This window comes from Streptomyces sp. MGP-BFMKR1 (assembly GCF_057766585.1).
The window spans coordinates 3,045,418-3,101,821 of the sequence record NZ_CM173408.1 but is presented as its reverse complement, the minus strand read 5'-3'; the positions used below and the strand labels follow the sequence as shown (position 1 = coordinate 3,101,821).

The following is a 56,404-nucleotide window of genomic DNA, read 5'->3' as shown; positions in this document are numbered from 1 at the left end:
CTACCGACCAGCAGCTCGGACAGGGCAAAGGTGCGCGTGCCGTTCTCGGTAGCTGCGGCTGCGTCCAGGGGTGGGGTGAGCCCGTCCCACCACCTGGTGTGGGACGTGAGGGGAGCGCCATAGGCGTATCCGGCCAGGGTGCCGTTGGGGGCGCGGGCAACGGTGCAGGCGAAGTTCTCCGTGGCGAGCCAGTGGTCGAGGAAGGGTGCGAACGCGTCTCGGGCGGCAAGAGGGTCGCCACTGCCCTCGTACACCGCGTCGTGCAGGTCGAGCAGTTCCTCACGCATGACCGCAGCGTGGTCGGCGGTGTGGTGCTGGATGGCTGGAGCGGTGTTCATCGCTCGCCCCCTGGCGGTTGGTTGAGCGCGGTGGCAAGAGAACGCCCCTTGAGCGTCATTCAGCCATTGTTCAAGGGGCGTCGTCGCGGGGGTAGGCGTACGGGGGCCTCAGTCTCGGAATTCGCCCGCTTAGATGCTGGCGATGAAGGCGCTCCAGGCGGCGGGTTGGAACGTGAGGGTGGGGCCGTGGGGGTCCTTGCTGTCGCGGACGGGTACGACGCGGGCGGTCGTCGCGTGGTCAGGGGCCCACTCCACACACTGGCCCCCTTCGCCGTCGCTGTAGCTGGACTTCACCCATTGGCGCATTCGTGTTCCCTCCGGATCTCGTACACGAGGTACAGGGTTGCGGGGAGGGCGCCCTTGAGTGCTGGTCAGCTGCCTCTGGGGGCGCTCTCCTGGCGTACGTCAGTCTCGCGTACAAGGTGTCTCAGCCTTGGAACTCGCCCGCCTTGATGCTGGTGATGAAGGCGGTCCAGGCGGCGGGTTGGAAGGTGAGGGTGGGGCCGTGGGGGTCCTTGCTGTCGCGGACGGGGACGACGCGAGCGATCGCCGCGTGATCGGGGGCCCATTCCACGCATTGGCCACCCTGGGCGCCGCTGTAACTGGATTTCACCCATCGGTGCATTCGTGTTCCCTCCGGATCTGGTGGATGAGGCGCAGTGAGTCGGCTTCCGATTCCGCCGATGCGCGCAGGTGATCGAACTTACCTGCCCACTCCCGCACGGCCTCCTGCGAGTCGTTGATGTGCCCCCGCCCCGTCGTCTCCGAGTAGAGGACGGGCCGCTCCTCGTCTGACGATGGCGACAACATGGTGAAGGGCACCTCTGCCGCCGGGGCGCCGGCTCGGAACGGAAACACCTGGAACGTGAAGTGCGGTTCCGACGCCCTCTCTAGCACGTAGTCGAGCTGTGCCGCCATGACCTTGGGGCCCCCGACCGGAATCCGCAGCACGGCCTCGTGGACGATCAGCCAGAGGTGCGGAGGTGACTGGCGTTCTGTCACCTCACGCCGAGCCATGCGTGCTTCCACTCGCGTCATGATTGCCTCGTCATCCTCACGTGGCCAACCAGTCCGGAAGATCGCCTCCGCGTACTCGGGCGTCTGGACCGCGCCCATGAGGAACGTGGACGAGTAGTCCGAGATGGATGCCGCTGTTTTCTCTAGCGCCACGTATGGCAGGAACCAGTCCGGGTGGCCGCTTTCGCGAATACGCGCAGCCAGACGGGCGAAGTAGCCGCTGGTTTTGAACACCCGGTCACATGCTTCCGCGAACTGGGCGGAACCCAACATGCTTCCTTTCTCGACGTGCGAGACGTACGTGCGGTCGTACGCCGTGGCCAGCGCGAGCTGCGTTTGCGTCATCCCCGCGTGCTCGCGCGCGAAGCGCACCTCGCTCCCGAAGAAGGCAAGGCCCCCAACGGGGATGTCTGGGTCCGCAGTTGATTGGCGCAGCGTCATCTTGCGCCCACCCCTTTCGGCTGTGTTCATGTGCGGGTGAGGTCCTGGCGCTCACTCCATTTGGCCTATCGAGGCTACGCAGTTTGGGTCGACGCTGTGAGGGATTCGTCACACGCGGTAATCCGCCAGTACGTCAAGGACCCGACCTCATGCCCCACACGATGACCCTCAAGGTCTACCGCAAGCGCCCCGGCGAAGAGCCGGTTCCGCTGGCCCCCGACACCACCGTCCGCGTCGACCCGGAAACCCTCACCCGTACGGAACTTGAGGCCACGTACCTGCCTACCGCCTGGGGTCCGTGCCGGTGCCCGCGCCACCGGGAGGGGCGGGCCGGTGAGTGACAACCCCCTGCACCGCGTACTCACCGGCCGCCACGAGGTCGCGACCGTCTCCGGCGCCGTACTGCGGTTCTTCCTCGCCGAGGCCAGGCTGTCCGACGCCACCTGCGCTTGGGAGCCCGTATGCGACTGGGACTTCCAACACGCCTACGAGAACTCGCTGTTCGACCGCGAGGCGATGGAACGGGGTGACCTTCGCGCCAACAGCGACCACGTCCAGGTGGCACTGGACGCCCTCGCCGGACCCGGCAGCTACTTCTGGTCGGACGGGGACGCGAAGGCCGGGGTCATGACGACGAACGGCAAGACGCCCGAGGACTGCGGCCTCGGCCTGGCGGAGGTTCGCGAGAGGTGTGAGGGCCGCGAGGGCAGCGAGGGAACGGCATGAGCGTGGCCCATCGGCTGCGCGTGGTCCTGCTGCTGTGGAAGCCGCGCATCGAGAGCGACCCGGGCGACGTCACCACGGCCGGCTGGCCGCACGTACTCCAGGTACAACTGTCGGAGGACGCCACGAGGTGGGAGCCGCCCGGCGTCGTCGTACGACCGGGGGAGCAGGTGACGGCAGCGGCGGCGCGGGTCGCCACGGCGTTGGGCCTGGCGCCGCCGAACCTGCGTCGCGTGCTGGCCGTGGACGAGCGCCCCGCGTCGCCCGGCGTACCCGCCGAGATCGTCCTGCTCATGGACGGGGGCTGGTGCACGGACGCGGACCTCGTGGAGGCGCCGGCCTGCCTCTGCGTCCACGACCGCGATTGTCGCCACCGCCGCCGCTGGGCCACCGCAGAGGAGGCGTGCGCGACGGACGCGGCCCTGGCGGTCGGCCTCGGCGCGGCAGTGGGGATCGCGCCGGCGTTGGTGGTGGGTCGGACGGGCGGGAGTGGGTAGCCGGGGAAGCGCCTCAGCGACGAACCCGCTAGAGGAGGGAACGCGTAGCCCGAGTCGGTTGCCAGCCCGCAACAAATTCGCCTGGCGTCGCAGAGATCCTTCACATCGGGTTGATGCCTCGGGATGACGGTGCTCAGTGAACACGCGGGATGCAGTGACAGACTTCCGTCTCGTACGAGTGGGCGCCCCAAGGCGGAGCTCGGCGCATCGTGTTACGTCCCCAGCGCTCACGACCGGCTGCGACTGCGAGGGTTGACTGTGATGGCGTACACGCCCCCCACCTGGCCTGTCTCCGTCAAGGGAGTCGCGCGCGACGGGCGCGGCCGGGTGCTCCTGCTGAAGAACGAACGCGAGGAGTGGGAGCTACCGGGCGGACGACTGGAGCCCCACGACCCCACCCCCGAGACCACCGTCGCCCGCGAAATCAGCGAAGAAACGGGATGGCGGGTGCAGGCCGGTCCGCTGCTGGACGTATGGATCTACCAACCGCTCCCGGAGACCCTGCCGGAGCGTCGCGTCGTGATCGTCACCTACGGCTGCAACGTCCTGACACCCGATGTCGAGCCGTCCCTGAGCCACGAGCACAAGGAGATCGGACTTTTCACCGCCGACGAGGTTCCCGGTCTCACGATGCCCGACGGCTACAAGCGGTCCATCGACGCCTGGTACCGGCACGAACGGTAGGCGAACGTGCCCGGCGAACTCGTGTCGCACCCTTCGGCCCGCCACGTGCTGTGGCGCTGGGCCACTCCGCAGGCCCAGGCAGTTCTCGCCAGCGGAAACCTGGGCGCCATCCTGCGCTTCCACCGCATGGTGCATGGCATCAACCAGTCTGCGCTAGGCGAGCTTCTCGGCTACGACAAGACCACCATTTCCGCGTTCGAAAACGGAAAACGCACCCTGGGCGACGCGGATGCACGTCGCCGCATCGCCGAACTCCTCCGCCTCCCTCCGCACGTCCTAGGCGTCACTGACCCAGCCGACACGGACCACCGCGCCATGCTCCAGTTCGGCGAGTCCACTGTCCGTCTCGCCGAGATCGCACGCCAGTCTGGGCACGCCTCCGAAGCTGTGGCCGAACTGTGGCCCCTCGTCGTACGGCTGGAAGGTCGTAGCCACGACGGACATGTCGAACGTGATGTCCTGCGCCTGCTGGCCCGCGCCCGCGTCAGCCTCGGCGTCGCCCTGGGCAACGTACTGCCGGAAGAACGTCTGCAGACTGCGGCCTGTTGGACGGCCAAGAGCTGGGGCATCGCACGGCACTTCCGCGATCCCGCGTTCTCCTCCGACGTCCTGCGGATGCACGGCAACGAGATGCGCAAAGCCGGTCTAACCGGCGCCGCCGTCTGTCGGCTCCAGCACGCCGCCGCCATCGCCCCGGACGACAACGCCCGCGCCGCGGTCCTGCCCCTGCTGGCTCGCGCGGCCGGAGCACTTCACGACGGCCACCTGCTGGATGCCGTCCTTGGCGAGGCGGGCCGGCTCCTGGAGCATGTCGACCACACCAGCCTGTTCAACCCCTACGCACTCCATGAGATCCGACTCCGCGGCCTGATCGCCACCGGCCGTACTCGCACTGCCGTACGGCTCCTGGACAACGCTCCTACACGAACGATGGTCGCCGCCCCGCAGTGGCGCGTCATCGAACTCGTGACGGTCGCCCACACGCAGCTCGTCGCGGGCGACCGAGCCGGCGGTGCCCAATGCCTGGAAGACGCGCTGAGCGAAGCCGCCCGCCAACGCCTCCCGCACCAGGTGCAGCGCATCATCCGCAGCGCGCAGGGGCGCCTGCCTGACCTGCACGCTGCCGCGACGCGGGCTTTGGAACGGATGCGGCAGGACATTGCTGCGTGACCACCTCGCACCGATCTCGGACCAGTGCAGGCAGGACAGGTCGCAGCCGGTGAACTCCACGGAATGGACGTGGAGCCTCTCCAGTCTGGTGCGCTGGGTCCTGAGCCCGGTGATGCGGCCGTCCGCCCAGTGCGTGTCGGCGATGTCGAGGTCACGGAGGTCGGCGTCGGCGTAGCGGAATCCGGTGAGCCGGCCTCGCCCGCCTTCGAGTGAGGCGGCGTGAGAGAGATACCGGCCGGGCTCATCGAGGCGGGGGAGGGCCACACTCGTGCGGCGGATCGTGTGCGTGTCCATCGGGCGCCTTCCCGTGTGATGAGCCGGTCCCGGCATCGGCGGCGAACCCGAGCAGCGTACGCCGGGACGCGGGCCGCGGGATTCCGGGTGCCGGGCCGCGAGCCGGGGCGCCAGGACGCGGCGATAACGCCGGCTTCCGCGCGCGGGTCGTACCGTGCCCACTCCTCCGCCCCCTCCCGCACGACCCCCCAACCCCCCACCCGGACGTACACTCGGCCATATGAGTCGCACCGGCGTGAGCGGGAAGGGCCCGCACCGGGCAGCTCCCGGTGGGGCGGCGGGCTGCCGTATCGGCCTGCACCGGCCCGGCTAGCGACCTTCGCGGGTTTCCGCTCCGGGGCCGGGCCCCGTACCGCCTGACCGCCGTTTCCGCGCTCCTTACGCGCACGGCGCGCACCGCTTCGACCCCGCATCGCGCATCTCGTAGCGCACGTCACGCACCCCGCGTACGCGGATCGCACGCGATCCACCTCCCCACGCGGCTTCGGCGTACCGCCGTCGCCGCGCTCCGGCGACGGCCGTACCCCGGCCGGGCCACCCTCGAAGGGATCATCGTGAAGCTGAGCGAGCTGTTGGCTGGAGAGAACCACCGCGTCCTTCGAGGTGACGTCGAGGAGACGCGCGTCACCGCCGGAACGGCCTTCGACGTGGCACGGGTGGTGCCGGGGTCGTTGTTCGTCGCGGTGCCGGGGCATCTGGAGGGCGGGCCCGGCGCGGTCGCGCCGGCGCTCGCGCGGGGCGCGGTGGCGGTCGTCGTGGAGGACGACCGCGTGCTGCCGGCGGCGGCGGACGGCGCGTGTGTCGTACGGGTACCGGACGCCCGCGCCACGGCGGCCGTCCTCGCGTCCCGCTACTACGGCGAACCCGGGCGGGGCATGGACATGGTGGCCATCACCGGCACCAACGGGAAGACCTCGGTCTCCTACATGGTCGAGTCCGTGCTGCGGATCTCCGAGGGGGTGCGAGCCGGGGTGATCGGCACGGCCGGCAGCCGCATCGGTGACGAGCTGATCCCGATGCCCCCCTCGGTGCTGACCACCCCGGAATCCCCCGACCTGCAGTACCTCCTGGGCTGCATGCGCGATCGCGGGGTGGGCACCGTCGTGCTGGAGGCCACGTCCATGGGTCTGCTGACGCACCGGGTCGACCGGACCTTCGTCGACGTCGGCGTCTTCACCAACCTGAGCCAGGACCACCTGGACGACCACGGCACGATGGACAACTACCGGGACGCCAAACTCCGCCTCTTCCAGGGGCTGTGTCGGCGGGCCGTGGTCAACGCCGACGACGCGGTGGGCGCCCGGATCGGCGCGCTGATGCCCGGCGCGGTGACCACGTACGCCCTGGACGTCGAGGCCGACTACCGGGCCACCGACCTGGTGGTGGACGCCTCGGGCACCCGTTTCACGCTGCACCACGACGGCCGCAAGCACCCGGCCGCGATCCCGACCCCCGGCCGGTTCTCGGTGGCCAACGCGCTGGCCACCGTGGCCGCCTGCCACACCCTGGGGCACGACCTCGCCGGGCTGGTTGCCGCGCTGGAGCGGATGCCGCAGATCCCGGGGCGGTTCGAGCGCGTCACGACGTCCGGCGGCGCCTCGGTGATCGTGGACTACGCGCACTCCCCGGACTCGCTGAACAAGGTGCTCGGCACCATCCGTGGCTTCGCCCGGGCCAAGGTCATCACCGTCTTCGGCTGTGGCGGCGACCGGGACACCACCAAGCGGGCCGAGATGGGAACGATCGCCGGCACCCACTCCGACCTGTGCGTCCTCACCTCGGACAACCCGCGCAACGAGGACCCGGAGGCGATCCTGGACCAGGTCGCCCCGGGCATCGAGGCGACGGGCACCCCGTACGCACGCGTCGCCGACCGTCGTCAGGCCATCGCCCACGCGCTGTCGGCGGCCGGCCCGGACGACATCGTCCTGATCGCGGGGAAGGGCAGCGAGCCGCACCAGATCGTCGGTGACGCGCTGCTGCCCTTCAGCGACATGGCCACCGTGCGGGAACTCGCCGGGGTGCGGGCGGTACCCGCGTACGCCCCGGTGGGATAGCGCGGAACGGCGTCCGCGTTGTCGGGACGCCGTGCGCTCGCGTGCGGGTGCGCCGACGAGATGAGCCGGGCACATGCTGCCAACTTCGTGCGAGGCGCGGGGTGGACGCGATGTGGTCTGCGACTCTGGAATCCGTTACGGATCTCTCTTCGCTGAACCACTCGTCCTGGACGGATCGTCCACCCACGCCGCATCAAAGAGGCTACTGTGCCGGATTCTTCTGGAGTTGACCCGGAGCTGCTGGGACTCGTGTCCGCGGCCGTCCTGTCCGGAGCGATCTGCCTGTGGCTCAGAAGGGAAGACGAGCAGAAGGCGGATACCTTCCGGGCTCGTGGCATACCCGCCACCGGCACGGTGGTCGGGCATGAGATCCGGTCGGTCGTCGTGGACGCGGGGTCGAGCCTGCGAGCGAACAGGTTCAGCCCGGTGGTGGAGTTCACGGACCGCGAGGGGAACGTGGTGAGGTTCGTCTCCACTCTCATGACGCACTTCTCGGACGTGCCGGTGAACACCCGGGTGGTGGTCATCTATCCGCCGGAAGCTCCGAAGGAGGCGGAGATGGCCGATGCCCTCGGCAACCCGTCGGCGGGATATCTCGACGGCTCGGGCCAGTTCGTCAGGTCGTCGGGAGGCTACTGCGGGTTGTTCTTCGGCCTGTTCATGTTCCTGGCCGTCCTGTGCGTGATGGCCGTTTCCATGATTGCGTCGCTCTGATGGGGCCTCCGAGCCCCTGGCCATCGCACCAACAGACCGCCGGACGGCCCCCGTTCAGGAACCGTCCGGCGATGAGTCCAAGGCTCGCTGAGCGCGACTCCGCAGCCGGCCGGCCCGCCCGTCGTAAGTGCAGCGACCGCCTCAGCCAGCCGCGCAGTACTGCTCCTCCTTGCCGATGGCCCGGTACATGCAGTCCGCGTTCTCCGTGAGCCGGAGGACCGCCTCGCGGTTGCGGCTGGTCTCGCGGGCGATGACCTCGTCGGGCGGGTAGAAGCCGTCGTTGCCGCCGTACATCTCGAAGGTGTACGTGAAGATCTTGTGGGCGCCCCACATCCAGTCGTCCGCCGAGCCGTCGGTGACGTAGAGGTCGCTGGCCTGCTCGGGGGTGTAGTCGTTGGTGGCGGCCATCTCCTTGCCGAAGGTGGCGAAGACGTCGTGGTCGTCCTGGGTCATGCCGTCGGCGGTGTCGTCCTCGGTGTAGCCGTAGGGCCAGAGCACCAGTTCGCCGTAGGTGTGGAAGTCGATGGCGGCCTTGATCTGCTGCTTTCCGGCGACCACCCGGCTGCGGACGAAGTCGGCGACGACCCTGACCTCGGGGGCGGACTCGGCGGCCGGGCCGCGATAGGTCTCGTCACGCGGGTTGGGGCTCGAACCGCCGCAGCAGGCCCACTGGTAGTTCCAGTTGCGGTTGAGGTCGGTGCCGACGGCGGTCGTGCCCTTGTTGGGCTGGCGGTTCTTGCGCCACATCCGGTACTGGCCGCCGGTGATGTCGTACTCGCCGCCGTCCGGGTTCACGTCCGGCACGATCCAGATCTCGCGGCCGTCCACGGCCTTGGTGATCCGGTCGTCGCTGCCGTACTTGTCGCCGAACTCGCGGATCAGGTACAGCGCCATCTCCACGGTCAGGTGCTCGCGCGCGTGCTGGTGGTGGGTGAACAGCACCTCCGGCTCGGCCTCGTCCTTGGCGACGTTGTCGCTGATCTTCACGGCGACGATGTCGCGGCCCTCGTGCGACGTGCCGATGACCTTCTTGGCCATGGTGTCCGGATGCCTGCCGACCGCCGCGTCGATCTCGGCCAGCGTCTCGCGGTAGTTGTGGTAGCCCGCGTCCTCGGACGGGAAGTCGCGGGCGCCGGCCTTGGGCGCCGCGCCGCCGCGCTTCGGCGGACCGGCCAACTCCTCGGTGGTGTAGCCGAGTTGGCGTACGCGGGGGAGTTGGTCGGGGTGGGCGGTGATCACGACCGCGTCGCGGCGTACCTCGTCCACGGTGACGCCGGTGCTCGCGATGAGGGTGCGCGCGGCGACGGTGTCGGCGCCGCGTACCTCGTGCTGGCGGGGGACGGCGTCGGCGGCGCGTTCGGCGGTCGTGGGGTGGCGGGGGGAGTCGGGTTCCTGGGCCTGGGCGGCGATGGGGGCCGCCAGGGCCAGGGTGATGAGCGCGGCGACGGCGGTGGTCCGCCGGCCGCGGGTGCGCGGTCGCATGGTGCACTCCTGGGGTTCCAGTGCGACGGGTGGGGGGTGTGACGCCCGTGGCCTCGACCCGGGCGTCCCGCTCATGGTTGACGCATGTCGGGACACGGTCAAGAGGTGGCGGATAGCCGCCGCGGGCCCGGTCGGGCGGGGCGGGGCATTGTCGCGGGGCGGCCTGGCACTGAGGATGTGCACGTCAAGTCCGTACGTGTTCCGCCACACCTCTGGCCCTCTGGACAGGGAGAACCCCCCACATGAACCGAAGCCTCATAGGCACGCTCGCGGCCCTCGCCCTGAGCGGCGCGACCCTCGTGAGCGTGGGCGCGTCGTCGGCGACGGCCGCCACCGAGGCGGGTCCGCGGTCGGCCGACGCCGCCGCGACGGCCACCGCCGAGACCCCCACCCACGAGAAGGGCAAGGCCAAGCCCAAGCCGAAGCCCCGGCCGAAGGCCGTCACCTTCGAGGGCACCGTGGCGCTGAGCAACTGCTCCGGCGCCGTGGTCAAGCTCCCCGACTCCGCCGACCGGGACCCGGCCCTGGTCATGTCCAACGGCCACTGCCTGGAGGGCGGTTTCCCGGCCCCCGGCGAGGTCGTCGTGGACCGCCCGTCGAGCCGCACCTTCACGCTCCTCGACGCGCGCGCCGGCGACGCGGGCACGGTGCGTGCGACGAAGGTCGCGTACGCCACGATGACGGACACCGACGTGTCGCTGTACGAGGTGGACGCGACGTACGCGGAGATCAAGGAGCGGTTCGGCGTCAAGCCGTTGGCGCTCGCGGCCGAGCGCCCGAAGGCCGGCACCGCCATCAGCGTCGTGTCGGGCTACTGGAAGAAGCAGTACACCTGCTCCGTCGACGGCTTCGTGCACGAGCTGCGCGAGGGTCGGTGGACCTGGAAGGACTCGGTGCGCTACACGCCCGCGTGCCAGACCATCGGGGGCACCTCGGGCTCGCCCGTCGTGGACACCGCGACCGGCACGGTGATCGCCGTCAACAACACCGGCAACGAGTCCGGTGGCCGCTGCACGGACAACAACCCGTGCGAGGTGGACGAGAACGGCAAGGTCACCGTCCGGAAGGGCATCAACTACGCGCAGCAGTCGTACCAGATCACCCGCTGCGTGGCCGACGGCAACAAGGTCGACCTGAGCCTGCCGGAGTGCACGCTGCCCAAGCCGTAGCGCGGGCCGCCGGGGCAGGGGCGGGCCGCCCGAGCCCCGCCCCGGCGGAGGGGGCGCCCCACGCCCTCAGCCCGCCAGCCGCTGCGCGGCCCGCTCACCCCGGCGGGCGACCGGCTCGACCCCGTGCGCCTCGCCGAGGCCGAACGGCGGCATGGCGTGGTAGATCGCCTCGTACGAGCCGGCCGGCACGAGGTACGTCTCGTGCCAGATGCCGACGGCGCCCTTGGCGCCGCGCGCGCGGCGGTTGAACGCCGCCCAGGCGGGGTGGTGTTGCCGCTGCGCGGCCGAGGCGTACGCGAGCAGCTTCTCGCGCGACTCCCAGTACTGGACGACCGTGTAGGTGCGCGGCCCGGCCGTGTACGCCCGGTACCCCAGCATGCCGAGGCTCCTGTCGCGGGACAGTTCCCGGAGCATGCGGGGCATGGCGGCGAGAACGGGCGGCCAGTGGCGCACCGCCCGCCACCGGTTGATCCGCATGCCGATGAGGAAGACCACCACGTCCCCCTCGGCCGCGGTCGTGACCCGCCCGGATATCGGTGTCCTGCTCATGGCGATCCCCCAGTCCCTCGCTGACGCGATGAATAGCGCCGCTATCCATATTTCGATAGTGCCACTATCCATAAGGCCGTGCAAGGGGAGGCGCCCCGGCTACGCGCGGGCGGAGCGACGCGCGAGCCAGCCCGCCATCGCCCGTACGCCCAGGCCGATCGCGCGCTCGTCCGGGGTGAACTCCGGGTAGTGCGGATAGCCGGCGGTGATCGGGGTGCCGGGGGCGCGGACGCCGAGGAAGGTGAACGTGCCGGGGACCCGGTCCAGGTAGAGCGCGAAGTCCTCGCCGCTGAACGGCGGGAACGCGGCGTGCAGCGTGCTGACCGCGGACCGGCCGAACGCGCCGCGCAGGTGGCGGGCGAGCGCGCGGCCCTCGGCCCTCGGGCTGACCATCGCCGGGAACGGATCGTCCGGGAAACGCACCGCGGCCCCCGGGTAGGACGCGGCGATCCGCCGGACGTCCGCCCGCACCTCGACGTACCGCTCCTGCGGCCAACAGCGGTACGACACGCCCACCGTGGCCTCCCGCACCCTGGCCTGGAGGGCCACGAACCGGGCCAGCGGGCCGGCCGGCGTCAGGGCGTCGGCGACCAGCCGCTCCAGGTCGGCCGGGCCGTCGGGCAGCGCGACCGTGGCCAGCGCGCCGAGTTCGGCCGCCAGGCGGCGCGCCGCCTCGGGCGCGTCCGGGCCGGCGAGCGCCACCTCGCCCCGGTCCTGCCCGGGCAGCCCGTACCCCGCCGTCGTGGCGAACCGGCCGACCGGGAAGGGCCCGCAGTGCAGCGCGTGGATCTCCGCCACGCCCGTACGGTCGAGCACGCCCGCGTCGATCATCGCGCGGGCCCCGGACAGCGACTCCTCGGCGGGCTGGAAGAGGAAGACCACCGTCCCGCTCAGGTGGTGCCGAAGGCGCGCCAGGACCCGGGCGGTCCCGACGCCGATCGTGGTGTGCAGGTCGTGGCCGCACAGGTGGGCGGGGGCTGGGCCGCCGCCGACGATGTCCTGCGGCGGGACCGCGTCCATGTCCGCCCGGTACGCCACGGTCCGGCCCGGCCGGGCACCCCGCAACACGCCGACCACGCCGTGGCCGCCCACCCCGGTGGTGACGGCGAGCCCGGCCGCCCGCAGCTCCCGGGCCACCACGCCGGCGGTGCGCCGCTCGCACCCTGGCGGCTCGGGGTGCCGGTGCAGGTCGCGCCGGAGCGCGAGCAACGCACGCTCCAGGCGCGCCGCTTCGGCGTCCACCACCTCCTGCGCGAGCCCCGGGCCTCGCCCGGCGGCGCCGGCGGCACCGGCGGGGCCGGCGCCTCCCCACGCGAGCCCCGCCCCCACCGCCGCCGTGCCGGTCAGCACCGTACGGCGCGCGAGGGCACGCTTCTCGGGACGATCCATGACTGTTCCCCCTCCGTGAGCTACGGACGCGCCTTCCCCGCGCCCGGTGGTTGGTCGGCCCCACGCCGCGCGGGGCAGCCGGCCGCCGGGCGGGCGGAAGACCTGCTGCCGCCACGATCGCGGCGCGGGCCGGGTGTTGCCCAACCGGCGGAGCCCCGCCCGGGGGTGGCGCCAGGGCCCGGTGCCGGGGTGGCGCTACCCCCACGCCCTGGGCCCTCACGCCCTGACCTCCACGCCCTGGGCCCCACGCCCTGAGACCCCCCACGCCCGGGCCGGCCTGGGGACGCCGGCCCAGGTAGCGCCGGCGCGCGAGCCACGGCGCGGGCGGGGGCGCTGGCCCCGGCGCGAACGCGGGAGGTTAGGCTGCTCGGCGATGACTACCGGGACGGCCTCGCGCCACACACGGATTGGTGACCCGGTGCTCCGCTGAGCGCCGCGCGGCCCGACACGGGCCCGTCACCCCACCGAGGAGTCGGCTCCGCCGCGCGGGCCCCGCCTCCGTCGTGTTGATCACAGCTTCGACAGATCAACCACGACAGGAGACGCCATGCCCAGCACGACGGTTCGGATTCCCACCCAGGACGGCCAGGCCGACGCCTTCGCCGCCTACCCCGACGACGGCGAGCGGCACCCCGGGGTGCTGCTGTACGCGGACGCCTTCGGACTGCGGCCCGAGTTGCGTGACAAGGCCCGCCAACTGGCCGACCACGGCTACTACGTGCTCGTCCCCAACATCTTCTACCGGCACGGCCAGGCGCCGGTGGTCGAGCTTCCCCCGTACATCGGGGAGGCGGAGCGGGCCGGGCTCTTCGACCAGATCATGCCGGTGGTCCAGGCGCACACCGCCGAGCGCGTCACGCGCGACGCGGACGCCTACCTCGCCTTCCTCGCCGCCCAGCCCGAGGTCGGCGCCGGGCCGCTCGGCGCGATCGGCTACTGCATGGGCGCTTCCCTGGCCCTGCGCACGGCCGCGGCCCACCCGGACCGGGTGGCCGCCGTCGCCGGGTTCCACCCCGGGCTCCTGGTCACCGACCAGGCCGACAGCCCGCACCGGCTGCTGGGCCGGCTCACCGCCGAGGTGCACTTCGGCCTCGCGGAAGGCGACCTGACGCCCGAGGCGCTGGCCGATCTCACCCGGGCCCTGGACGCCACCGGCGTGGACCACGCCATCGAGACCTACCCCGGCACCGTCCACGGCTTCACCATGTCCGACACCTCCGCCTTCCACCCCGCCGGCCTCCAACTCCACTGGGACCGCCTGCTCCCCCTCCTCCGCCGCACCCTGCAAGCCGGCTGAGCCGCGGTTCCGTACGCGACACCGTTCGTAGCCGTACGGGCCCCGGCGCTCGTCGCCCCCCCCGTACGCGCGCCCGCCCGGGGGCGCGCCAGGCCCGCACGCGCCGGCGCCGCCCCAGCGTGGATCGCTGGGGCGGCGCCGGTGGGGCGGTGGCCGGGTGTGCGTCCGCCAGTTGGTCGCACACCCGGCCCGTCGGGTCGCGCCGGCCCGGCGGCCGGCTGTCGTCGCCGGGCCGGGGGCCGGCTACGGCAGGCCGTGCACGTGCTTGCCGACCTGCGAGGAGAACTCGTCGCCGTTGCTGGCGTCCCAGTTGGTGGACCAGGTCATCGCGCCGCGCAGGCCCGGGTAGGTCTTCTCCGGCTTGAACGTGCCGCAGCTCGTGCCCCTGGTCAGGCAGTCGAGGGCGGCGTTGACCACGCTGGGCGCCGCGTACCCGCCGCCGGCCGCGCGCGGGGACGCCGGGACGCCGAGGCCGACCTGCGAGGGGTCGAGGCCGTTCTCCAGTTGGATGCAGGCGAGGCCGGTGAGGAAGTCCACCGTGCCCTGCGAGTAGACCTTGCCGTCGCAGCCGAGCATCGAACCGCTGTTGTAGTACTGCATGTTGACGACCGTCAGGAAGTCCTTGATGGCAAGGGCGGTCTTGAAGTACTCGCCCTGCGGCGACTGCATGTCCACCGTCTGCGGCGCCATCGTCACCACCAGGCCGCTGTGCGCCGCGTGGATCGCCTTGAGCGCCTTGGTCATGTACGTGGAGTTGAGCCCGTTCTCCAGGTCGATGTCCACGCCGTCGAAGCCGTACTCGTCCATCAGGGCCGAGATCGAGGCGGCGAAGGCGTCGGCCGACGCGTCGTCGCTGACCGAGACCGCGCCCTTCTCGCCGCCGACCGAGATGATGACCGACTTGCCGGCCGCCTGCTTGGCCTTGATGTCGGCCTTGAACTGCTCCTCGGTGTAGTCCAGCGCCGGGTCGAGGGTGAAGTCCACCGCGCCGGGCTTGCCGGTGGCGTCGGCGAAGGCGACGGCGATGATGTCGTACTCGTCCTGCACGTCGCTGAGCTTCTGGACGGTCGCGCCGTTGTCGAAGTTCTGCCAGTAGCCGGTCACGGCGTGCTGGGGTACCGCCGCGCGGGCCGAGGCGGCGGGGCCCGCCTGCGCGGACGCGGCGGGTTCGGCGGCGCCTGCCTGCGCCGGGGCGACGAAACCGGCCGTCACCAACGCCGCCGCGGCGAGCGAGCCGAGCAGCCCGCTGCGGGAGATGCCTGATCGTGCGCGTACCACGACTGCCTCCGTGGGGGGAGAGAGATGGGGGGAGTGGTGCGGGTGCGCTTTCAGGGGCCCCTGAGCTTGCGGTACAAGGTGGTCCAGACCATTGCGGATGTCAACCCGTCGCGCGCCCTCTTGTGCGATCGGGTGCCGGAGGGTGTCCTGATCCGCACACCATCGGGGGCGAGTGCGGAGGCCATGGATGACGCGCACCAAGGACAGCGGCGAAGCCCACACCGGACGCCCACCGGCCTCCCGTTGGCGGGCCGTCGGGCCCGGCATCGTGGTCGCGGCGACCGGCGTGGGCGCCGGCGACCTGGTGGCGACGCTGATCGCGGGCAGCAAGTTCGGCTACACGCTGCTGTGGGCCGCGGTCATCGGCTGTCTGGTCAAGATCTCCCTCGCCGAGGCCGTCGGCCGCTGGCACCTGGCCACCGGGCACACCCTCTTCCACGGCTGGCGCACCCTGGGCCCGTGGACCACCTGGTACTTCATCGGCTACGTGGTCGTCTGGGGCTTCGTCTACGGGGCGACCGCCATGTCCTCCAGCGCCCTGCCGCTGGTGGCCCTCTTCCCCGACTTCCTGGGCCTGAAGACCTGGGGCGTGATCACCGGCCTGGTCGGCCTCGCGTTCGTGTGGTGGGGCCGGTACGCGGTGGTCGAGAAGGTCATGACGGTGCTGGTCGGCGTGATGTTCGTGGTGGTCGTCTACGTCGCGGTACGGGTCGGCCCGAACCTCGGGGACTCCTTCGCCGGCCTGGCCCCCACCCTGCCGGACGGCTCGCTGCTCTACACGCTCGGCCTGATCGGCGGCGTCGGCGGCACCATCACGATGGCCGCGTACGGCTACTGGGTGAACGCCAAGGGCTGGACCGACAGCTCGTGGATGCGCACGATGCGGCTCGACAACCGAGTCGCGTACGTCACCACCGGCGTCTTCGTCGTCACCATGCTGATCGTCGGCGCCGAGTTGCTGCACTCCGCCGACATCGCCCTGCACAAGGGCGACAGGGGGTTGATCGACCTCGGTGACGTGCTGGAGGAGCGGTACGGCACCAGCACCGCCAAGCTCTTCCTCGTCGGCTTCTTCGCCACCTCCTTCTCCTCCCTGGTCGGCGTCTGGCACGGGGTGAGCGTGATGGTCGCCGACTTCGTCGAGCACTACCGGGCCGGTGCCGTGGCCGCGGCCGGCGGAGCCGCCCCCGCCGAGGCCGCCCCCGCCGCGGGCCCGGGCACCATCGGCCGCCACGAGCGCTCGCTGCCCTTCCGGCTGTACCTGCTGTGGCTGACCTTCCCGCCGATCAGCCTGCTCTTCCTGGACCAGCCGTTCGGCCTGGTGATCGTCTACGGGGTGCTGGGCGCGTTCTTCATGCCCTTCCTCGCGCTCACCCTGCTGTGGCTGCTCAACTCCTCCCGTACGCCCCGCGAGTGGCGCAACGGCCTCCTCAGCAACGGCATGCTCGTCGCCGCCGGGCTGCTCTTCCTCGTGCTGTGCGTGCAGCAGGTGCGCGAGCTGCCCTGGTAGCGGGCCGGACCCGCGCGTGTTCCCGGGCGCGCGCCGGCGCCCGCCGAAACGGCGGCGGCCGTGCCGCCCGCCGCGGGGGAGCGGCTGGGCGACACGGCCGGTGGGGCGGGCGCCGCACGGTGTGCGGACCGTGCGGCGGCGCGCCGCGGGCGGCGACGCCCGGGCGTCGCGGCGGGCCCGCGACGGGTGCCGCCCCCGGAGGGCCCGCGACCCGGAGCGGGTCGCGGGCCGTGGCCGTTACGGCAGGTTGTGCACGTGCGGGCCGACCGCGTTGGACCAGGCGTTGCCGGCCAGCGCGTCCCAGTTGGTGGACCAGGTCATCGCACCGCGGATGTCCGGGTACGTGGTGGAGGGCTTGAACCGCCCGCAGTTGGTGCCCTTGGCCAGGCAGTCGAGGGCGTTGTTGACAACGGTCGGCGAGACGTAACCGCCGCCGGCGCCGCGCGGCGAGGCCGGCAGGCCGAGGCCGACCTGCGACGGCTTGAGGCCACCCTGGAGCTGGATGCAGGCCAGCGCGGTGAGGAAGTCCACCGTGCCCTGCGAGTAGACGTTGCCGTCACAGCCGAGCATCGAACCGCTGTTGTAGTACTGCATGTTGACGACGGTCAGGATGTCCTTGATGTTCAGCGCCGTCTGGAAGTAGCCGCCGGACGTGGACTGCATGTCGATGGTCTGCGGCGCCATCGTGATGACCAGGTCAGGGCCGGCCTTGGCGGACAGCGCGCGCAGCGCCTGGGTCATGTACGTCGGGTTGATCCCGTTCTCCAGGTCGATGTCGACGCCGTCGAACCCGAACTCCTGCATCTGCGCGTAGACCGAGTTGGCGAAGTTGGTGGCCGCGGTCGCGCTGCCCACCGAGACCGTGCCCTTCTCGCCGCCGACCGAGAGGATGACCGACTTGCCGGCCGCCTGCTTGGCCTTGATGTCGGCCTTGAACTGGGCCTCGCTGTACTTCAGCGCCGGGTCCAGGTTGAAGTCGACGGCGCCCGGGGTTGTCGTGGCGTCGGCGAAGGCGACCGCGATGATGTCGTACTGGCTCTGCACGTCGCTGATCTTCTGCACGGTCGCGCCGTTGTCGAAGTTCTGCCAGTAGCCGGTCACGGCGTGCTTGGGCACGGTGCCGCCGTCCCCGCCGCCCGCGGTCGTGGTCGCGGTGATCTCGGCCGACTTCGGCGACTCACCGGCCGTGTTGGTGGCGGTGACCTGGAACTTGTACGAGGTGGCCGGCGAGAGCCCGGTCACCGTGGCCGAGGTGCCGCTGACCGCCTGCACCCGCTTGCCGTCCTGGTAGACGTGGTAGCCGGTGGCGCCCTTGGTCGGGTTCCAGCTCAGCGTGACCGAGGACGAGGTGGGCGCGGACGCGGCCAGGCCGGCCGGCGCCGCCGGCACCTCCTCGCCCGGGGTGCCGCCGCCGGGGCCCTTCAACGTCAGGTCGTCGGCGTGGTAGGCGGGCTGCCCGTACCAGCCGTGCGTGTAGACCGTCACCGACGTGGTGTTCGGGCCGGTGGTGAACTTGGTGCTGAGCTGCTTCCAGTCGTTGGCCGCCTGGCTCCAGGTGGAGACGTCCGTGGTGCCGGTGCCGCTCGCGCCCAGGTAGACGTAGCCGCCCTGCACCCAGCCGCTCAGCTCGTACGCCGAGTTCGGCTGGACGCTCACGGTCTGCGAGCACTTGGCGTTGTCGGCGCCGGCCGGGGTCGCCTTGAGCGACGAGGCGCCGCCGTGCACCGGGCTGGCGGCGGAGCTGCCGCTGCCGCCGGAACACGTCCAGTTGTTCAGGCCGGCCTCGAAGCCGGGGTTCTGGATGAGGTTGGGCTCGGCGGCGGCCTGCGCGCCACCGCCGCCGAGGGCGACGAGCGCCGAGGCGGCGAGGGCGGTCGCGGCTGCCGACGCCAACCCCCGGTTCATCCGCCTGCGGCCGGCGGACCACCGTCTGCCTCTGGTGTGCCTGTCGCGTAGTGCACGGTCCACTGACTGCCTCCGTGGGGAAGTGTGGGAGGAGGGGCTTGGGGACGGTGGCCACCGCTGGGCGTGAGACTGGTCCAGACCAATGCCCTTGTCAAGGGTGTGCGCAGGGACCCGACGCCGTACGCGACGCCCGCGGGCGCGGGCGCGCCGCGCGCGGGACCGGCCGACGACGACGGCGCCGAACGCCCCCGGGCGCGCCGGCCGTCACCGCACCACCGGGCGCACGCCGCGGGCGTACGGGAGCCGCGGGGGCGGACGGGGGCGGGCGGGAGGAGTACGGCGCGCGATACGGGGGACTGCGTACGGGGGAGCGGGGCGCGGGCGCGCACCGGGAGAGGGGAGCGGCGTGCGGAAGACGCGGGGCGGCGCTCGGGCCAGTGGGTGGCGCGCGGAACCGGGGCGCGGGGCCGGCGGACGGGGCCGGTCCGTGACGCGCGGAGCGGTCCCGCGTGAACTCCCGGTGCCAAGGCCCGTGATAACCCCGGGGAACTGTTCTCAGCCGCGGCATTCGTGGATAAAGTGCTGAGGCATCTGTACGGGGAAGCAGCGGACGGTATCGGTCCGTGACGAGAGCGCCGCGCCGCGCGGGCCGGCAGGCGTGGACGGGTGGGGGCCCTCAGTGGACGGGAGCTGACGTGACCTGTGCGATTGCCCTCACCAGCCCCGAGTTGGTGCTCCCGCCGCCCGACGGGCAGACCCCGTCGGCCGTCGTCCTCAAGGCGCCCGAAAACCAACCCCTCGAAGCGGCCGTCTCCGACACCGCCGCCCTCCTCGACCAGCGGGGCTACCTCATCGCGCTGTTCCCGGCCGCCTCCGCGCCCACGCTGGTCCGCCGACTGCACACGGTGCGCGCGGTCCTGGAGAGCGACCGGATAGCGCTGCTCCCCATCGATCTGCCGCCGCTGGCCGTCGCCGTGTTGGCCCGTCAGTTGCGCCAACTCTCGATGGCCGACTTCAGCCCCGGGGTGCTGGCCTGCGCGGCCCGCCTGCTCGCCCACTACATCTACGCCGGGGCCCAACTCGGCAGCGTCGCCCGACTGGAGAAGGTGCAGGTCAGCATGGCCGCGCACGTACGGTCCTGGGTGCCGGGCAGCCAGTTCGGCGTGCTGAGCCACCCCACGCCGCACGTGGTGACCGTCGGCCGCGACGCCGATCCGCCGGCCCCCGGCTTCACCACCCAGCTCACCATCGCCCGTGGCCAGCCGCACGCGGAGTGGATCACCTCGTCGCTCGCCGCCGCCTGGCAGGTCAGCGGCGTGCAGGAGGTGCCGCTGCCGGCCGAGTCGGCCCGCTGGTGGGGCACGCCCCGGGTGGCCGAGTTCGCGGCGGCCATCCCCGACCCGTCGGTGCTCTACCAACTCGTCGCCTCCGTGCGCCGCGAGGAGTGCCACTGGTGCGGCCTCGAACTCATCGGCGACCGGTGCGCGTTCTGCTCCTCGCCGCTGCTGCGCGACGAGGCCCCGCGCGCCCTGACCGCACCGCGTCCACGCACCCGGCCCGCCTTGGCGGCGCGTTGAGCCCACCACCCCACCACCGGGCCCGCCCCGCGTCCCCGCGCTCCCGGCCCGCCGACCCGTGGCCGACGCGGCGCCCCGCGCGTGGCGCCGGCCGCCGCCCCGCCTCCCGCCACCACGCCCCCGAACGAGGTCCCAGGTCTTCATGAATGCACGCCAGCGCCGCGGAGTGATCCTCCTGGTCCTGTCGGTCCTGTGCGCCGTCGGCGCGTTCATCGGAGTGCTCTCCGTCATCAACGACGTCCAGTCCAAGGTCGGCCCGGAGACCACGGCGTACCGCCTCACCTCGGACGTCCCGGCCTACAAGGCGCTGGACGCCGGCTCGTTCGAGAAGGTCTCGATGCCCGAGCGCTGGCTGCCCGACACCGCCGTCACCGACCTGGGCGACCTGCGCGGCAAGATCGCCGTCACGCCGCTGCGCAAGGGCTCGCTGCTCCAGGCCGACATGATCGTGGAGCGGCCCGCGCTCCAGCCGGGCCAGCAGGAGATCGCCATCATGATCGACGCGGCCACCGGCGTGGCCGGCAAGATCAACCCGGGGGCGCGGGTCAACATCTACGCCACCTTCGACGGCGAGCGCGAGGGCGCCAAGCCCACCTCCAAGGTGATCGTCGCCGGCGCGCGCGTCATCGACGTCGGCAAGCTCACCGCCCTGGAGCCGGACGGCGACGACCGGGACCGCAGGCGGCGCGAGACCGAGGCGGTGCCGATCACCTTCGCCCTCGACACCCAGGACGCCCAGCGCGTCGCCTACGCGGAGTCCTTCGCCTCCCACGTACGCCTCGCCCTCATCGCGCCCGGCGGCGACGCGGACATCGCGCCGGACGAGCGCACGTACACCCTCGACGGCGACCGGTAGCGGTCCGACGAAGCCGGAAGAAGCAGGAGGCGGTGGCTCGATGACGATCAGAATCCTCCCGACGGTCGGGGACGCGGACCTGGCCCGATCCCTGGGCGGGCTGCTCAGCCAACTCCCGGGCGTCGAGCCGTTCCCCGCGCTCGGCGACTCGACCGCGCTCCTCGACACCCTGGCCCAGCTCGCCGCCGCCGCGGTCGACGAACTGCCCGAGGTCGTCCTGGTCCACGAGCACATCGGCCCGGTGCCCGCCCTGGAACTGGTCCGCGAGGTCGCGCTGCGCTTCCCCGCCGTCGGCGTGGTCCTGGTGACCGCGGACGCGGGGCCCGCGCTGTACTCGGCGGCCATGGACGCCGGCGCGCGCGGCATCTGCGCGCTGCCCCCCTCCTACGACGAACTCGCCGCCCGCACCCAGTCCGCCGCCCAGTGGGCGCTCGGCGTACGGCGCCACCTCGGCGGCGGGGGCGAGGCGCTGGCCGCCGGGCCCGGCGGGCGCCTGGTGACCGTCGCGGGCGCCAAGGGCGGCGTGGGCACCACGCTGACGGCCGTCCACCTCGCGCTCGCCGCGCGGGCCGCCGGCCGGGGCGTGGTCCTGGTCGACATGGACCTCCAGTCCGGCGACGTGGCCTCGTACCTGGACGTGCAGTTCCGCCGCTCCATCGCCGACCTAGCGCAGATCAGCGACATCACGGCGCGGGTGCTCCAGGAGGCGGTGTTCCAGCACCCCAGCGGCCTCGGGCTGCTGCTCGCGCCGGGCGAAGGGGAGCGCGGCGAGGAGGTCACCGACCTGGTCGCCCGGCAGGCCATGACGGCCCTGCGGTCCCGGTACGACCTGGTCATCGTGGACTGCGGCACCCAGATGACCTCCGCCAACAGCGCCGCGATCGAACTGGCCGACAGCGCGCTGCTGGTCACCACGCCGGACGTGGTGGCGGTGCGGGCCGCCAAGCGCATGGCGCGGCTGTGGGACCGGCTCCAGATCCGCAAGGCGGAGGAGACGACCACCGTCGTCAACCGGCACACGCGCGGCGGCGAGATCCAGCCCAGCCTGGTCGAGCGGGCCACCGGCACCCGCGCGGCGCGCACCACCGTGCCGGCCGCGTTCAAGGAGCTGCAACCGGCCATCGACTCCGGCCGGATGCAGGACCTGGACGCCAAGTCGACCGTCCGACAGGCGCTGTGGACCCTGGCCGGCGAACTCGGCCTGACCGGAACACCGGCCGACGCCGGCGCCGCGCAGCGCGGCCGGGGCAGCCACGCCGACCGCTCCCCGACCGGGTTACGGCGCCGCCGCGCGCTGCCGGGCGGCGGCCAGAGCGGCCCCGGCGACGGCGGCGCCGGCCGGGCCCCGGGCGGCCAGGACGGCGGCCACGGCGCGGCCGGCACCGGGCCGGAGGCGCTGGCCCAGGTGCCGACCAGCCGGTTCCGCAAGCGCGGCGGGGGCGACCGGGGACAGGTGACGGTCGAGTTCCTCGGCATGGTCCCGGTGATCCTCATCGTGCTGGCCGTGCTGTGGCAGTGCGCGCTGATCGGCTACACCTACTCGCTCGCCGGCAACTCGGCCGACCGTGGCGCCCGGGCCGCCGCCGCGCGCGACAGCGGCGGCGCCGGGGCCTGCCAGGAGGCGGCCCTGCGCGACCTGCCGGGCGCCTGGCGCGAGTCGGCGTCGGTGGCCTGCCCGACCTCGGGCGGCCTGGTGCGGGCCACGGTACGGATCAAGGTTCCGGTGCTCTTCCCCGGCGCGGGGGACTTCCCCTGGACCGTCACCGGCACGGCGGGCGCGGCGGCGGAGGAGTGAGCGATGCGCGGCGGCAGGCACGACACGATGCGCGACGACGAGACGCCACGGGCCGGGCGGCGGGGCGGGGTACGGGCCGGGCTACGGGCCCCGGGCGCGGCGCCACGGCGCGCGGGCGCGGCGCGGCGGGAGGGCGCGCGGCGGGATGGCACGGCGGCGCGGGGGGCTGGCCGACCGAGCCACCCACCGCACGGCCGGGGGCGCTGCCGGCGCCGCGCCGAGGAGCGGCGGCGGGACGCCGGCTCGGTGGCCGTCGAGTTCCTCGGCTTCCTGCCGATCCTGCTCGCCGTCGGGCTCGCCGTGGTGCAGTTGGGGATCGCCGCGTACACCGTGCAGCAGGCGGGCACCGCGGCCCGGGCGGCGGCCCGTACGGCCACGGCGGACGACCCCGAGGCCAGCCCGGAGTCGGCCGGGCAGGCGGCGATCAGCGGCTGGCTCGCGGACGGTGCGCAGATCTCGGTGAGCGGGGGTACGGAGGCGCACGCCACGGCCACCATCGAGATCCCCTCGATCATCCCCGGCGTGGACTTCGGCGACGCGCGGCGCAGCGCCACCATGCGCCGCCCGGAGCCCGCCGACCCGCCGGCGCCCGGCGATGAGTAGCCACCCGCGCGCGGCCCGCCACCCCGGCCACCCGCGCGCGGCCCGCCACCCCGGCCGGCCGCACCCGACGCCCACCGCGGCCCGCACCCGCCGGCGCCCGGGCCGCTTCCGTCACGTCTGCCACGTCCGCCACGTCCGCCACCCCCATCACCCCCATCACCCCCGTCCACGTTCGAGGAGCACCCCATGAGCCTGCGGGCGCGCATCGTGGCCCCCGAGCCGACCGGTGAGCAGCGGGAGAACGGCCACCTGGTCGCCAGTTACCGCACCAAACTCCTGGAGGAGATCGACCTCGCCGAGATGTCCGCGCTCGCCGCGGGCGAGCGGCGCTCGCGGCTCGAACGCGTCCTCGGCCACATCATCAGCCGCGAGGGCCCGGTGCTCTCCACCGCCGAGCGCGCCCAGCTCATCCGCCGCGTGGTGGACGAGGCGCTCGGCCTCGGCGTCCTCGAACCGCTCCTGGAGGACGCCTCGATCACCGAGATCATGGTCAACGGGCCCGACCAGATCTTCGTGGAGCGCGCGGGCCGGGTCGAGCGGGTGCCGGTGCGGTTCGCCTCGCACGAGCAACTGATGCAGACCATCGAGCGGATCGTGTCCACCGTCAACCGCCGCGTGGACGAGTCCAACCCGATGGTGGACGCCCGGCTGCCGTCCGGGGAGCGGGTCAACGTCATCATCCCGCCGCTCGCCCTCGACGGCGCCACCCTCACCATCCGCCGCTTCCCGCGCGCCTACACCCTGCACGAGCTGATCGGCATGGGCACGCTCGACGAGCACATGCTGATGCTGCTCGCGGCGCTGGTGCGGGCCAAGTTCAACGTGGTGGTCTCCGGGCCCACCGGCTCCGGCAAGACGACGCTGCTCAACGCGTTGTCCGGGCTGATCCCGGACGGCGAGCGGATCATCACCGTGGAGGACGCGGCCGAACTCCAGCTCCAGCAGACCCACGTGATCCGCCTGGAGTCCCGGCCGCCCAACGTCGAGGGCAACGGCCAGATCACCATCCGCGACCTGGTGCGCAACTCGCTGCGCATGCGGCCCGACCGCATCATCGTCGGCGAGGTCCGCGGCGGCGAGACGCTCGACATGCTCCAGGCCATGTCCACCGGCCACGACGGCTCGCTGGCCACCGTGCACGCCAACAGCGCCGAGGACGCGTTGATGCGGCTCCAGACGCTGGCCTCGATGTCGGACGTGGCCATCCCGTACGAGGCGTTGCACGACCAGATCAACAGCGCGGTGGACTGCATCGTGCAGCTCGTACGGAACGCGGACGGCTCGCGCCGGGTCAGCGAGATCGGCCTGCTCGACTCGCACGGCCACGAGGACTACCGGATCACCACCGTCTGCCGGTTCGACGCCGAGCCGATGGGCGCCGACCGGGTGGTGCGCGGCCGGTTCGGCTACGGTCCGGTGCCCGAGCGCACCGCGGAGCGGCTGCGGCTGGCCAACGAGGCGGTGCCGCCCGCGTTCGGCGTCGCCGCCTTCCCGAACGAGCTGATCACCCGCCAGGCGCGCCGCGGATGACCACACCGAGGGCGCGACGGCCGGGGCGACGGCCGGGGCGACGGGAAGTCCGGCGCGCATCACGACGGGACGTACGACAGGACGTACGACGGGACGTACGACGGGAAACGAGAGGGGCGAGGAGGCACCGATGGACGACCTGGCCACGCTGACGGTCGGCGCGAGCCTGCTGTGCGGGGCGCTCGGCGTCGCGGGCGTGCACGCGTACGCGACCGGCCGGGCCCGGCACCAGTCGCTGGTGCGGCGGCTCGCGGACGCCGAGGGCGCGCCGCCGCCGGGGCGCGGGCGCCGGTTCGCCGGCGTGGACCGCAGGCTGCGCGGCACGCGGCTCGGCCGCGCCATCGAACTGCGCCTGACGGCGACGGGCCTCGACCTGACCCCGGGTGAATTCTTCGTCTACATGGCGGGAACGGCGATTGGTCTCTGGTTGATCGCACAGGCCACGCTCGCCACGTTCTTCGGGCCCATCGCCGCCGTCGTCACCGTCTGGGGAGCATTCGCTTTCCTGAATTGGCAACGGCAAAAGCGCATTGAGCGTTTCATCAGTCAACTACCCGAACTCGCGCGCATACTGGCCAACGCCACCCAGGCGGGACTCGCCCTGCGTACCGCCCTCGGGCTGGCCGCCGACGAGATGGAGGCGCCCGCGGGCGAGGAGCTGGCCAAGGTGGCGGACAAGCTCGCGGTCGGGCACTCCATCGAGGACGCGCTGGCCGAACTCGCCGACCGGCTGCCCTCGCGCGAACTCGTCGTCCTGGTCACCACGCTGGTGCTCGCCAACCGCGCCGGCGGCTCCGTCGTCAGCTCGCTGCGCAACCTCACCCAGACCCTGGAGGAGCGCAAGGAGACCCGCCGCGAGGTGCGCACCCAGCTCTCCCAGGTCACCGTCACCGCGTACGTGGTGCCGCTGATGGGCGTCGGCACGCTGCTGCTCGTGGACAACGTGTCGACCGGCTCCATCGAGCGCATGACCTCCTCGTTCTGGGGCCAGGCCGCGGTCGTGGGCGCCTTCACCCTCTACGCGATCGGCTTCTTCCTGATCCGCCGCATGTCCAAGATCGCCATCTGATGCCGCGCGGGGCGGCCGGCCCCGCACCAGCCCCACCCGACGAGACCCGACCCCGACCCGACCCCGATCCGACCCCTGAGGAGAACAGAGGATGGGCATCGGCCTGTTGCTCGCGCTGGCCGTCGGCCTGTCCACGGCCGGCGCCTGCTACGGCATCGCGCTCTACCGCCGCGAGGCCAAGCTGCCCAGCGACCTGGCGGTCGCCCTGGAGGTGGGCGCCACCCGCACCACGGTGGTCGGCTCGGCCGTGGACCGGCTCGGCATGCGCTACGCGCCGCTGGTGCTGCGCCTGATGGGCCCGGGCCGGGTCGCCAAGGTCCGCCGCCGCATCGACCTGGCGGGCAACCCGGGCGGCCTGACCGTCGACCGGTACGCCGCCCGCCGCGCCGTCTACGGCGTGCTCGGCTTCGGCGGGGCGCTGGTCATGGCGGTGCGCGGGGAGTTCCTGCTGGCCGCGCTGCTCGTGGTCTTCGGCCTGTTCTGGATCGAGGTCGGCATCTGGGCTGCCGTACGCGAACGCAAGGACGCCATCGAGCGCACGCTGCCGGATTTCCTCGACGTGCTGGCCGTGGTCGTCAGCGCGGGACTCAGCTTCCGGCAGGCGCTGGACCGGGTGGCGGACAAGTACGAGGGGCCGTGGGCCGACGAACTGCGCATCACACTGCGCCAGATGGACATGGGTGTCAGTCGCCGACAGGCTTTCGAGGAACTGCGCAAGCGCAATGACTCCGAACAGGTGGCCCAGTTCGTCACCGCGCTCCAACAAGGCGAGGAACTGGGCTCTCCCATCGTCGAGACCCTGATTGCGATCGCTCACGACATGCGCCGTACCGACGCGCAGAACGCCCGCCGCCGCGCGGCCCGCGCGGTCCCCAAGGCGACGCTGGTCATCACCACCTTCATGGTGCCCGGCACCATGATGCTCCTCGTGGCCGCGTTCTTCATCGGCTCCGGAACGGACTTCGGATCGGTGACGGGGGACTGACCGTGCGATATCAACTGGGCGTCGATCGCGTGCTGTTGGGGCGGAAGGGTTCTTTCGTGTGGCCGGCGTGGCGCCGCCGTTCGGGTGGGTCCTGGCGCGTCACGCCGGGCGCGTGGGCCCGGCCGGTACCGGCAGGCGCGGGCGTCCCGCCCGGCGGCGCGCGCCCGGTGCAGTGCGCCGCGGCAGACGCCATTCCGTTATCGCCGAACTCTTCGCAAATGCAATCCACTATGGGACAGTCGTCGCGCGGGTATCGCGCGCCCAAGGGCGTGCGGTGTGAGGCGGCCGGGCCGAAGTGGAGGTGAGATCCATGGGCCGCGTGGGATGTCTGCGACGAAGGCGACTTCAGAGGTTTCAACTCGGGTTGCGCGGAAGAGAATGCTTCGGGACGCCCTGTTCCGGTGCCGGTGTTTCGGCGTACTTTTCTCGTGTCGCGAGCGGTACCACGGGGACCGACATGCCGAACCGGAGCGGAACGGCCGCCCATGAAGGGGAAAACGATGGGGAAGCGCATTCTGGGAAACGACCGCGGACAGACCGCGGTCGAGTACCTGGGGATCATCGCGGTGGTCGTGGCGATCGTGATCGGCATCTCGGGTACGGATATCGGCAACGAGATCTTCAGCGCGATCACCGACAAGATTTCCGAGGTCACCGGCGTGTGAGACGCCTTCGACGCGTCGCGGGCCCCGGGGATTCCGGTCAGGCGTTCCCGATTTACATCACCGCGGTCGCGGGACTTCTCTTTCTCGGCCTCGCCCTTTTCGCCGTCGGCCAGGCGGGCGCCACCCGTAACGGGGCGCAGACGGCCGCCGACGCGGCGGCCCTCGCCGCGGCCCAGGAACACCGCGACGCGCTGCGCGACGAGTTGCTCGCCGCCATCGGCAGCGGCGACGCGTGGCAGGACATCCTCGACGGGATCGGCACCGGAAGCCCGTACGCCTGCGACGAGGCGCGCTGGTTCGCCGCCGAGAACGACGCCGACGTCACCGACTGCACCGTCTCCGGCGGCCTCAACCCCACCTTCCACGTCGCCGTGCAGACCCGTTACACCGTGGGCGACTCCATCGTTCCGGGTACGGAGTCGCGGCACGCGGAGGCCGAGGCGACGGCCGAGATCGAGCCGCGCTGCGTACGGTTGCCCGGCAAGCCCGACCCCACGCCGAGCCCCGACCCCCGCCCCACCGGCGACGACACCGACGACGGCGACGGCGACGACGGCAACGGGAACGACGGCGAGGGCGACGGCGGGGACGACGACGGCGGAAACGATGGCGACGACAAGCCGGAAGAGAAACCCAAGGCACCGCCCGTGGAGTTCACGTGCGACGGCGAGGAGTGGTCCATCGACCCCGAGCGGCCCGACACGCTCCCGGACGTCGCGGACCTCTTCTCCGTGCATCTCGCCGACTGACCAGTGAAGGGCAGCGACTCATGAGCATTCGGTACACCGCCAGGGCGCGTGGGGCGCTGGCCGCTGGAGCGGTCGCCGTCAGCGTCTCCCTGCTCGTGGCGGGCTGCGGTGGCGGGGGCGGCGGCGACGAGGGTGACGACGCCAGGCCCGCCGGCAGCCAGTCGGCCAGCGTCGGGGGCAACGCGCCGAAGGGCGACGGCGGCTCGGACCAGGAACCGGTGTCGGAGCTCGAACCCATCGCCGAACTCCGCGGCGAGATGGGCATGGTGCTCTCGCTCACCGAGGCCAAGCGGGACTCCGGCGGCTTCGTCACGGTCAGCGGGCAGGTCGAGAACACCGGCGACCGGATCTACACGCGCGCCAACAAGTGGCGCGGCGACGAGACCGACGTCATCAAGCACGGCTCGTCCACGGCCGGCGCGACGCTGATCGACCCGGGCGGCAAGAAGCGCTACTACGTGCTCCGCGACACCGACGGGCGCTGCCTGTGCACGATGGGGCTCGGCACCGTCAAGGCCGGTGCCACGGTGCCGGTGTTCATGCAGTTCCCCGCGCCCCCGGAAGAGGTGGACGAGGTGCAGTTCCAGATGCCGACGTTCCCGCCGGCCACGATCAAGATCACCGGGTGACCGAGCCATGACCCCCACCCACGCGACGGCTCGTACCGCCCGCGCTGACCGCGCCGCGCGCGCCGCTCACACCGTCCGCGCCGCCCGCACGACCGTCCTCGCGCTCGCCGCCTTCTCCGTCCTCGCGCTACCCGTCCCGACCGCCCACGCCGACGAGGGCCCGGGCGTGCTCCAGGTCGCCGCGCCGCCGGTCCAGGTGGACGCCGCAGACCCGGACCTCAAGCTGGCCGACGGCGCCCGGCTCGGTCAGGTCAAGGTGTTGGACATCAAGTCCATCGTGGAGACCGACAACGGCGAGGAACGGCACGAGGTCACCAACGAGGACGTGACCTTCGCCCTCCAGTCCGAGGTGCTGTTCGACAAGGACAGCGCCGACCTCAGCCGGCAGGCCAGCGCGCGCATCGACGTCATCGCCCGGGAGATCGAGGCCCAAGGCGCCCGCGAGGTCCGCGTCTTCGGCTTCACCGACGACCTCGGCACCACCGGGCACGGCGAGGACCTGTCCAAGGAACGCGCGGACGCCGTGCAGCGACGGCTCGCCAAGCAGCTCGACTCCGGCGTGAAGTACCACATCCGTGGCTACGGCGAGGACTACCCGATCGCCGACAACGGCACCGAGGCGGGCCGGAAGAAGAACCGCCGGGTCGAGGTCAGCTTCCCGCGCGGCGCCGCCTGACGCCGCGCCGGCGGGCGGCGAGGCCGCCGCGCCCGGCGCGCGAGCGCCGCGCCCGGACCGCGCCGCGCCGGTGGTGCGGTCCGGACGCCGTCGTCTGGCCCGTCGCGCGGAGGGTACGGCGGCGGTCGGGCCGGCCACGCGCCACGACCGGGTGAGACGAAATAGAAGCGTAACGGACGCATCGCCTCAAAAGGGTTTAGTTCCGGCATGGGTGGCCTACAGTCGCTTACGCACTGCTCACACGCGACGAGCTGGAAGTGCATCGCGCGGGCCTGCTCGCATCCTCCTGCCCTGGGAGGGGTGCGTCCGCGTCAGGGAGACGAGCCACCAGCCGTCGCAGGGGTGCCGCGACCAGCGGGCGACCCGATGCTCACGCGCACCCCGGGACGCAGCCCCCAGCGCTCCATCGCGCCCGCCTCGGCCTCCAGGACGTGGCGCGCGCGTGGTCGCGGCAGCCCGAGCCGTCCGGGCCGCATGGTGCGTACGGCGATGACGGTCAGCTCACGGTCGAGGTAGGCGACGTCGATGGCGAACCGCATCCGGAAGGTGTGCACCCCGCTGGCCGGGCTGAGCAGCAGCGCCCCGGCGATCCCGGTCCGGCCCAACAACCCACGCGAGCGCGCGCGGTAGGACGCGGCGATCTCCAACGGCACCTCCAGCTCCGACCGCGCCGGCGCCGCCCCCGGGTCGTCCCCCCGGGGCCCGGCCGCCTCCCGCCCGCCCCCGGGTGGTGCGGCGCCCTCCCGCGCGCGCGGCACGCGCAACGTGCCCCGGCCATCACGCCAACGCCCCATCTCCGCCACCCCTCCGACCCCACTGCCTCGTCCGTCGCCCGCCGACACCGCCATGGCCGCCGTCGCGCGGCCCGCGCCCCGTGCCGGCCGGTCCCGCGCCGGTCGCGCCGCGCGTTCGATCAGCGTTGTACCAGTCCTGCCGGCGCCCGTGGCCCGTTCCGTAGGCTCTGGCCCGTGCATGCGCTGCTGATAGCTCTCGCCGCCGGGTACGGCATCGCCGCCGGGCTCCTGGCCACCCGCCCGCTGTTCCGGCTCGCCGTCCAGCCCGACGAGCCCTGGCGTGCGGCCTGCCCGGACGGCCATCCGATCACCGGACCCGCCGCCGGCTGGCTCGGCCTCGCCCGGTGCGGCCCCTGCGGGCGCGCCGCCGCCGCCGACACCTCGCCCGGTGCGTACGGGCCGAACGGCGTGCTCGTGGCCGGCGTCTGCGCGCTCGCCTGCGCGGGCCTCGCCGCGGCCGTCGGCTCCCGGCCCGAGCTGGCCGTGTGGCTGCTGCTCGTGCCGCTCAGCGTGGTCCTCGCGGGCGTGGACCTGGCCGTGCACCGGCTGCCCGACGTACTCACCCTGCCGATGGCGCTCGGCTCCGCCGCGCTGCTGGGGGGCGCGGCCCTGCTGCCCGGCGCGGCGGGCTCGTGGTCACGCGCCGTGTTCGGCGGGCTCGCGCTGGGCGCCGCGTACTTTGTGCTGTTTCTCATCAATCCGGCGGGCATGGGATTCGGTGACGTCAAACTGGCGGTGACGCTCGGGGTCGCCCTCGGGTGGTACGGCTGGGACGTCCTCTTCCTGGGGGCGTTCACCGGCCTCCTGCTGGGCGCCTTCTACGGTGTAGCCCTAGTACTGACAAGGCGGGCGAGCCGCAAGGCGGCGCTGGCTTTCGGCCCTTTCATGATCATTGGGGCCGGTGCGGGCGTGCTCGTGGGCGGCCTCGCGGCGGGCTGAGGGAAGATTCCAGCGCGCCGTTACCTCCCGAGGTGCACGCAAGACCCCTCACGAAGGGTTATGGTGGAAACCCCCCCTCGGGCCGGTCCGTATCCCCCCCACGGACCGGCCCGCTTTTTCATGCCCGCATCCCGCCCGCATCCCGCCCGCATCCCGCCCGGGCCCCGGCCCACGGGCTCTCGGGCCCGGCCCCCAGGGCCCCGGGCTCTCGGCGGACGGCGGACGGGGGACGGCCCGGCCAACCCCGGCGCGGCCCCCGCTCGCGCCGGGGCCGCGCCGGGGCAGCGCCCGGACTACGTAGGGGCCACGTCGGTCAGCGGCGGGCCCAGATGTTCACGCCCTCCGTGCTCCGCGCGTACTCGTCGATCTCCGCCAGCTCCTCGGCGCTGATCGGCGCGGCGCCCAGCGCGGCCACGTTCGCCTCCAACTGGCGCACGCTCGACGCGCCGATCAGCGCCGACGTCATCCGCGGGTCGCGCAGCACCCAGCCCAGCGCGAGCTGGGCCAGCGACTGGCCGCGCCGCGCGGCGATCTCGTTCAGCCCGCGCAGCCGCCGCACCACCTCGTCGGTGAGCAGCTCGGGCTGGAGCGACTTGCCCTGCGAGGCCCGCGAGCCCTCCGGGATGCCGTCCAGGTACTTGTCGGTGAGCAGGCCCTGGGCCAGCGGCGCGAAGGCGATGCAGCCCATGCCCTCCGCCTCCAGCGTGTTGAGGAGCGCGTCGTCCTCGGTCCAGCGGTTGATCATCGAGTACGACGGCTGGTGGATCAGGGCCGGCACCCCCATCTCCCGCAGCAGCCGCGCGGCCTCGGCGGTCTGCTCCGCGTTGTACGAGGACACGCCCACGTACAGCGCCTTGCCCTGCTGGACCGCGGAGGCCAGCGCCCCCATCGTCTCCGCGAGCGGCGTGTCCGGATCGAAGCGGTGGGAGTAGAAGATGTCGACGTAGTCCACGCCCATCCGGCGCAGCGAGGCGTCCAGCGAGGACAGCAGGTACTTGCGCGAGCCCCACTCTCCGTACGGGCCCGGGTGCATCAGGTAGCCCGCCTTGGTGGACAGGATCAGCTCGTCCCGGTACGGGCGGAAGTCCTGGGCCAGCAGCCTGCCGAAGTTCAGCTCGGCCGAGCCGGGCGGCGGGCCGTAGTTGTTGGCCAGGTCGAAGTGGGTGATGCCCAGGTCGAACGCGCGGCGCAGGATGGCGCGCTGGGACTCCAGGCTGCGGTCGTCACCGAAGTTGTGCCACAGGCCGAGGGAGATCGCGGGCAGCTTCAGGCCACTGTGTCCGCTGCGCCGGTACTCCATCGCGTCGTAGCGGTCGTCGGCGGCACGGTAGGGCGAGTTGTCGTTCACGGGGGTTCCTGCTTCCGGCTTCGCGTGGTCGCTTCCCGATTCCGGGGTCTGTCCTGGCCGACGCTATACGCACGTGACCGGCCCAGCTTCGCCGAACCCCCGCCCCGGCAGTAGGGTGGCGCCCTTGGAGCGGCACCACGGACGAACCCGGACGAAGACGAAGGCGCCGCGGCATGGAGGGCTGGAGAACGTGAAGCTGCGCGACCTGGTGTACGGGCTCTACGCACGCCGGGTGGAATGGCGCCTCGATCACGACCAGGTGCCCAAGCACATCGGCGTCATTCTCGACGGGAACCGACGCTGGGCGCGCGCCGCCGGGGGCACCACGGCGGAGGGACACATCGCCGGCGCCAACAAGATCCGCGAACTCCTCGGCTGGTGCACCGAGACGGACGTCAAGGTCGTCACGCTGTGGTTGCTGTCCACGGACAACCTGAACCGCCCGGACGACCAACTCCAGCCATTGCTGCGCATCATCGAGGGCGCCGTGCGCGACCTGGCCGCCGACGGCCGCTGGCGGGTGCACCACGTGGGCACCCTGGACCTGCTGCCCGCGCAGACGCAGACCGTGCTGAAGGAGGCCGAGGAGGCCACCCGGCACGTGAACGGAATAATCGTCAACGTCGCCGTCGGCTACGGCGGGCGGCAGGAGATCGCGGACGCGGTGCGCTCGCTGCTCCTGGACCACGCCAGCCGGGGCACCACGTTCGAGGAACTGGCCGAGGTCGTCGACGTGGAGATGATCGCCGAGCACCTCTACACCCGCGGCCAGCCCGACCCCGACCTGGTCATCCGCACCAGCGGCGAACAGCGCCTGTCCGGCTTCATGCTCTGGCAGAGCGCGCACTCCGAGTACTACTTCTGCGAGGTCTTCTGGCCCGCGTTCCGCAAGGTGGACTTCCTGCGCGCACTGCGTGACTACGCGGCACGCCACCGGCGGTACGGCGGTTAACGCCAGGTAGCGCCAGGGAACGGCAGACGACGAATCACCGACGTTGTCATATGCCCGGCATGGGCCGCGCACTTGGCGGGAATGTTCCTCTCACGTCGGCGCCCCACCCCTGGGGTGCCGGAATGCCAGCGGGCGGCATGGGTGCCGCCCGCCCGGGAGGGCCTTTGCACCCAGGACGCCCGTGCCGAACGGATGGCGCAGCCCCTGGCTTCGCCGCCACTTCGTGGACGGCGCTCGCGGAAGGCCGGCGCACGGCCCCCGCAGGGTCCGAGCCCGGCCCGTTCCCCGCCGCCGACGGGGCCCGTGTGTCCCGCCATGGGCGGGGACACCCCACTCCCGCGACGCCGTCGCACCCCAACCTCTCCCGAGGGGGTTCGTCCACCCGTGGTGACCAGCAAGAAACGCCGCGAGCACGACCGGCGCACCTATGTCCTCGACACCAGCGTCCTGTTGGCCGACCCAGGCGCCATGGCCCGCTTCGACGAGCACGAAGTCGTGCTGCCCGTCGTCGTGGTCACGGAGCTTGAGGCCAAGCGGGCCCACCCCGAGTTGGGGTACTTCGCCCGGCAGGCGCTGCGCCTGCTGGACGAGTACCGCATCCGGTTCGGCCGGCTCGACGCCCCGATCCCGATCGGCGATCTCGGCGGCACGCTGCGCGTCGAGCTCAACCACTCCGACCCGGGCATCCTGCCGGCGGGCTTCCGTCTGGGGGACAACGATTCCCGCATCCTGGCCGTCGCCAGGAACCTCCAGGCCGAGGGGTACGACGTCACCGTCGTCTCCAAGGACCTGCCGCTGCGCATCAAGGCGTCGTCGGTGGGCCTGCTCGCGGAGGAGTACCGGGCGGAGTTGGCCATCACGGACTCGGGCTGGACCGGCATGGCCGAGCTGACCGTGGAGCCGGAGCAGGTGGACGAGTTGTTCGCCGCCGAGACCGCCCACCTGCCCGAGGCGGCGGAGTTGCCCGTACACACCGGGCTGGTCCTCCAGTCGGCGCGCGGCAAGGCGCTCGGCCGGGTCACCGCGGACGGCGGCGTACGCCTGGTGCGCGGCGACCGGGAGGCGTTCGGCATCCACGGGCGCAGCGCCGAGCAGCGCATCGCGCTCGACCTGTTGCTCGACCCGGAGGTCGGCATCGTCTCGATGGGCGGCCGGGCCGGTACGGGCAAGTCGGCGCTGGCGCTGTGCGCAGGGCTCGAAGCCGTCCTGGAGCGGCGTCAGCACCGCAAGGTGATGATCTTCCGGCCGCTGTACGCGGTGGGTGGCCAGGAGCTGGGCTACCTGCCGGGCAACGAGGCCGAGAAGATGAGCCCCTGGGCGCAGGCGGTCTTCGACACCCTGTCAGCGGTCACGTCGGCGGAGGTCATCGAGGAGATCGTGGGCCGCGGCATGCTGGAGGTGCTGCCGCTCACGCACATCAGAGGCCGCTCGCTGCACGACGCGTTCGTCATCGTCGACGAGGCCCAGTCACTCGAACGGAACGTTCTGTTGACTGTTTTGTCCCGCATCGGGGCCAATTCGCGTGTCGTCCTCACCCACGACGTGGCGCAACGCGACAACCTTCGGGTCGGCCGGTACGACGGCGTGGTCGCGGTGGTCGAGAAGTTGAAGGGCCATCCGCTCTTCGCGCACGTCACGCTCACGCGCTCGGAGCGTTCGCCCATCGCCGCCCTGGTGACCGAGATGCTGGAGGAGGGGCGGGTTTAGTCCGACTCGTCCACCACGACGCCGCGCGGCGAAGCCGGGAGCTTAGTCGCGCGGCGTCTTGTCGCGCTTCGATTTCCTCGAATAGGTGCCGCCAAACGCCATGTGAGCTTTCCCACGCAGCGGAGAATTGCGTCCGGGTCGTGGCTCCGGCAGGGTGTGGGTCCTGTCAGGCCCCGCATACGACACAGCCTCAACCCCAGCGTTGAGGCGCCCCATACAGAGCAGAACTGAACAGCGTTCGTCGTATGCCGCCCGAGCACCACGCGGACCTCTTCGGAGGGCGCACCGGGTCCGTGCCTCCCGTGACCAACCGATCCCGGCACCACCGGGAACGGCCGAGGGAAGCCAGCGCCAGGGGCACGATTGCGTCCGCGAGGTCACCTATGTGGACGATGCTGGAAGGAAACCGTGTGAGCCGGATCTCGGTCCGGGGATTCGCAGTGGCCTCGGCTACTGCGGTCACCACCGTCGGCGCCGTCGTGGGCGTCGCGTCAGGCAGCGACAAGGGCTCGACCACCGAACCGGTCGAGGCCACCGCGGCCGACACGACCATCCTTGCGGAGATCCCCGCCGGGCAGCAGGCCCAGGTGCAGACCGCATCCCTGACGCAGCAGGCAGACGTCCAGTCCACCGCCGCGGACGCGGAGGCCAAGAAGTCCGCAGAGGAGTCGGCCCGTAAGCAGGCGGCCAAGGACGCATCGGCCAAGAAGGCCGCGGCGGAGAAGGCCGAGAAGGAGCGGGCGGAGAAGGAAGCGGCCGAGAAGAAGGCCGCCGAAGAGCGCGAGAAGGAGAAGAAGGAAGAGGCCGCCAGCCGGTCCGCTTCCCGCGACTCCGTCTCCACCTCCTCCTTCCCCCAGCAGGGCTCCTACTCGGTCGCCGAGGTCCAGTCGATCGCCCGGCAACTGGTCCCCGGTGACCAGTTCCAGTGCTTCAGCAACATCGTGAACCACGAGAGCACCTGGAACTACAAGGCCACCAACCCGTCCTCGGGCGCGTACGGCCTGGTGCAGGCGCTTCCCGCCTCCAAGATGTCCAGCGCGGGCGCCGACTGGCGGACCAACCCGGCCACACAGATCAAGTGGGGCCTGAACTACATGAACGAGAGCTATGGCAGCCCGTGTGGCGCCTGGTCGTTCTGGCAGTCCAACCACTGGTACTAAACGGCGTCAGGTCCGCTCCGGGACCCACGTGACGTGACGAAGCCCCCGACCGCGACCGGTCGGGGGCTTCGTGTGTGTAACGTCATCCCGGACGGCCTCGGGGGAGTGGGGGTAGGAAGAGATTCATGTCCAGATTGCCACGGTGGGTCGGCGGTCTCGGGGCCGGGCTGACCCGGCTCGCCGAGCGACTCGACGCACAACGCGAGGACACGGGCCCGGCCGCGTCCGATGAGCCACGCGACACCATACGTACGCCCGCGGCACCGCCGTCGGGCGCCGGGACCGTCGCCGGATCGGGCGAGGGCGCGGGCGAGGCCGGCGGGCCCGGGGTCCCGGCGCCAGCCGCCGCGCAACCGGCCGCGACGCCGCCGCGGGCCGTACCGGCCGACGAGCCGGCGGGCGCGGCGGAGGCCCAGGTGCCGGCGCCGCCGCTGTACGCGCCGGCCATAGCGCCGCGCGCCGACCCCGTGGCCGCCGTCCCCTGGGGCGTGCGGGTCGCCGCGGAGGTGGGATGGCGGCTGCTGGTCCTCGCGGGCACGGTCTGGGTGCTGATGCGGGTCATCAGCGCGGTGCGGTTGCTGGTCCTCGCCTTCGTCGCGGCCCTGCTGATCACCGCGCTGCTCGAACCGACGGTCTCCCGACTCCGGCGCCGGGGCGTGCCCCGCGGTCTGGCCACCGCCATCGTCTTCATCGCGGGCTTCATCATCATGGGGCTGGTCGGCTGGTTCGTCGTCTGGCAGGTGATGGAGAACCTGGACTCGCTCTCCGAGCGCGTGCAGGACGGCATCGAGGAACTGCGCCGCTGGCTGCTGAACAGCCCGTTCCACGTGACCGAGGACCAGATCAACGACATCGCGAAGAACCTGCGCGAGTCGATCGGGAACAACACCGAGGAGATCACCTCGGCCGGTCTGGAGGGCGTGACGTTCATCGTCGAGCTGCTGACCGGCATCATGCTCGCGATGTTCAGCACGCTGTTCCTGCTCTACGACGGGCCGAAGATCTGGAACTGGGTGCTCAAGCTGTTCCCCGCCTCCGCGCGGGAGGGGGTCGCGGGCGCGGGGCCGCGCGCCTGGCAGACGCTGACCGGCTACGTGCGGGGCACGGTGATAGTGGCCCTCATCGACGCGATCTTCATCGGCGTCGGCATCTTCTTCCTCGACGTGCCGATGGCGGTGCCGCTGGCCGTCTTCATCTTCCTGTTCGCCTTCATCCCGCTGGTCGGCGCGGTCATCTCGGGCGCGCTCGCGGTGGTGGTGGCGCTGGTGACGCAGGACGTCTTCACGGCGGCGATGGTGCTGATCGTGGTGCTCGCGGTGCAGCAGATCGAGGGCCACATCCTCCAGCCGTTCATCCTCGGCCGGGCCGTGCGGGTGCACCCGCTGGCCGTGGTGCTCTCGGTCGCCGCGGGCTCGCTGATCGCCGGCATCGGGGGCGCGGTGGTCGCCGTGCCGCTGGTGGCCGTCGCCAACACCGTCGTCGGCTATCTGCGGGCGCACGCCAAGGAGCAGGCGCTGCGCGCGATGCCGGGCCCGCACGGGGCGACCGTGGCGGAGATCGCCCCGGTCGCCCCCGGGGTGGCCGCAGCCTCCGCGCCCGCCGCCGCCCATCCCGCGCCGTCGGGACAGGCCGCGTCGTCGGGACAGCCCGCGCCGTCGGGCGAGGCCGGGCCCGCGGGGCAGCCGGCCGCGCCGCCGGCCCAGGAGTCGCCCGCGGCGCCCCCGGCGCCCGGCCCCGACCAGGCAGCCCCACCGGCCGACTGACGGCGCCTCACCTCACGCCCCACCGGGCCCCCGTCCACCGCGACGGGGGCCCGGTCCGTTTCCGTCCGTGGCGAGGCCACGCCAGGCCGGCACGTACCCTCCCCGGCGCCAGGGCTGGACCGGCGCGCCGGATGCCGCGCGCCGGCGCGCCCGCGCGGCCCGCGCCTACCAGTCCGCCATCCAGGTGAGCCCGACGCGCCCGCGCGACACGCCGAGGGCCCACGCGGGTGACCCCCGGTCGGCGTACCGGCAGTTGGCCCCCCTCGCCCGGACGGCCCAGCGCCGCCCCCGGCGACAGGGCCCGAACAACACCCAGGGGCCCGAAAAACACACAGGCCCCGTGGACAGCGAACTGTCCACGGGGCCCTCGTGCGGGGTTGGCGCGTGCGTACCAGCGGCGTGCGCCGCGCCATCGTGCTCGTACGGCCGTGCCGGTCGTACGAGGTGAGCCGCGTCCTGCCGGCTCCGCTGGCTACTCGGCCAGGGCCGCCTCGGCGTCGAGCGTGGCGCCGACGGCCTGCAGCACGGAGGCGATCTTGAACGCCTCCTGGATCGTCTCCCGGTCCACGCCGGCCTTGCGGAGCACCTGCTCGTGCGAGTCCAGGCACATGCCGCAGCCGTTGACCGCGGAGACCGCGAGCGACCACAGCTCGAAGTCGACCTTGTCCACGCCCGGGTTGCCGATGACGTTCATCCGCAGGCCCGCGCGCAGGTTGCCGTACTCCGGGTCCGACAGCAGGTGCCGGGTCCGGTAGAAGACGTTGTTCATCGCCATGATGGCGGCGGCCGACTTGGCCGCGGTGTACGCCTCGGGGGAGAGGTTGGCCTTGGCCTCCGGCTCCAACTCCCGCAGCACGCGCGGCGAGCGGGAGGCGATGGCGCAGGCGAGCACCGTGCCCCACAGCTGCTGCTGCGGCAGGTTGGAGTTGCCGATCACCGAACCGAGGTTCAGCTTGAGGTCCTTGGCGTAGTCCGGAACTGCGGACTTCAGGTCATCGAGTGCCACGGGTGTTCCTCAGTCTCGTTCGTTCACTCGCCGGAGAGCAGCGCGACCGGGTCGAGGGTCTCGTCGCCCTTGGTCCAGTTGCAGGGGCACAGCTCGTCGGTCTGCAGGGCGTCGAGGACCCGCAGGACCTCCTTGGGGTTACGACCCACGGAGCCGGCGGTGACCATGGTGAACTGGATCTCGTTGTTCTGGTCCACGATGAAGACGGCGCGCTGCGCGAAGCCGTCGGCACCCTCGACGCCGAGCGCGCGCATCAGCTCGTGCTTCGAGTCGGCCAGCATCGGGAAGGGGAGGTCGGCCAGGTCCGGGTGGTCCTTGCGCCAGGCGTGGTGCACGAACTCGGAGTCGCCGGAGACACCGAGGACCTTGGCGTCACGGTCGGCGAACTCGTCGTTCAGCTTGCCGAACGCGGCGATCTCGGTCGGGCAGACGAAGGTGAAGTCCTTGGGCCAGAAGAAGACGACCGACCAGCCGTTCTTGAAGTCCTCGGAGCTGTACTCCTTGATCTCCAGCTTGTCGGTCGAAGGGCCCTCGACGCCGAGGAGCTGCCAAGCGGGGAACTGGTCACCAACAGTGAGCACGGGCTCTCCTTGTGAGCAAGGAAACCCCTGTGACAGGAGTTTCCTGGGGGCTGGACGAAGGCCACAGTGCCACAGAAGCCATTGATCACGGAAATAGCTAAACTGGGAACAGTTGATCGGAGGTGGTTATCAGTGGTGGCGCCTGTCACACCCGGGAGCAGACCCCGGCAGCCCAGTCTGGCCCAGCTTCGCGCGTTCGTGGCCGTGGCCGAGCACCTGCACTTTCGCGACGCCGCGGCCGCCATCGGGATGAGCCAGCCCGCGCTGTCGGGGGCCGTCGCGGCTCTGGAGGAGTCGCTGGGCGTGCAGCTCCTTGAGCGTACGACGCGAAAGGTGCTGCTCTCCCCGGCGGGGGAGCGGCTGGCCGAGCGGGCGCGTACGGTGCTCGACGCGGTCGGCGAGCTGATGGAGGAGGCCGAGGCGGCCCGGGCCCCGTTCACCGGGGTGCTGCGCCTCGGGGTGATCCCGACCGTCGCGCCCTACCTGCTGCCGACCGTGCTGCGGCTGGTGCGCACCCGCTACCCGCGGCTCGACCTCCAGGTGCACGAGGAGCAGACCGGCTCGCTGCTGGACGGGCTGGCCCACGGGCGGCTCGACCTGCTGCTGCTCGCGGTGCCGCTCGGGGTGCCGCAGGTCACGGAATTGCCGTTGTTCGACGAGGACTTCGTCCTGGTCATGCCGAAGGACCACTGGCTCGGCGGGCGCGCCGACGTGCCGCGCGAGGCGCTCAAGGAGCTGGACCTGCTCCTCCTCGACGAGGGCCACTGCCTGCGCGACCAGGCGCTGGACATCTGCCGCGAGGTGGGCCGCCGCCCGGGCGCGCCGGTGGCCACCAGCGCGGCCGGGCTCTCCACACTGGTGCAGCTCGTGGCCGGCGGGCTCGGCGTGACGCTGCTGCCGCGCACCGCGCTGAAGGTGGAGACGGCCCGCAACGACCAGCTCACCACCGGCTACTTCGCCGACCCGGCGCCCTCCCGACAGATCGCGCTCGCGATGCGCGCGGGCGCGGCACGCCAGCCGGAGTTCGAGTCCTTCGCCCAGTCCCTGCGCGAGGCGATGCGGGCGCTGCCGGTACGGGTGGCGGAGGCGGCTTAGCGGATGGTGGTGGAGGTCAGGGCCGGGCGGCGTCGAGGATGGCCGCCACGTCGAGGGTGATCTCGACGCCGATGGAGTCCGGCAGGGTGACGTGCTGGCCTGGGGCGGGCACGCGGTGCTCGTCGTACGCGTTGGCCACCGGATGCCGCAGTACGCGCAGCCGCTCGTGCCCGCGGTCGACGCTCACGTAGACCGGCGCCTTGGCGATGGCGTAGGCCGTCACCTTCCGCTTGAGGTCGTTGCCGTAGTTGGCTGAAGTGACCTCAAGGACGAGGCGGAAGACGGCCGGGTCGTAGCAGTTGGCCAGGCTGGGGCGCTCCCGGTAGTCGGCGTCCACGATGGACAGGTCCGGTACGGCGTAGTCGTCCGGGCCGTCGGGGAGCCGGATGCCGATGCCCTGGATCACCCGGGTCGCGCCCCGGTGTAGTGGGGCGAAGGCGAAGAGAAGTTCGGTCAGCGACTCGCCGTGCGGTCCGTCCGGCGGTGGCGTGACCGTGAGCTCGCCCCCGATGATCTCGACGCGGTAGCCGGGGAGCTTGTCGGCGAGCCGCTCGGCCTCCCTGAGCAGGGCGGACGTGCCGGCGCAGGAGGGTTCGACCGCTGCGGCAGACATGGGTGCCTCCTGGTGGCTGGTGTCGAGGAGATCGTCGTAGGGCGAGCTCACGGGTGTGTGCCGTACAGCGGGCTTCACCCGATCGGTATCACTCCGTCCGCAGCCCGTCCGGCCGCATCATCCGCCACAGGGGTGGCAGGCTGACCAGCGTCACCAGGGCGATGACGCCCGCGCCGATGCCGACCATCGGGACCAGGGCCGACCAGTCCTGAACCGGTCGGGCCACCATCTTGAGCAGGACGACCCCGAGTGCCGCACCGCCCGCCAGGGAGAGGGCGAGGCCGATGGCGACCGGGATGGCCGTCTGCCACAGGATGGAGTAGGCCAGCGTGGTGCGCCGCGTGCCGAAGGCCACCAGGACCGACAGCAGCCGCCGGCGGTCGCGGAGTTGCTCAAGCTGGGTGACGACCATGGACGCCCCGATCAGGAGCAGTGTCACCGTCGCGCCGACGAACAGGCCGGTCTGGATGTCCTCGTAGCGCTCGTTGCGCTCGAAGTCGGCGTAGGCCAGCACGGCGGCGCTCGGGTCGATCCGCATCGCCGTGTTCCGTACCCGCTCCAGGGAGTCCGGCACCGCGGGGTCCGTGTCGAGGTCGATGAGCAGCCACGGGTCGTCGAGGACGTCGATGGGCACGGCCGAGGGGGTGGCCACGACGCCTTGCACCACGTCGTCCGGCGCGTCCGCGCGCGGCGCCACGGTGCGGGCCGTCGCCGGCACCGTCCACAGGTGCTCCTTCGGGGTGTCGCCGTAGAGGGGCGGCGTGATGTCGACGGCCGCGCCGGGCTTGGCGAAGCTGCTCGGCGACAGGCCGCTGCGGAAGACGTCGCCGTCCTCGCACGTACCGATGTCGTAGTACGTGCGCAGGCTCGTGCAGTCGGCGATGAACAACTCCTCGACCGGGGCGCTCTCCGTGTGCCGGTCGGTGATGCCGGCCTTGCCGATGCTGGCCCGCACCCGGGCCACCACGTCGCGGGCCCCGGGCGTCTCGCGGATCGCGGTGATCGTGCCCGCCGCGTCGGCGCCGCCCGTCACGCCCCGCGAGAGGCCGATGCGCGGCGCGTCGGCGTCGCGGCCGGTGTCCTTCTCGAAGTCGTCCTGGACGCCCGCGAACAGCATCTGGATGGCGACCGCCCCGGCCACCGCGACCGTGACGCCGCTGACCGTACGGGCCGCCGTGCCGCTGCTCAACTGGAGGCGACGGATGGCCAGTTGCCAGGAGAGCGGTCCGCCCCGGAAGCGGTTGACGAACCCTTCCACCAGCCACGGCAGCAGGGCGGTCACGCCGACCAGGACCAGCACGGCGCCGGCCGCCACCTGGTAGGTGTTCAGGTCGCTGCCCGCGTCGTAGCTCACGCCGCCCACCATCGGCAGCAGCAGCCCGAAGCCGAGCGCGGGCAGTGCCAGGCGCCACCACAGCCGGCGCCGCCTCGGCGTCCCGCCGCGCACCACGCCCAGCGGTTCGATGGTGATGCCGCGCAGCGCCAGCAGGGTGACCAGCACCGCGCAGGCCGGCACGGCCACCGCGATCAGCGCGGCGAGCGCCGGGTGCGGTGCGGCGTCGGAGGGGAAGACGTTGATGTCCCACACCGTGACCGAGCCGATGAACTGCCGCCCGATCAGGAACATCGCGCAGCCGACGGCCAGTCCGAGCAGCGCGCCGACCAGCGACTCGCCGGCCGCGATGCGGTGCGTCATGCGCAGGTCGGCGCCGACCAGCCGCAGCGCGGCCAGCCGTCGGTCACGCTGCTCGCCGCCGAACCGCACCGCCGTACCGACGAAGACCGCCACCGGCATCAGCAGCACCACGCACACCATCACGGCCAGCAGGATGAGCACGGCGCTCATCGGCTCGCCCTGGCCGTCGCTGCCGAAGTGGTCGGCGCGGTGGGCGTTCTTCTCGGTGAGCCGGTCGCTGCCGGCCAGGTAGACCAGCTCGGCCGGGCCGAGCAGCCCCTCGTCGGCGACCGTGCCGACGACGCGGTAGTCGGCGAACCGCTCCCGCAGCACGCTGCTGTCGTCGCGCCGCAACAGGTCGCGCAGCGCGGGCGAGACCACCATCTCGCCGGGGCGCGGCATGGCGGAGACGCCGGGCGGCGCCGGGGGCCGCGACCCCTCCGCGCGCAGCAGGTTGCCCACGATCTCCTGGCCGCGCCACTCGGTGTCGCCGCTGGCGCGCAGGAAGGTGGTGGGGCCCGGCTTCATCTCCTCGTTCCAGCCCACGACGGAACGGTCCTGGCTGCGGTCCCTGCGGTTGTCGAGGATGCTGGGCACGGCCGCCGCGAGCAGCAGCAGCGCCACGCCGAGGCCGACGCCGACGGCGGTGAGCAGCGTACGGGTCCAGCCCTGCCGGCCGCCGGTGACCGCGAACCGGGCGCCGAGACCGAGGTCGCGGGCCCAGCCGGCGGGGTCGAACCGGTTCCGCAGGCCGCGCGGCCGGCCGCCGGCGCCCGGGCCCGCGCCGGCCGGGGCCGAGGCCCCGACCGCGGGGGACGCACCGGCCGCGACGGACGCGCGTGACGCGCCCGTCGCGCGGGCGTCGGCGGTGTCGGGGTTATGGGGGCGCGTGGTCATACGGCGCCCGCCATGTCCCTGGCCTTGCCGTCCCGTACGACGACCTCGCGGTCGGAGTAGGCGGCCACCCGTGCCTCGTGCGTGACGAGGACCACGGCCGCCCGGGTGTCCCGGGCCGCGTCCGTGAGCAGTTGCATCACGCGCTCGCCGTTGAGGGAGTCGAGCGCGCCGGTCGGCTCGTCGGCGAAGAGCACCCGCGGCCGGGTGACCAGCGAGCGCGCCACGGCCACCCGCTGGCCCTGGCCGCCGGAGACCTCGCCGGGGCGCTTGGCCCGCACGGTGTCCACCTCAAGGCGCTCCAGCCACTCCGCGGCCTGCGCCTCGGCGGCCTTGCGGCCGGTGCCGCTGAGCCGCAGCGGCAGCGCCACGTTCTCCAGGCAGGTCAGCTCCGGGACGAGCTGCCCGAACTGGAAGACGAACCCGAACTCGCCGCGGCGCAGCGCGCTGCGCTCCCGGTCGGGCAGCGAGGACAGCTCGCGGCCGTTGTAGCGCACGGTGCCCGAGTCGGGCTGGACGATGCCGGCCAGGCAGTGCAGCAGGGTGGACTTGCCGGACCCGGAGGGGCCCATGACCGCGACGACCTCGGCGGGGTGGATGGAGAAGTCCGCGCCGTCCAGGGCCGGGGTCGGCCCGTAGGACTTGCGCAGCGCGGACGCGACGAGCAGGGAGCCGGCGGGGGTCATGCGCGTACCGCCTTGCCGAGTTGGTCGAGCCTGGCCGCGGTGAGTTCGAGCCAGCGCAGGTCGGCTTCGAGGTGGAACAGCGCGTGGTCGCAGATGAGCTGGTCGGCGAGGTCGCCGCCGCGCTTGCGCTGGGTCAGCTCGCGCATCAGCCGCAGGTGTTCGGCGCGCTGGGTGTCGAGCAGGTCGGCCGCGTTCCGGCCGGTCAGCAGCGCGAGGACCACCTTGGTGTAGAGGGTGGACTGAAGGTACGGTTCGGGCTTTTCGGGCTGCGCGAGCCACTGGCCGACGTCGGTTATCCCGGCGTCGGTGATGGCGTACCGCTTGCGCTCGGGCCCGCCTCCGGCCTCGATCCCGTCGACCTCCACGAGGCCGTTCTTCAGCAGGCGGGACATGGTCGAGTAGACCTGCCCGTAGTGCAGTGGACGGTCGTGCCCGAAGCGCTCGTCGAACGCGCGCTTGAGGTCGTAACCGTGGCGTGGCCCGGATTCCAGGAGCCCGAGAAGGGTGTGGCCGATGGACATGACGAGGACTCTACATCATGTGTATACGCGGTATGTATAGCCGCTGCGTATAGCGCATCGTGCCTGGTGGGAGGAGGACGAGGGGGTGAGGGAATCGGTGGGAACGGGGCGCGGTGCGGGGCGTACGGGCCCGGGAAGCGCGAAGCGACGCACCGCGCTGGGGTCGCGGTGCGCCGCTGGGGGCGGGGTGAGGTGGAGTCCCGGGAGCGGGCTCGGGTGTCCGGGGTCGGGCCGAGGGGAGTGCGCTCAGGCATCCGGGGCCGGGCCCGGCTCCGGCTCGGTCGGGCCCGGCTCGGTCGGGCCCGGCTCGGTCGGGCCCGGCTCGGTCGGGTCCGGCTCGGGGGGCGGCTCGACCGGGCCTGGGCCCGAGGCCGGGTCCGGTGTGGCGGGTGCCTCGGGGGCCGGGTCGGCCGCGGGCTCCGGCGCGTGCGCCGCCTTCGGGGGGCGCCCGCGGCGGGGAATGGCGCCGACGTCGCCGGGGAGTCGGCCCGCGTCCGCGAGCGCCCGCCGCAGCAGGAACTCGATCTGGGCGTTGGCGCTGCGCAGCTCGTCCCCCGCCCAGCGGGCCAGGGCGTCGTACACGGCGGGGTCGAGCCGCAGCAGCATCTGCTTGCGCTGCCGCGGCCGGCGCGGGGGGCGCTCCTCGGTCACTGGTAGAGCGAGCCCGTGTTCACGACCGGCTGCGGGGAGCGGTCGCCGCACAGCACGACGAGCAGGTTGCTGACCATCGCGGCCTTGCGCTCCTCGTCCAGCTCCACGATCTCGCGCGCCGCGATGCGCTCCAGCGCGTCCTCGACCATGCCGACCGCGCCCTCCACGATGTGCTGGCGCGCGGCGACCACGGCCCCGGCCTGCTGGCGCTGGAGCATCGCGGAGGCGATCTCGGGGGCGTACGCCAGGTGCGTGAAGCGGGACTCGATGATCCGTACGCCCGCCGCCTCGACCCGGGCGTGCAGTTCGAGGGCGAGCTTCTCGGTGATCTCCTCGGCGTTGCCGCGCAGCGACAGACCGCCCTCCTCGTGGGCGTCGTACGGGTACTCGATGGCGATGTGCCGCACGGCCGCCTCGGTCTGGGTGGAGACGAACTCCAGGAAGTCGTCGACCTCGAAGACGGCCTGCGCGGTGTCCTCGACCTTCCAGACCACCACGGCCGCCAGTTCGATCGGGTTGCCGTAGGCGTCGTTGACCTTGAGTACGGCCGTCTCGTGGTTGCGCACCCGGGTGGAGATCTTCTCGCGGCTGGTGAACGGGTTGACCCAGCGCAGCCCGTCGGTGCGGATGGTGCCCCGGTAGCGGCCGAAGAGCTGGACCACGCGGGCCTCGCCCGGCGCGACCGTGTTCAGCCCGCACATGGCCAGGAAGGCGGCGACGGCCAGCAGCGGGCCGCCGATGATCAGTGGCACGCCGGCCGCCGGCGTGCCGTCGTTGGCCAGCGCGATGCCGCCGACGAGCGCGCCGATGCCGCCGAAGAGGCCGAGCAGCCCGCCGAGCAGGGCGAGCCCGCCGCTCACGCTGTGCGCGGGGAACTCCCGGACCCGGGGCTCGGGCATCGCGGGCACGTCGGGGTCGGCGCCCGGGGTGGGCGTCCGTGGAGTGGCGTCGGTCATGGTGGGGTCCCCCGTGTCCGTGGGCTGGTCGCGCGCGGCGCCGGGCCGGCGCGCGGCGGCGAGGCGGTCGTCCTCGCCCATACGTGGTGTCTAGCAAAGTGATAACACATTTACGGCGCGGGCAACCCTCCGCCGCTGCCATTTGTCGGTTCCCCGTAGAGAAGTGCTCATTGTCACCTCCCGAAATGGCTTGATCGATGGGCTTTTGCCGCCTCTTGCGGTGTTAGCTACATGGTCTGACCTGGTGAGGTGAACGACTGGAGCGGCGGGAGACATGGGCCGAGCGGACGACAGGCGGGCGCGCCAGAAGCGCGCCCGCCGCGTGAGGAAACCCACTGGCGCCACGGCGGACAACGCGCCCGCGGCGATACCCGGCGGCACGCCCCGCGCGGCCACCGGAGCCGAAGGCACCACCGCGCGGCGGGGCGCGCCACGCTGGGCCGTACGCGGGCGCGGCTCCGCGAAAGCCGGCACGGCCGGCAGGGCCGCCAAGGCCGGCGCCGCGTCGGCCAGGCCGAAGAAGACCGGCATCCGCCGCTTCTTCACCTGGCGGAAGCTGCTCGCCTACGCCCTCGGGATGGTCGCGCTGGTCATGGGCGCCTTCGCCGCGCTGTACGTGCTCGTGGACGTCCCCTCGGGCAACGCCGCCGCCAAGGCCCAGTCCAACGTCTACCGCTACAGCGACGGGACGGTCTTCGCCCGCACCGGCGACGTCAACCGCGAGTCGGTGAAGCTGTCCAAGGTGCCGAAGGACGTCCAGCACGCGTTCGTCGCCGCCGAGAACAAGAACTTCTACAGCGACTCCGGCGTGGACCTCAAGGGCACCACCCGCGGCATCGTCAACACCGTCCTCGGCCGTGGCAAGCAGGGCGGCTCGACCATCACCCAGCAGTACGTCAAGAACTACTACCTCACCCAGGAACAGACCGTCTCCCGCAAGGTCAAGGAGCTGGTCATCTCGCTCAAGCTCGACCGGGAGAAGTCCAAGGACGACATCCTGGAGGGCTACCTCAACACCAGCTACTTCGGCCGCAACGCGTACGGCATCCAGGCCGCGGCCCGCGCGTACTACGGCAAGGAGGTCGAGAAGCTGACCGTCCCCGAGGGCGCCTACCTCGCGGCGCTGCTCCAGGCCCCGAGCCAGTACGACTGGGCGGCGGCCGGGCCGGTCGGCAAGAAGCTGGTCAAGCAGCGCTGGAACTACGTGCTCGACAACATGGTCGGCAAGGACTGGCTGGACTCCGGCGAGCGGGAGGCCATGAAGTTCCCCGTTCCCGGGCCGCCGAAGGCGATCGCCGGCCACACCGGACAGCGCGGCTACCTGGTGAAGCTGGCCGAACAGGAGCTGATCAAGGCGGGCGTGGACGAGCAGGACCTGCTCGCCGCCGGCGGCTGGGACATCACGCTCAACATCGACCGCACCAGGCAGCAGGCCCTTGAGCGGGCCGTGGACACCGAACTCCTGGACGACCTCGACCCGAAGTCGCGACCGGTGGACGCGCGGGTGCAGGCGGGCGCGGTCTCGGTGGACCCGAAGACCGGCGGCATCGTCGCGCTCTACGGCGGCCGGGACTACACCCGGCACTACGTCAACAACGCCACCCGCGAGGACTACCAGCCGGCCTCCACCTTCAAGCCGCTGATCCTCGCCTCGGCCTTCGAGAACGACGCCAAGACCCGCGAGGGCCTGCCGATCCGCCCCGGCACCATCTACGACGGCACCAGCGAGCGGCCGGTCAGGGGCAGCACGACGCCCTTCGCGCCGCCCAACGAGGACGGCCGCAGCTACGGGCCGATCAGCGTGCAGCAGGCCATGAACAAGTCGGTCAACTCCGTCTTCGCGCAGATGGCCGTGGACGTCGGCCTCGGCGACGTCAAGCGGACCGCCGTCGATCTCGGCATGAACCCGAAGGCCGGCGGCTTCGTCGAGCGGCCGGCGATGTCGCTCGGCGTGATGGGCGCCAGCCCGCTGGACATGGCCGGGGTGTACGCGACGCTCGACAACCACGGCAAGAAGGTCACGCCCACCATCGTGAAGTCGGCCGAGAAGCGTGACGACGCGGCGGACCTGCCGGACCCGGTGGGCGAGGAGGCCGTCAGCCGGAGCACCGCCGACTCCGTCACCTCCGTCCTCACCGGCGTGGTGGACGACGGCACCGGCTCGGCCGTGCGCACCGAGGGCCAAGCCGTCGCGGGCAAGACGGGCACGTCCGACGACAACAAGTCGGCCTGGTTCGTGGGCTACACGCCGGACCTGGTGACGGCCGTCGGCATGTTCGGCGAGGCCGACCAGACGAAGGGCAAGGTCAAGCAGGGCGAGCAGGTCTCGCTGCGCGGCGCGGGCGGCGGCGGCCGGGTCGACGGCGGCGCCTACCCGGCCCACGTCTGGGCCGCGTACACCAAGGCGGCGCTGAGCGGCCAGGCCCCCTCGGCCTTCGACCTCGACACCGACCTCGGGCCGGCCGCCCCCACGACCCGGCTGCCCAGCGCCCCGCCGACGAGCCTCGCGCCGCCCCCGGCCCCGACGCCCAGCGAGCCGTCCCCGGAGCCGACCACGCCGAGCCCGACGCCCACGCCGACCCCCGACCCGACCCCCACCTCGCCCAGGCCCACGCCGACCCCGGACCCGCCCTCGACACCGCCGACGCCGTCGCCGGACCCGACCGGCACGAGCCCGACCCCGGGCCCCGACCCGACGGGCGACCCGCCGACCGGCGACGAGCCGGGCAAGCCGGGCCGCAAGGACCCACGGTGGCCGCTGACGCCCTAGCCACGGCGGCCCGGTAACCGGCCCGCGTGCGCGCCCGCCCCCGGAACCGGCCGCGCGGAACCGGCCGCACAGGGGCGGACGCGCGGAACCGGCCGCCCGGGGGCCGGACGCACGGGCGCCCCGGGGCCCGGTCAGGGGTCGCGGGGCGCGTCCGAGTACGAGGGGGAACGGCTAGCCCGGGTGGGCGGCGGCCTTGGGCGGCATGGCCAGCTCGAACCAGACCACCTTGCCTGTGCTCAACCGGGTCGCGCCCCAGCGTCTCGCCAGCCGGTTGACCAGGTACAGGCCGCGCCCGCCCTCGTCGGACGGCCGGGCCTGGCGCAGCCGTGGGAGCTGCGGCACGTCGTCGCCGACCTCGCAGCGCAGCACGTCCGTGCGCAGCAGCCGCAGCGTGATCGGACGCTCGGCGTACCGCACGGCGTTCGTGACCACCTCCGAGACCAGCAACTCCACCGGGTCGGTCAGCTCCTCCAGGTCCCAGCGCGTCAGCGCCCGCCGGGCCAGCCGGCGGGCCTGCCCCGCGGTCTGCGCCTTGGGGTCGAGGAACCAGTACGCCACGTCGCTGGGCGCGATGCCCTCGAAGCGGGCGGCGAGCAGCGCGACGTCGTCGTCCCGGTCGCCCGGGCCGAGCATGTCGAGCACCTCGTCGCACAGCGCCTCAAGCGGCGGGGGGTTCGGCCCGGTCAGCCGGGCAGTCTCGGTCAGCCGCTCGCGGAGCTGGTTGATGCCGGTCCACACGTCGCGGATGCGCGACTCGACCAGGCCGTCGGTGTAGAGCATGAGCGTCGCGCCCGCGGGCGCGTCCAGCTCCACCGCCTCGAAGTCCACACCGCCGACGCCGATCGGCGCGCCGGGCGGCACCCGCAGCACCTCGGCCCGGCCGCCACGGTGCAGCAGCAGGGGCGGCGGGTGCCCGGCGTTGGCGATCACGATGCGGTGGGCGACCGGGTCGTAGACCGCGTACATGCAGGTGGCCATGCGGTCGGTGCCCAGGCGCTGGGCCTGCTCGTCGAGGTGGTGCAGCACCTCCTGCGGCGGCAGGTCGAGCCCGGCCAGCGTCTGGGCCGTCGTACGGAGCTGGCCCATGATCGCGGCGGAGGTCATGGAGTGGCCCATGACGTCGCCGACGACGAGCGCGACCCGGTTGCCGGGCAGCGGGATCGCGTCGTACCAGTCGCCGCCGACCCGCGCGCTCTCCGCCGCGGGCAGGTAACGGCTGGCCAGGCGCACCCCGGTGGGTTGGGGGAGCGAGTCCGGCAGCATGGTGCGCTGGAGCTCGTCGGCGATGTACACCTCCCGCCCGTACAGCACCGCCTTGTCCACGCCGAGCGCGGTGTGCGTCGCCAACTGGGCGGCGACCAGCAGGTCGTCCCGCTCGAAGGGCGGTCGCTCGGGGCGGCGGATGAAGACGGCGGCGCCGGTCACGCGGCGGCGACCGCGCAGCGGCGCCAGGATGGCGCGGTTCCCCGTCGCCACCGTGCGGCCCTCGCCGAGCAGTTCCGGCAGCGCCGCCCGGGCCGCGACCGAGTCGCCGAAGACCGGGCGCACCCCGCGCAACACCTCGGCCAGCGGCCCGCCGGCGCGCACCTCGCACAGGTCGGCCGCGGGCCCGCCACCGAGCGCGGGCGACAGGTCGGGGCCCGAGGGCAGCAGCGGCAGCCGGGTCTCGGTGTCGGCCTCCTCCGGGATGCGGTCGGTACGCCGCAGCCGCAGCATCACCGGGTCCACCGGGCGCTCGTCGCCGACCGGCAGCGGGTCCCGCAGGTAGACCAGGATCGCGTCGGCGAAGGTCGGCACGGTGGCCCGGCAGAGCCCGAGCACGATCTCGTCCAGGTCGATGCCGCGCGCGATGCGCCGGGTCGCGGCGCCCACATAGCGCAGCCGCTCACCGCCGCGCGCCGCGAGGGCGCTGGCGTCGGCCCCCGGCGTCCCGACGGCCGGGGGCTGCGCGGCCACGGGTGCGGTCGGCCGCTGCGCGTCGGCGGGGGCCGGCCGCTCGGCGGGCGCCTCGGCCTGCCGGTTGGCCGGGGCCGGCGCCCCGGGCGCGGCGGAGGCCGCCGGCGGCCCCGGATGGCGCGGCTCGGCCTCGTGCCCGGCCGGGCGTGGCCGGTGGTCGGGGTCGGGCTCAGACGGGGCGGCCGGACCGGGGCCCTGCCCCAGGCCGGTGCGTGGGTCGGGGACCGCGCCGTGCGCGTCTTCGGGCATGGCTGCGCCCGAGGCCGTCGCGGCTGCGGCGGCCTGCCTGCGGTCGTGGGAGGTGGGATGCTCCGTCACGCGTGGGTTTCCATCCGTCCGGGGCCGTGCGCCCGCGTCGGTCGGGCGCACCGATGTCAGGCGCGTCGTCGGCAGTGCAGGAAGAGCTGGAGCTCCGGTGGCACGTCCGTGCTGGCTGGGGCGTACGCGTGCGAGTCCTCGGCCAGGACGTCGAAGCCGGCGTCGTGCACGACCTGGCGCAGTTCGTCCCGCAGGTAACCGGATACCCGGATCGTGTTGCCCAGGAACGGGATCGCGAAGTCGTCCACGTCCGCCTCCACCATGGCCACCGCGAGCAGGCCGTCGGGCTTCAGCAGTCCGTGCAGGGTGCGCAGCGCGAGGGGGATCTCCGCGCGCGGCAGCATCAGCAGCGAGAAGTAGGCGCTGACCCCGTCGAAGCGGCCCAGGTCGCGCGGGCCGCCCGGACCGAAGGGCGCGCCGGGCCGCAGGCCCGCGATGTCGGCGAGGTGGAAGGTGGCGCCCGGCACGTTGTCCCGGGCGATCTTGAGCATGCCGGGGGAGATGTCGATCCCGACGACGTCGTGGCCCGCGTCGCTCAGCTCGCGCGCGGTGGGCACCCCGGTGCCGCTGCCGACGTCGAGCACGCGGGAGTTCGCGGGCAGCGCGCCGGCCAGCCACCGGCTCGACTGAACCTGCCCGTCCTTGTGGGGAAACGCTTCGTCGTACCGGTCCCCGATCGCGTCGAACGCCTCGGCCTGACCGCTGCGATCGATCTCTAACCGGCCGTACGCCTCGTGCCCGTGGTGACCGTCACCGCTCACGACATCGCCCTTCTGTGACCGCACGTCAAATTCCGTACTTTGTTCGTGAGTTGCGTTTGATTGTTTCCTGCCGGAGCAGTGTTGCGGAGGACGATCCTACGTTTGAAGTCCAGGTGGACTTCAAGGGGCAGGCGACCTCGGACGGCCCAGCGTGCGGTGCCAGTCCACCGGAAGCTCGGGTACCGGCCAGTTCGGGTCCGGGCGCCAGTCCTCCCAGCCGTCCCGGAACGGGGCCGTCCACGCTGTGATGGCCCGTACGGCGGCCCGGCCGGCGGACCGCACCCGTGCCGCCTGGCGCGGCGGCATCAGGCCCGCGCGCTGTGCCTGCGCGAACTCGTCCTCGTCCTTCCACTCCCAGCTCCGATCCGGGTAGACCGCGATGTCCAGGAAATGGTCCTCGGAGTCGACGCCACCGCTCCAACGGACGCGGGGCTCCTCCAGGTTCACGTACCAGTTGCGGAAGCGCCAGCCACGGTCCCAGAACAGCCAGACCGACCACGGGTCGGCGGGCCGGGCCAGCTTGAGGACGCCGGTGCCCAACCAGCGGCACTGGGCGAGGGCGCGGGGCTTGGTGTAGCGCGTGGACAGCGGCTCGTGGTGGATCTCCGTGCCGTCGGCCAGCCGTGGCTTGACGCAGCGCGTGTCGGCGGCCAGCCAGACGGCGAGCAACTCGTCGGTGTCCTGCACGACGGTCACCGGACGGCAGATGTGGATGCGGTCGCGGCCGTTGGCCCGGTAACGCCACAGGACCTGGTCCCCCGGCGCCCAGTGGGCGGCGCCGGTCGCGCCCCTCGTCTCCACCGTGTCCGCTGTCATGAGCAGATCTTAGGCGCGGCAAAGCCGCCGCGCCGTGACGAATCCCATTTCCTGGAGTGCACGGGAGGCGGACACGGGGGGAACGGCGGGCGGCCGGGGGCGCGCGTCGCGCCTCGCCCGCCGCCGCCGACCTCTCGTGCGCCGCGCAAGGGCGGCGCCGCGCGCCACCCCCACCCGCTACGCGGGCGCCCGCCCCCGGGGTCCGCCGACCGGCGTACGGGCCGCCCACGCGGGGCTCGTACGCCCGTACGGGGCTCGTACGGGGCTCGTTGCGGGGCTCGTACGCCGGTGCCGCGCGGGCGGTCCCGTACCGGCCTTACGGGTGCGTCATCCGCAACACGTCGAGGGCCTCGTCGAGCTGGGCCAGGGTCAGGTCGCCGCGCTCCACGTAGCCGGACTCCAGGACGACCTGACGGATGGTCTTGCGCTCGGCCAGCGAGCGCTTGGCCACCTTCGCCGCCTCCTCGTAGCCGATGTACCGGTTGAGCGGGGTGACCACCGACGGCGAGGACTCCGCGTACTCCCTGGCCCGCTCGACGTCGGCGGTGATCCCGTCGACGGTGCGGTCCGCGAGCAGCCGGGCCGCGTTGCCGAGCAGCCGGATGGACTCCAGCAGGTTCTTCGCGATCACCGGCAGCATCACGTTGAGCTCGAAGTTGCCCGCGGCCCCGGCCGTGGCCACCGTCGCGTCGTTCCCCGTGACCTGCGCGGCCACCATCAGCACCGCCTCGGGGATCACCGGGTTGACCTTGCCCGGCATGATCGAGGAGCCCGGCTGGAGGTCGGGCAGCGCGATCTCGGCGAGCCCGGTGCGCGGCCCGGAGGCCATCCACCGCAGGTCGTTGCAGATCTTGGTGAGGCCGACCGCGATGGTCCGCAACTGCCCGGAGGTCTCCACCAGGGCGTCGCGCGCGCCCTGCGCCTCGAAGTGGTTCCTGGCCTCGCTCAGCGGCAGCCCGGTGGCGCGGGCCACCTCGGCGATGACGGCGGCCGAGAAGCCGGGCGGGGTGTTGATGCCGGTGCCCACGGCGGTGCCGCCGAGCGGCAGTTCGGCCAGCCGCGGCAGCGCGCTGCGCAACCGCTCCACGCCGTAGCGCACCTGCGCCGCGTAGCCGCCGAACTCCTGACCCAGGGTGACCGGGGTGGCGTCCATCAGGTGCGTACGCCCCGACTTCACCACGTGGGCGAACTCCTGCGCCTTGCGCTCCAGCGCCTCGGCGAGGTGGTCGAGCGCCGGGATCAGGTCGGCGGTGACGGCCGCGGTAGCCGCGATGTGGATCGAGGACGGGAAGACGTCGTTGGACGACTGGCTGGCGTTGACGTGGTCGTTGGGGTGCACGGGCCGGCCGAGCCGTTCGGTGGCCAGCGTCGCGACCACCTCGTTGGTGTTCATGTTGGACGAGGTGCCCGAGCCGGTCTGGAACACGTCGACCGGGAAGTGCTCGTCCCACCGCCCGTCCGCGACCTCGCCCGCCGCGCCGGCGATGGCGTCCGCGATCTCCTTGTCGATCACCCCGAGCCCGGCGTTGACCGTGGCCGCCGCCGCCTTGATCTGGGCGAGCGCCTGGATGTGCGCCCGCTCAAGCCGCTGGCCCGACACCGGGAAGTTCTCCACCGCCCGCTGGGTCTGCGCCCGCCACTTGGCGTCCGCCGGGACCCGCACCTCACCCATCGAGTCATGCTCGATCCGGTACTGCTCGTCGCTCATCGTCGACCCACCTCCTGGCAAGACCAGCGTTTGTCCGGTTCCCGGTGTTCCCGAGCGACCCTATCGCCCGTGAATACCGTGAGTAACGCAGCAAGAGGGCAGGTCGGGAAGGAGGGCGACGGCTCACGCGGGGCGCGGCGCGCGCGGTGTGCGGGTGTTCCCGCGGCCGTGGGCGTCGCGACGGCGCTCACGGCGGGGGCCGCGGCCGGTGGCCCGCTGCGGCCGTGGTGCCCGCACGCGACACCTGGCATCTTCGGGCGCATGTCACAGCCGCTGCCCATGGAGTCCATCCGTGATGTACGGGCGCACCTGGCCGAGGTCGTGGAACGAGCCGATCGCGACGGCGTGCCCACGGTGATCACGCGCCGGGGCAAGCAGGTCGCCGCCGTCGTGTCCATCGAGGTGCTGCGCGGGTACCAGGAGTGGGAAGAGCGTGAGCTCAACCAGATCATCGATGAGCGCATGGCCAACCCGGCCCCCGGCGTCCCGCTCGGGGAGGTCGTGCGGGAGACGCTGGCGCGTGGTGAGTGAGTGCCGCGCCATCTCCCGCCCCGAAGGCCGAGTAGGGCCGTGCGAGGGTCCTGAGAGGCCCGCGCGGACATGGCCCTCCGTGCTGGGGCGCCGCCCCGGCCGCGCGGCGGTTCACGTCCCGACCGCCGTACGACGAGCCACCGCACGGCGAGAGCCCCCCGACGCCGGCAACGCGCCCCGGCCGGGGGCTCCCTCGTACGGCACTGGCCCGGGTCAGTCCGCAGTGCGCACCGGGATGCTGGTCAGCAGGGGCTGGGTCGGGGACGGGTCGGCGAAGAAGTCGTTGCCCTTGTCGTCCACGACGATGAACGCCGGGAAGTCCTCGACCTCGATCCGCCAGACGGCCTCCATGCCCAGCTCCTCGTACTCCAGGACCTCCACCTTCTTGATGCAGTCCTGCGCGAGGCGGGCGGCGGGGCCGCCGATGGAGCCGAGGTAGAAGCCGCCGTGGGTGGCGCACGCCTTGGTGACCTGGGCGGAGCGGTTGCCCTTGGCGAGCATCACCTTGGAGCCGCCGGCCGCCTGGAACTGCTCGACGTACGCGTCCATCCGGCC

The 56,404-nt window shown here is 72.6% G+C and carries 52 protein-coding genes and 1 pseudogene (2 of these 53 running past the window's edge); 29 read left to right on the top strand and 24 right to left on the bottom strand.

Features of this window, described 5'->3' with window-relative positions; translation table 11 throughout:
* The 4 genes from AC3CHW_RS11565 to AC3CHW_RS11550 form a co-directional block, all read right to left on the bottom strand.
* Positions 1-338: the 5' portion of a GNAT family N-acetyltransferase gene (locus AC3CHW_RS11565; protein ID WP_488470380.1), read on the bottom strand. The gene continues 199 nt to the left of window position 1, outside the view; 338 of the gene's 537 nt are visible here — the first part of the coding sequence; the start codon lies at positions 336-338; the stop codon falls past the left edge of the window.
* A 129-nt stretch (positions 339-467) separates the two neighbouring features.
* Positions 468-644 carry a DUF397 domain-containing protein gene (locus AC3CHW_RS11560; RefSeq protein WP_488470379.1) on the bottom strand — a complete coding sequence of 59 codons (177 nt, stop codon included), beginning with the start codon at positions 642-644 and terminating at the stop codon, positions 468-470.
* A 121-nt stretch (positions 645-765) separates the two neighbouring features.
* On the bottom strand, positions 766-963 hold the full coding sequence (locus AC3CHW_RS11555) for a DUF397 domain-containing protein (RefSeq protein ID WP_398611613.1): 198 nt from the start codon (positions 961-963) through the stop codon (positions 766-768).
* Positions 948-1,826 carry a helix-turn-helix domain-containing protein gene (locus AC3CHW_RS11550; RefSeq protein WP_488470378.1) on the bottom strand — a complete coding sequence of 293 codons (879 nt, stop codon included), beginning with the start codon at positions 1,824-1,826 and terminating at the stop codon, positions 948-950. Before AC3CHW_RS11550 ends, AC3CHW_RS11555 begins: the two co-directional genes overlap by 16 nt.
* Positions 1,827-1,945: 119 nt before the next feature.
* Here AC3CHW_RS11550 and AC3CHW_RS11545 point away from each other — a divergent pair, with 119 nt between their 5' ends.
* The 7 genes from AC3CHW_RS11545 (at position 1,946) to AC3CHW_RS11515 (ending at position 7,935) form a co-directional block, all read left to right on the top strand.
* Entirely contained in the window at positions 1,946-2,137 is a 192-nt protein-coding gene (locus tag AC3CHW_RS11545; RefSeq protein ID WP_398611615.1) for a hypothetical protein, read from the top strand.
* Positions 2,130-2,522, top strand: a complete 393-nt coding sequence (locus tag AC3CHW_RS11540; RefSeq protein WP_398611616.1) for a hypothetical protein — start codon at positions 2,130-2,132, stop codon at positions 2,520-2,522. The genes AC3CHW_RS11545 and AC3CHW_RS11540 overlap by 8 nt, the downstream gene beginning before the upstream one ends.
* Positions 2,519-3,016, top strand: a complete 498-nt coding sequence (locus tag AC3CHW_RS11535; protein ID WP_398611617.1) for a hypothetical protein — start codon at positions 2,519-2,521, stop codon at positions 3,014-3,016. The genes AC3CHW_RS11540 and AC3CHW_RS11535 overlap by 4 nt, the downstream gene beginning before the upstream one ends.
* A 261-nt stretch (positions 3,017-3,277) precedes the next feature.
* Complete coding sequence (locus AC3CHW_RS11530; protein WP_387592147.1) at positions 3,278-3,700, top strand: NUDIX hydrolase; 423 nt, start codon at positions 3,278-3,280, stop codon at positions 3,698-3,700.
* Positions 3,701-3,706: 6 nt separating this feature from the next.
* Positions 3,707-4,870 carry a helix-turn-helix domain-containing protein gene (locus tag AC3CHW_RS11525; protein ID WP_488470377.1) on the top strand — a complete coding sequence of 388 codons (1,164 nt, stop codon included), beginning with the start codon at positions 3,707-3,709 and terminating at the stop codon, positions 4,868-4,870.
* 848 nt (positions 4,871-5,718) lie between these two features.
* Positions 5,719-7,221: a UDP-N-acetylmuramoyl-L-alanyl-D-glutamate--2,6-diaminopimelate ligase gene (locus AC3CHW_RS11520; protein WP_488470376.1), complete on the top strand. Its 1,503-nt coding sequence runs from the start codon at positions 5,719-5,721 to the stop codon at positions 7,219-7,221.
* A gap of 207 nt (positions 7,222-7,428) precedes the next feature.
* Complete coding sequence (locus AC3CHW_RS11515; protein ID WP_488470375.1) at positions 7,429-7,935, top strand: DUF3592 domain-containing protein; 507 nt, start codon at positions 7,429-7,431, stop codon at positions 7,933-7,935.
* Positions 7,936-8,076: 141 nt separating this feature from the next.
* Here AC3CHW_RS11515 and AC3CHW_RS11510 read toward each other — a convergent pair whose 3' ends face one another.
* A complete protein-coding gene (locus AC3CHW_RS11510) occupies positions 8,077-9,417 on the bottom strand; it encodes a M14 family metallopeptidase (protein ID WP_488470374.1) in 1,341 nt (446 codons plus the stop codon).
* A gap of 242 nt (positions 9,418-9,659) precedes the next feature.
* Between AC3CHW_RS11510 and AC3CHW_RS11505 the strand changes: the two genes are divergently transcribed.
* Positions 9,660-10,586, top strand: a complete 927-nt coding sequence (locus tag AC3CHW_RS11505; protein WP_398611621.1) for a S1 family peptidase — start codon at positions 9,660-9,662, stop codon at positions 10,584-10,586.
* A gap of 66 nt (positions 10,587-10,652) precedes the next feature.
* Here the strand turns inward: AC3CHW_RS11505 and AC3CHW_RS11500 are convergent, their stop codons facing one another.
* Positions 10,653-11,135 (bottom strand): DUF4188 domain-containing protein, encoded by a 483-nt coding sequence (locus tag AC3CHW_RS11500; protein WP_488470373.1) that lies wholly within the window; start codon positions 11,133-11,135, stop codon positions 10,653-10,655.
* A 99-nt stretch (positions 11,136-11,234) separates the two neighbouring features.
* On the bottom strand, positions 11,235-12,524 hold the full coding sequence (locus AC3CHW_RS11495; protein ID WP_488470372.1) for a M20 metallopeptidase family protein: 1,290 nt from the start codon (positions 12,522-12,524) through the stop codon (positions 11,235-11,237).
* A gap of 547 nt (positions 12,525-13,071) precedes the next feature.
* Here AC3CHW_RS11495 and AC3CHW_RS11490 point away from each other — a divergent pair.
* On the top strand, positions 13,072-13,821 hold the full coding sequence (locus AC3CHW_RS11490; protein WP_488470371.1) for a dienelactone hydrolase family protein: 750 nt from the start codon (positions 13,072-13,074) through the stop codon (positions 13,819-13,821).
* 243 nt (positions 13,822-14,064) lie between these two features.
* On the opposite strand, the gene AC3CHW_RS11485 is transcribed toward AC3CHW_RS11490, so the two are convergent.
* Positions 14,065-15,099, bottom strand: a complete 1,035-nt coding sequence (locus AC3CHW_RS11485) for a chitinase (RefSeq protein WP_398611625.1) — start codon at positions 15,097-15,099, stop codon at positions 14,065-14,067.
* Between the two features lie 187 nt (positions 15,100-15,286).
* Between AC3CHW_RS11485 and AC3CHW_RS11480 the strand changes: the two genes are divergently transcribed.
* Positions 15,287-16,609: an Nramp family divalent metal transporter gene (locus AC3CHW_RS11480; RefSeq protein ID WP_488470370.1), complete on the top strand. Its 1,323-nt coding sequence runs from the start codon at positions 15,287-15,289 to the stop codon at positions 16,607-16,609.
* Positions 16,610-16,846: 237 nt separating this feature from the next.
* Here AC3CHW_RS11480 and AC3CHW_RS11475 read toward each other — a convergent pair whose 3' ends face one another.
* Entirely contained in the window at positions 16,847-18,514 is a 1,668-nt protein-coding gene (locus tag AC3CHW_RS11475) for a chitinase (protein ID WP_488470369.1), read from the bottom strand.
* A gap of 695 nt (positions 18,515-19,209) precedes the next feature.
* Between AC3CHW_RS11475 and AC3CHW_RS11470 the strand changes: the two genes are divergently transcribed.
* The 11 genes from AC3CHW_RS11470 to AC3CHW_RS11420 all read left to right on the top strand — a co-directional run bounded on the left by AC3CHW_RS11470 (position 19,210) and on the right by AC3CHW_RS11420 (position 29,648).
* Positions 19,210-20,091 carry a hypothetical protein gene (locus AC3CHW_RS11470; RefSeq protein WP_488470368.1) on the top strand — a complete coding sequence of 294 codons (882 nt, stop codon included), beginning with the start codon at positions 19,210-19,212 and terminating at the stop codon, positions 20,089-20,091.
* A 142-nt stretch (positions 20,092-20,233) separates the two neighbouring features.
* Positions 20,234-20,947: a Flp pilus assembly protein CpaB gene (gene cpaB, locus AC3CHW_RS11465; protein ID WP_488470367.1), complete on the top strand. Its 714-nt coding sequence runs from the start codon at positions 20,234-20,236 to the stop codon at positions 20,945-20,947.
* A gap of 40 nt (positions 20,948-20,987) precedes the next feature.
* Complete coding sequence (locus AC3CHW_RS11460) at positions 20,988-22,742, top strand: CpaE/TadZ family protein (RefSeq protein WP_488470366.1); 1,755 nt, start codon at positions 20,988-20,990, stop codon at positions 22,740-22,742.
* Positions 22,743-22,745: 3 nt separating this feature from the next.
* Positions 22,746-23,345 carry a TadE family protein gene (locus tag AC3CHW_RS11455; protein WP_488470365.1) on the top strand — a complete coding sequence of 200 codons (600 nt, stop codon included), beginning with the start codon at positions 22,746-22,748 and terminating at the stop codon, positions 23,343-23,345.
* A 186-nt stretch (positions 23,346-23,531) separates the two neighbouring features.
* On the top strand, positions 23,532-24,875 hold the full coding sequence (locus AC3CHW_RS11450; RefSeq protein WP_398611631.1) for a TadA family conjugal transfer-associated ATPase: 1,344 nt from the start codon (positions 23,532-23,534) through the stop codon (positions 24,873-24,875).
* A 130-nt stretch (positions 24,876-25,005) separates the two neighbouring features.
* Entirely contained in the window at positions 25,006-25,944 is a 939-nt protein-coding gene (locus AC3CHW_RS11445) for a type II secretion system F family protein (RefSeq protein ID WP_459247396.1), read from the top strand.
* Between the two features lie 91 nt (positions 25,945-26,035).
* A complete protein-coding gene (locus AC3CHW_RS11440) occupies positions 26,036-26,929 on the top strand; it encodes a DUF5936 domain-containing protein (protein WP_176163786.1) in 894 nt (297 codons plus the stop codon).
* 500 nt (positions 26,930-27,429) lie between these two features.
* A complete protein-coding gene (locus AC3CHW_RS11435) occupies positions 27,430-27,594 on the top strand; it encodes a hypothetical protein (RefSeq protein ID WP_176163787.1) in 165 nt (54 codons plus the stop codon).
* Positions 27,591-28,343, top strand: coding sequence for a pilus assembly protein TadG-related protein (locus tag AC3CHW_RS11430; RefSeq protein WP_488470364.1), 753 nt, complete (start codon positions 27,591-27,593; stop codon positions 28,341-28,343). The genes AC3CHW_RS11435 and AC3CHW_RS11430 overlap by 4 nt, the downstream gene beginning before the upstream one ends.
* 20 nt (positions 28,344-28,363) lie before the next feature.
* Positions 28,364-28,972: a hypothetical protein gene (locus tag AC3CHW_RS11425; RefSeq protein ID WP_381159080.1), complete on the top strand. Its 609-nt coding sequence runs from the start codon at positions 28,364-28,366 to the stop codon at positions 28,970-28,972.
* A 7-nt stretch (positions 28,973-28,979) separates the two neighbouring features.
* Positions 28,980-29,648, top strand: a complete 669-nt coding sequence (locus AC3CHW_RS11420; RefSeq protein WP_488470363.1) for an OmpA family protein — start codon at positions 28,980-28,982, stop codon at positions 29,646-29,648.
* A 311-nt stretch (positions 29,649-29,959) separates the two neighbouring features.
* Here the strand turns inward: AC3CHW_RS11420 and AC3CHW_RS11415 are convergent, their stop codons facing one another.
* Positions 29,960-30,442 carry a DUF192 domain-containing protein gene (locus AC3CHW_RS11415; protein WP_488470362.1) on the bottom strand — a complete coding sequence of 161 codons (483 nt, stop codon included), beginning with the start codon at positions 30,440-30,442 and terminating at the stop codon, positions 29,960-29,962.
* A 174-nt stretch (positions 30,443-30,616) separates the two neighbouring features.
* Here AC3CHW_RS11415 and AC3CHW_RS11410 point away from each other — a divergent pair, with 174 nt between their 5' ends.
* Positions 30,617-31,381, top strand: a complete 765-nt coding sequence (locus tag AC3CHW_RS11410; RefSeq protein ID WP_488470361.1) for a prepilin peptidase — start codon at positions 30,617-30,619, stop codon at positions 31,379-31,381.
* A 313-nt stretch (positions 31,382-31,694) separates the two neighbouring features.
* Here the strand turns inward: AC3CHW_RS11410 and mgrA are convergent, their stop codons facing one another.
* Positions 31,695-32,729: an L-glyceraldehyde 3-phosphate reductase gene (mgrA, locus tag AC3CHW_RS11405; protein WP_488470360.1), complete on the bottom strand. Its 1,035-nt coding sequence runs from the start codon at positions 32,727-32,729 to the stop codon at positions 31,695-31,697.
* A 190-nt stretch (positions 32,730-32,919) separates the two neighbouring features.
* Here mgrA and AC3CHW_RS11400 point away from each other — a divergent pair, with 190 nt between their 5' ends.
* The 4 genes from AC3CHW_RS11400 (at position 32,920) to AC3CHW_RS11385 (ending at position 38,311) form a co-directional block, all read left to right on the top strand.
* The gene (locus AC3CHW_RS11400; protein WP_176163794.1) at positions 32,920-33,681 is read left to right on the top strand and encodes an isoprenyl transferase; all 762 of its coding nucleotides are present in this window, start codon (positions 32,920-32,922) and stop codon (positions 33,679-33,681) included.
* A 384-nt stretch (positions 33,682-34,065) separates the two neighbouring features.
* Entirely contained in the window at positions 34,066-35,388 is a 1,323-nt protein-coding gene (gene phoH2, locus AC3CHW_RS11395) for an RNA 5'-3' helicase PhoH2 (RefSeq protein ID WP_176163795.1), read from the top strand.
* Between the two features lie 410 nt (positions 35,389-35,798).
* Positions 35,799-36,548: an aggregation-promoting factor C-terminal-like domain-containing protein gene (locus tag AC3CHW_RS11390; RefSeq protein ID WP_488470359.1), complete on the top strand. Its 750-nt coding sequence runs from the start codon at positions 35,799-35,801 to the stop codon at positions 36,546-36,548.
* Positions 36,549-36,673: 125 nt separating this feature from the next.
* The gene (locus AC3CHW_RS11385; protein WP_488470358.1) at positions 36,674-38,311 is read left to right on the top strand and encodes an AI-2E family transporter; all 1,638 of its coding nucleotides are present in this window, start codon (positions 36,674-36,676) and stop codon (positions 38,309-38,311) included.
* Positions 38,312-38,783: 472 nt separating this feature from the next.
* On the opposite strand, the gene AC3CHW_RS11380 is transcribed toward AC3CHW_RS11385, so the two are convergent.
* Positions 38,784-39,317: an alkyl hydroperoxide reductase gene (locus AC3CHW_RS11380; protein ID WP_176163798.1), complete on the bottom strand. Its 534-nt coding sequence runs from the start codon at positions 39,315-39,317 to the stop codon at positions 38,784-38,786.
* Positions 39,318-39,340: 23 nt separating this feature from the next.
* The gene (locus AC3CHW_RS11375) at positions 39,341-39,898 is read right to left on the bottom strand and encodes a peroxiredoxin (protein ID WP_277320258.1); all 558 of its coding nucleotides are present in this window, start codon (positions 39,896-39,898) and stop codon (positions 39,341-39,343) included.
* A gap of 135 nt (positions 39,899-40,033) precedes the next feature.
* Here AC3CHW_RS11375 and AC3CHW_RS11370 point away from each other — a divergent pair, with 135 nt between their 5' ends.
* Positions 40,034-40,993, top strand: a complete 960-nt coding sequence (locus tag AC3CHW_RS11370) for a hydrogen peroxide-inducible genes activator (RefSeq protein ID WP_459247387.1) — start codon at positions 40,034-40,036, stop codon at positions 40,991-40,993.
* 16 nt (positions 40,994-41,009) lie between these two features.
* Here the strand turns inward: AC3CHW_RS11370 and AC3CHW_RS11365 are convergent, their stop codons facing one another.
* From AC3CHW_RS11365 to AC3CHW_RS11340, 6 genes and pseudogenes are all read right to left on the bottom strand, one after another.
* Entirely contained in the window at positions 41,010-41,606 is a 597-nt protein-coding gene (locus AC3CHW_RS11365) for a Uma2 family endonuclease (protein ID WP_488470357.1), read from the bottom strand.
* 88 nt (positions 41,607-41,694) lie between these two features.
* The gene (locus AC3CHW_RS11360; RefSeq protein WP_488470356.1) at positions 41,695-44,178 is read right to left on the bottom strand and encodes an ABC transporter permease; all 2,484 of its coding nucleotides are present in this window, start codon (positions 44,176-44,178) and stop codon (positions 41,695-41,697) included.
* Positions 44,175-44,861 (bottom strand): ABC transporter ATP-binding protein, encoded by a 687-nt coding sequence (locus tag AC3CHW_RS11355; RefSeq protein WP_398611640.1) that lies wholly within the window; start codon positions 44,859-44,861, stop codon positions 44,175-44,177. Before AC3CHW_RS11355 ends, AC3CHW_RS11360 begins: the two co-directional genes overlap by 4 nt.
* Positions 44,858-45,382: a PadR family transcriptional regulator gene (locus tag AC3CHW_RS11350; RefSeq protein ID WP_398611641.1), complete on the bottom strand. Its 525-nt coding sequence runs from the start codon at positions 45,380-45,382 to the stop codon at positions 44,858-44,860. Before AC3CHW_RS11350 ends, AC3CHW_RS11355 begins: the two co-directional genes overlap by 4 nt.
* Before the next feature lie 414 nt (positions 45,383-45,796).
* Positions 45,797-46,084, bottom strand: a pseudogene (locus AC3CHW_RS11345) (type II toxin-antitoxin system antitoxin); the annotation flags it as partial.
* Positions 46,030-46,989, bottom strand: a complete 960-nt coding sequence (locus AC3CHW_RS11340) for an SPFH domain-containing protein (protein WP_187088473.1) — start codon at positions 46,987-46,989, stop codon at positions 46,030-46,032. The gene AC3CHW_RS11340 and the pseudogene AC3CHW_RS11345, both read right to left, overlap by 55 nt.
* Before the next feature lie 274 nt (positions 46,990-47,263).
* Between AC3CHW_RS11340 and AC3CHW_RS11335 the strand changes: the two genes are divergently transcribed.
* Positions 47,264-49,759 (top strand): transglycosylase domain-containing protein, encoded by a 2,496-nt coding sequence (locus tag AC3CHW_RS11335; RefSeq protein WP_488470355.1) that lies wholly within the window; start codon positions 47,264-47,266, stop codon positions 49,757-49,759.
* A gap of 171 nt (positions 49,760-49,930) precedes the next feature.
* Here the strand turns inward: AC3CHW_RS11335 and AC3CHW_RS11330 are convergent, their stop codons facing one another.
* From AC3CHW_RS11330 to AC3CHW_RS11315, 4 genes are all read right to left on the bottom strand, one after another.
* A complete protein-coding gene (locus AC3CHW_RS11330; RefSeq protein WP_488470354.1) occupies positions 49,931-52,033 on the bottom strand; it encodes a SpoIIE family protein phosphatase in 2,103 nt (700 codons plus the stop codon).
* Positions 52,034-52,089: 56 nt separating this feature from the next.
* Positions 52,090-52,794, bottom strand: coding sequence for a class I SAM-dependent DNA methyltransferase (locus AC3CHW_RS11325; protein WP_398611644.1), 705 nt, complete (start codon positions 52,792-52,794; stop codon positions 52,090-52,092).
* A 120-nt stretch (positions 52,795-52,914) separates the two neighbouring features.
* Positions 52,915-53,610 carry a cytidylyl-2-hydroxypropylphosphonate hydrolase gene (gene fomD, locus AC3CHW_RS11320; protein ID WP_488470353.1) on the bottom strand — a complete coding sequence of 232 codons (696 nt, stop codon included), beginning with the start codon at positions 53,608-53,610 and terminating at the stop codon, positions 52,915-52,917.
* A gap of 316 nt (positions 53,611-53,926) precedes the next feature.
* The gene (locus tag AC3CHW_RS11315; protein WP_381159105.1) at positions 53,927-55,318 is read right to left on the bottom strand and encodes a class II fumarate hydratase; all 1,392 of its coding nucleotides are present in this window, start codon (positions 55,316-55,318) and stop codon (positions 53,927-53,929) included.
* Between the two features lie 261 nt (positions 55,319-55,579).
* Between AC3CHW_RS11315 and AC3CHW_RS11310 the strand changes: the two genes are divergently transcribed.
* Positions 55,580-55,849 carry a type II toxin-antitoxin system Phd/YefM family antitoxin gene (locus AC3CHW_RS11310; RefSeq protein WP_488470352.1) on the top strand — a complete coding sequence of 90 codons (270 nt, stop codon included), beginning with the start codon at positions 55,580-55,582 and terminating at the stop codon, positions 55,847-55,849.
* 213 nt (positions 55,850-56,062) lie between these two features.
* Here AC3CHW_RS11310 and AC3CHW_RS11305 read toward each other — a convergent pair whose 3' ends face one another.
* A protein-coding gene (locus AC3CHW_RS11305) for a fumarate hydratase (protein ID WP_398611647.1) crosses the window boundary here: on the bottom strand, positions 56,063-56,404 show its 3' portion. 1,335 nt of this gene lie beyond the right edge of the window; 342 of the gene's 1,677 nt are visible here — the last part of the coding sequence; its start codon lies off the right edge, out of view — the gene reads right to left on this strand; it ends in the stop codon at positions 56,063-56,065.

Excerpts from the sequence above, each read along its gene's own strand:
- AC3CHW_RS11560 (WP_488470379.1), bottom strand. The coding sequence starts at position 644 with ATGCGCCAATGGGTGAAGTCCAGCTACAGCGACGGCGAAGGGGGCCAG.
- AC3CHW_RS11555 (WP_398611613.1), bottom strand. The coding sequence starts at position 963 with ATGCACCGATGGGTGAAATCCAGTTACAGCGGCGCCCAGGGTGGCCAA.
- AC3CHW_RS11550 (WP_488470378.1), bottom strand. The coding sequence starts at position 1,826 with ATGAACACAGCCGAAAGGGGTGGGCGCAAGATGACGCTGCGCCAATCA.
- AC3CHW_RS11545 (WP_398611615.1), top strand. The coding sequence starts at position 1,946 with ATGCCCCACACGATGACCCTCAAGGTCTACCGCAAGCGCCCCGGCGAA.
- AC3CHW_RS11535 (WP_398611617.1), top strand. The coding sequence starts at position 2,519 with ATGAGCGTGGCCCATCGGCTGCGCGTGGTCCTGCTGCTGTGGAAGCCG.
- AC3CHW_RS11530 (WP_387592147.1), top strand. The coding sequence starts at position 3,278 with ATGGCGTACACGCCCCCCACCTGGCCTGTCTCCGTCAAGGGAGTCGCG.
- AC3CHW_RS11510 (WP_488470374.1), bottom strand. The coding sequence starts at position 9,417 with ATGCGACCGCGCACCCGCGGCCGGCGGACCACCGCCGTCGCCGCGCTC.
- AC3CHW_RS11505 (WP_398611621.1), top strand. The coding sequence starts at position 9,660 with ATGAACCGAAGCCTCATAGGCACGCTCGCGGCCCTCGCCCTGAGCGGC.
- AC3CHW_RS11500 (WP_488470373.1), bottom strand. The coding sequence starts at position 11,135 with ATGAGCAGGACACCGATATCCGGGCGGGTCACGACCGCGGCCGAGGGG.
- AC3CHW_RS11495 (WP_488470372.1), bottom strand. The coding sequence starts at position 12,524 with ATGGATCGTCCCGAGAAGCGTGCCCTCGCGCGCCGTACGGTGCTGACC.
- AC3CHW_RS11490 (WP_488470371.1), top strand. The coding sequence starts at position 13,072 with ATGCCCAGCACGACGGTTCGGATTCCCACCCAGGACGGCCAGGCCGAC.
- AC3CHW_RS11480 (WP_488470370.1), top strand. The coding sequence starts at position 15,287 with ATGACGCGCACCAAGGACAGCGGCGAAGCCCACACCGGACGCCCACCG.
- AC3CHW_RS11475 (WP_488470369.1), bottom strand. The coding sequence starts at position 18,514 with ATGAACCGGGGGTTGGCGTCGGCAGCCGCGACCGCCCTCGCCGCCTCG.
- cpaB (WP_488470367.1), top strand. The coding sequence starts at position 20,234 with ATGAATGCACGCCAGCGCCGCGGAGTGATCCTCCTGGTCCTGTCGGTC.
- AC3CHW_RS11460 (WP_488470366.1), top strand. The coding sequence starts at position 20,988 with ATGACGATCAGAATCCTCCCGACGGTCGGGGACGCGGACCTGGCCCGA.
- AC3CHW_RS11455 (WP_488470365.1), top strand. The coding sequence starts at position 22,746 with ATGCGCGGCGGCAGGCACGACACGATGCGCGACGACGAGACGCCACGG.
- AC3CHW_RS11450 (WP_398611631.1), top strand. The coding sequence starts at position 23,532 with ATGAGCCTGCGGGCGCGCATCGTGGCCCCCGAGCCGACCGGTGAGCAG.
- AC3CHW_RS11445 (WP_459247396.1), top strand. The coding sequence starts at position 25,006 with ATGGACGACCTGGCCACGCTGACGGTCGGCGCGAGCCTGCTGTGCGGG.
- AC3CHW_RS11440 (WP_176163786.1), top strand. The coding sequence starts at position 26,036 with ATGGGCATCGGCCTGTTGCTCGCGCTGGCCGTCGGCCTGTCCACGGCC.
- AC3CHW_RS11435 (WP_176163787.1), top strand. The coding sequence starts at position 27,430 with ATGGGGAAGCGCATTCTGGGAAACGACCGCGGACAGACCGCGGTCGAG.
- AC3CHW_RS11425 (WP_381159080.1), top strand. The coding sequence starts at position 28,364 with ATGAGCATTCGGTACACCGCCAGGGCGCGTGGGGCGCTGGCCGCTGGA.
- AC3CHW_RS11420 (WP_488470363.1), top strand. The coding sequence starts at position 28,980 with ATGACCCCCACCCACGCGACGGCTCGTACCGCCCGCGCTGACCGCGCC.
- AC3CHW_RS11415 (WP_488470362.1), bottom strand. The coding sequence starts at position 30,442 with ATGGGGCGTTGGCGTGATGGCCGGGGCACGTTGCGCGTGCCGCGCGCG.
- AC3CHW_RS11385 (WP_488470358.1), top strand. The coding sequence starts at position 36,674 with ATGTCCAGATTGCCACGGTGGGTCGGCGGTCTCGGGGCCGGGCTGACC.
- AC3CHW_RS11365 (WP_488470357.1), bottom strand. The coding sequence starts at position 41,606 with ATGTCTGCCGCAGCGGTCGAACCCTCCTGCGCCGGCACGTCCGCCCTG.
- AC3CHW_RS11360 (WP_488470356.1), bottom strand. The coding sequence starts at position 44,178 with ATGACCACGCGCCCCCATAACCCCGACACCGCCGACGCCCGCGCGACG.
- AC3CHW_RS11355 (WP_398611640.1), bottom strand. The coding sequence starts at position 44,861 with ATGACCCCCGCCGGCTCCCTGCTCGTCGCGTCCGCGCTGCGCAAGTCC.
- AC3CHW_RS11350 (WP_398611641.1), bottom strand. The coding sequence starts at position 45,382 with ATGTCCATCGGCCACACCCTTCTCGGGCTCCTGGAATCCGGGCCACGC.
- AC3CHW_RS11340 (WP_187088473.1), bottom strand. The coding sequence starts at position 46,989 with ATGACCGACGCCACTCCACGGACGCCCACCCCGGGCGCCGACCCCGAC.
- AC3CHW_RS11335 (WP_488470355.1), top strand. The coding sequence starts at position 47,264 with ATGGGCCGAGCGGACGACAGGCGGGCGCGCCAGAAGCGCGCCCGCCGC.
- fomD (WP_488470353.1), bottom strand. The coding sequence starts at position 53,610 with ATGACAGCGGACACGGTGGAGACGAGGGGCGCGACCGGCGCCGCCCAC.
- AC3CHW_RS11315 (WP_381159105.1), bottom strand. The coding sequence starts at position 55,318 with ATGAGCGACGAGCAGTACCGGATCGAGCATGACTCGATGGGTGAGGTG.
- AC3CHW_RS11310 (WP_488470352.1), top strand. The coding sequence starts at position 55,580 with ATGTCACAGCCGCTGCCCATGGAGTCCATCCGTGATGTACGGGCGCAC.